52 protein-coding genes (1 of these 52 cut by a window edge) are annotated in these 55,731 nt (G+C 70.5%); 22 read left to right on the top strand and 30 right to left on the bottom strand.

The window, feature by feature from the left end; genetic code table 11:
* Positions 1-307: 307 nt before the first annotated feature.
* Entirely contained in the window at positions 308-1,183 is an 876-nt protein-coding gene (locus ASF49_RS05360; protein ID WP_056469200.1) for an outer membrane protein, read from the top strand.
* Between the two features lie 115 nt (positions 1,184-1,298).
* Here ASF49_RS05360 and ASF49_RS05355 read toward each other — a convergent pair whose 3' ends face one another.
* The 9 genes from ASF49_RS05355 to ASF49_RS05315 form a co-directional block, all read right to left on the bottom strand.
* The gene (locus tag ASF49_RS05355) at positions 1,299-2,072 is read right to left on the bottom strand and encodes a DUF1223 domain-containing protein (RefSeq protein WP_056468935.1); all 774 of its coding nucleotides are present in this window, start codon (positions 2,070-2,072) and stop codon (positions 1,299-1,301) included.
* 4 nt (positions 2,073-2,076) lie between these two features.
* Positions 2,077-3,105 carry a lipid A biosynthesis lauroyl acyltransferase gene (locus ASF49_RS05350; RefSeq protein WP_056468932.1) on the bottom strand — a complete coding sequence of 343 codons (1,029 nt, stop codon included), beginning with the start codon at positions 3,103-3,105 and terminating at the stop codon, positions 2,077-2,079.
* Positions 3,106-3,197: 92 nt separating this feature from the next.
* The gene (locus tag ASF49_RS05345) at positions 3,198-4,220 is read right to left on the bottom strand and encodes a zinc-binding dehydrogenase (protein WP_056468929.1); all 1,023 of its coding nucleotides are present in this window, start codon (positions 4,218-4,220) and stop codon (positions 3,198-3,200) included.
* Positions 4,221-4,329: 109 nt separating this feature from the next.
* A complete protein-coding gene (locus tag ASF49_RS05340; protein ID WP_056468927.1) occupies positions 4,330-4,608 on the bottom strand; it encodes an SH3 domain-containing protein in 279 nt (92 codons plus the stop codon).
* A gap of 58 nt (positions 4,609-4,666) precedes the next feature.
* The gene (locus ASF49_RS05335; protein WP_056468925.1) at positions 4,667-5,446 is read right to left on the bottom strand and encodes an SDR family NAD(P)-dependent oxidoreductase; all 780 of its coding nucleotides are present in this window, start codon (positions 5,444-5,446) and stop codon (positions 4,667-4,669) included.
* The gene (locus ASF49_RS05330; RefSeq protein WP_056468924.1) at positions 5,443-6,756 is read right to left on the bottom strand and encodes a beta-ketoacyl-ACP synthase; all 1,314 of its coding nucleotides are present in this window, start codon (positions 6,754-6,756) and stop codon (positions 5,443-5,445) included. The genes ASF49_RS05335 and ASF49_RS05330 overlap by 4 nt, the downstream gene beginning before the upstream one ends.
* Before the next feature lie 64 nt (positions 6,757-6,820).
* The gene (locus tag ASF49_RS05325; RefSeq protein ID WP_056468921.1) at positions 6,821-7,960 is read right to left on the bottom strand and encodes a beta-ketoacyl-ACP synthase; all 1,140 of its coding nucleotides are present in this window, start codon (positions 7,958-7,960) and stop codon (positions 6,821-6,823) included.
* Between the two features lie 57 nt (positions 7,961-8,017).
* Positions 8,018-8,488 carry a 3-hydroxyacyl-ACP dehydratase FabZ family protein gene (locus ASF49_RS05320; RefSeq protein WP_056468919.1) on the bottom strand — a complete coding sequence of 157 codons (471 nt, stop codon included), beginning with the start codon at positions 8,486-8,488 and terminating at the stop codon, positions 8,018-8,020.
* 76 nt (positions 8,489-8,564) lie between these two features.
* Positions 8,565-8,867 (bottom strand): acyl carrier protein, encoded by a 303-nt coding sequence (locus ASF49_RS05315; RefSeq protein ID WP_056468914.1) that lies wholly within the window; start codon positions 8,865-8,867, stop codon positions 8,565-8,567.
* Between the two features lie 297 nt (positions 8,868-9,164).
* On the opposite strand from ASF49_RS05315, the gene ASF49_RS05310 reads away from it, so the two are divergent.
* The gene (locus tag ASF49_RS05310; protein WP_082510906.1) at positions 9,165-10,328 is read left to right on the top strand and encodes an AI-2E family transporter; all 1,164 of its coding nucleotides are present in this window, start codon (positions 9,165-9,167) and stop codon (positions 10,326-10,328) included.
* 23 nt (positions 10,329-10,351) lie between these two features.
* Here ASF49_RS05310 and ASF49_RS05305 read toward each other — a convergent pair whose 3' ends face one another.
* Positions 10,352-10,729 carry a hypothetical protein gene (locus ASF49_RS05305; protein ID WP_056468911.1) on the bottom strand — a complete coding sequence of 126 codons (378 nt, stop codon included), beginning with the start codon at positions 10,727-10,729 and terminating at the stop codon, positions 10,352-10,354.
* Positions 10,730-10,863: 134 nt separating this feature from the next.
* Complete coding sequence (gene ndk, locus ASF49_RS05300; RefSeq protein WP_056468908.1) at positions 10,864-11,286, bottom strand: nucleoside-diphosphate kinase; 423 nt, start codon at positions 11,284-11,286, stop codon at positions 10,864-10,866.
* Between the two features lie 287 nt (positions 11,287-11,573).
* Here ndk and ASF49_RS05295 point away from each other — a divergent pair, with 287 nt between their 5' ends.
* Entirely contained in the window at positions 11,574-12,116 is a 543-nt protein-coding gene (locus tag ASF49_RS05295; RefSeq protein WP_056468905.1) for a DUF2147 domain-containing protein, read from the top strand.
* Positions 12,117-12,158: 42 nt separating this feature from the next.
* Here the strand turns inward: ASF49_RS05295 and ASF49_RS05290 are convergent, their stop codons facing one another.
* A complete protein-coding gene (locus ASF49_RS05290; RefSeq protein WP_056468901.1) occupies positions 12,159-12,794 on the bottom strand; it encodes a glutathione binding-like protein in 636 nt (211 codons plus the stop codon).
* A 276-nt stretch (positions 12,795-13,070) separates the two neighbouring features.
* Between ASF49_RS05290 and ASF49_RS05285 the strand changes: the two genes are divergently transcribed.
* The 5 genes from ASF49_RS05285 to ASF49_RS05265 all read left to right on the top strand — a co-directional run bounded on the left by ASF49_RS05285 (position 13,071) and on the right by ASF49_RS05265 (position 17,062).
* Positions 13,071-13,292 carry a hypothetical protein gene (locus tag ASF49_RS05285; protein ID WP_431739885.1) on the top strand — a complete coding sequence of 74 codons (222 nt, stop codon included), beginning with the start codon at positions 13,071-13,073 and terminating at the stop codon, positions 13,290-13,292.
* 122 nt (positions 13,293-13,414) lie between these two features.
* On the top strand, positions 13,415-13,831 hold the full coding sequence (locus tag ASF49_RS05280; protein ID WP_056468895.1) for a DUF4345 domain-containing protein: 417 nt from the start codon (positions 13,415-13,417) through the stop codon (positions 13,829-13,831).
* Positions 13,828-15,843, top strand: coding sequence for an FUSC family protein (locus ASF49_RS05275; protein ID WP_056468892.1), 2,016 nt, complete (start codon positions 13,828-13,830; stop codon positions 15,841-15,843). The genes ASF49_RS05280 and ASF49_RS05275 overlap by 4 nt, the downstream gene beginning before the upstream one ends.
* Positions 15,843-16,037: a DUF1656 domain-containing protein gene (locus tag ASF49_RS05270; RefSeq protein ID WP_056468889.1), complete on the top strand. Its 195-nt coding sequence runs from the start codon at positions 15,843-15,845 to the stop codon at positions 16,035-16,037. The genes ASF49_RS05275 and ASF49_RS05270 overlap by 1 nt, the downstream gene beginning before the upstream one ends.
* A gap of 2 nt (positions 16,038-16,039) precedes the next feature.
* Positions 16,040-17,062 carry an efflux RND transporter periplasmic adaptor subunit gene (locus ASF49_RS05265; protein ID WP_056468887.1) on the top strand — a complete coding sequence of 341 codons (1,023 nt, stop codon included), beginning with the start codon at positions 16,040-16,042 and terminating at the stop codon, positions 17,060-17,062.
* Positions 17,063-17,728: 666 nt separating this feature from the next.
* Here the strand turns inward: ASF49_RS05265 and gatB are convergent.
* From gatB to ASF49_RS05240, 5 genes are all read right to left on the bottom strand, one after another.
* Positions 17,729-19,201, bottom strand: a complete 1,473-nt coding sequence (gene gatB, locus ASF49_RS05260) for an Asp-tRNA(Asn)/Glu-tRNA(Gln) amidotransferase subunit GatB (protein WP_056468883.1) — start codon at positions 19,199-19,201, stop codon at positions 17,729-17,731.
* 68 nt (positions 19,202-19,269) lie between these two features.
* Positions 19,270-19,569 (bottom strand): hypothetical protein, encoded by a 300-nt coding sequence (locus tag ASF49_RS05255; RefSeq protein ID WP_056468880.1) that lies wholly within the window; start codon positions 19,567-19,569, stop codon positions 19,270-19,272.
* A gap of 10 nt (positions 19,570-19,579) precedes the next feature.
* Positions 19,580-21,061, bottom strand: coding sequence for an Asp-tRNA(Asn)/Glu-tRNA(Gln) amidotransferase subunit GatA (gene gatA / locus ASF49_RS05250; protein WP_056468875.1), 1,482 nt, complete (start codon positions 21,059-21,061; stop codon positions 19,580-19,582).
* A gap of 118 nt (positions 21,062-21,179) precedes the next feature.
* Positions 21,180-21,467 (bottom strand): Asp-tRNA(Asn)/Glu-tRNA(Gln) amidotransferase subunit GatC, encoded by a 288-nt coding sequence (gene gatC / locus ASF49_RS05245; RefSeq protein ID WP_056468872.1) that lies wholly within the window; start codon positions 21,465-21,467, stop codon positions 21,180-21,182.
* Positions 21,468-21,613: 146 nt separating this feature from the next.
* The gene (locus tag ASF49_RS05240) at positions 21,614-21,793 is read right to left on the bottom strand and encodes a hypothetical protein (RefSeq protein ID WP_056468869.1); all 180 of its coding nucleotides are present in this window, start codon (positions 21,791-21,793) and stop codon (positions 21,614-21,616) included.
* Between the two features lie 113 nt (positions 21,794-21,906).
* Between ASF49_RS05240 and ASF49_RS05235 the strand changes: the two genes are divergently transcribed.
* Together ASF49_RS05235 and ruvX are read left to right on the top strand one after the other, a co-directional pair.
* Entirely contained in the window at positions 21,907-22,452 is a 546-nt protein-coding gene (locus ASF49_RS05235) for an SMI1/KNR4 family protein (RefSeq protein ID WP_056468867.1), read from the top strand.
* Between the two features lie 89 nt (positions 22,453-22,541).
* The gene (gene ruvX, locus ASF49_RS05230; RefSeq protein ID WP_056468864.1) at positions 22,542-23,036 is read left to right on the top strand and encodes a Holliday junction resolvase RuvX; all 495 of its coding nucleotides are present in this window, start codon (positions 22,542-22,544) and stop codon (positions 23,034-23,036) included.
* Between the two features lie 6 nt (positions 23,037-23,042).
* Here the strand turns inward: ruvX and dprA are convergent, their stop codons facing one another.
* From dprA to acnA, 4 genes are all read right to left on the bottom strand, one after another.
* On the bottom strand, positions 23,043-24,218 hold the full coding sequence (gene dprA / locus ASF49_RS05225; RefSeq protein ID WP_056468862.1) for a DNA-processing protein DprA: 1,176 nt from the start codon (positions 24,216-24,218) through the stop codon (positions 23,043-23,045).
* Between the two features lie 32 nt (positions 24,219-24,250).
* The gene (plsY, locus tag ASF49_RS05220) at positions 24,251-24,859 is read right to left on the bottom strand and encodes a glycerol-3-phosphate 1-O-acyltransferase PlsY (RefSeq protein ID WP_056468860.1); all 609 of its coding nucleotides are present in this window, start codon (positions 24,857-24,859) and stop codon (positions 24,251-24,253) included.
* Positions 24,856-26,163, bottom strand: a complete 1,308-nt coding sequence (locus tag ASF49_RS05215) for a dihydroorotase (RefSeq protein WP_056468858.1) — start codon at positions 26,161-26,163, stop codon at positions 24,856-24,858. Before ASF49_RS05215 ends, plsY begins: the two co-directional genes overlap by 4 nt.
* 160 nt (positions 26,164-26,323) lie before the next feature.
* Positions 26,324-29,023, bottom strand: coding sequence for an aconitate hydratase AcnA (acnA, locus tag ASF49_RS05210; protein WP_056469194.1), 2,700 nt, complete (start codon positions 29,021-29,023; stop codon positions 26,324-26,326).
* A 311-nt stretch (positions 29,024-29,334) separates the two neighbouring features.
* Here acnA and ccmA point away from each other — a divergent pair, with 311 nt between their 5' ends.
* Positions 29,335-29,985, top strand: a complete 651-nt coding sequence (gene ccmA / locus ASF49_RS05205) for a heme ABC exporter ATP-binding protein CcmA (RefSeq protein WP_056468855.1) — start codon at positions 29,335-29,337, stop codon at positions 29,983-29,985.
* Positions 29,985-30,650, top strand: coding sequence for a heme exporter protein CcmB (gene ccmB / locus ASF49_RS05200; RefSeq protein WP_200930014.1), 666 nt, complete (start codon positions 29,985-29,987; stop codon positions 30,648-30,650). The genes ccmA and ccmB overlap by 1 nt, the downstream gene beginning before the upstream one ends.
* A 4-nt stretch (positions 30,651-30,654) precedes the next feature.
* Here ccmB and opgC read toward each other — a convergent pair whose 3' ends face one another.
* The 4 genes from opgC to ASF49_RS05180 all read right to left on the bottom strand — a co-directional run bounded on the left by opgC (position 30,655) and on the right by ASF49_RS05180 (position 35,536).
* Positions 30,655-31,872, bottom strand: a complete 1,218-nt coding sequence (gene opgC / locus ASF49_RS05195; protein WP_082510886.1) for an OpgC domain-containing protein — start codon at positions 31,870-31,872, stop codon at positions 30,655-30,657.
* Between the two features lie 124 nt (positions 31,873-31,996).
* Positions 31,997-33,184 carry an SMP-30/gluconolactonase/LRE family protein gene (locus ASF49_RS05190; RefSeq protein WP_056468852.1) on the bottom strand — a complete coding sequence of 396 codons (1,188 nt, stop codon included), beginning with the start codon at positions 33,182-33,184 and terminating at the stop codon, positions 31,997-31,999.
* Between the two features lie 38 nt (positions 33,185-33,222).
* Complete coding sequence (locus tag ASF49_RS05185; RefSeq protein ID WP_156652867.1) at positions 33,223-34,206, bottom strand: SMP-30/gluconolactonase/LRE family protein; 984 nt, start codon at positions 34,204-34,206, stop codon at positions 33,223-33,225.
* A gap of 64 nt (positions 34,207-34,270) precedes the next feature.
* Positions 34,271-35,536, bottom strand: a complete 1,266-nt coding sequence (locus tag ASF49_RS05180; protein ID WP_082510904.1) for an L-dopachrome tautomerase-related protein — start codon at positions 35,534-35,536, stop codon at positions 34,271-34,273.
* Between the two features lie 375 nt (positions 35,537-35,911).
* Between ASF49_RS05180 and ASF49_RS05175 the strand changes: the two genes are divergently transcribed.
* Complete coding sequence (locus ASF49_RS05175) at positions 35,912-37,387, top strand: methyl-accepting chemotaxis protein (protein ID WP_056468847.1); 1,476 nt, start codon at positions 35,912-35,914, stop codon at positions 37,385-37,387.
* Between the two features lie 27 nt (positions 37,388-37,414).
* Here the strand turns inward: ASF49_RS05175 and ASF49_RS05170 are convergent, their stop codons facing one another.
* The 3 genes from ASF49_RS05170 to ASF49_RS05160 all read right to left on the bottom strand — a co-directional run bounded on the left by ASF49_RS05170 (position 37,415) and on the right by ASF49_RS05160 (position 42,058).
* Positions 37,415-37,585, bottom strand: coding sequence for a hypothetical protein (locus tag ASF49_RS05170; protein ID WP_156652865.1), 171 nt, complete (start codon positions 37,583-37,585; stop codon positions 37,415-37,417).
* Between the two features lie 194 nt (positions 37,586-37,779).
* Positions 37,780-38,688, bottom strand: coding sequence for a response regulator transcription factor (locus tag ASF49_RS05165; protein ID WP_056468840.1), 909 nt, complete (start codon positions 38,686-38,688; stop codon positions 37,780-37,782).
* Positions 38,681-42,058, bottom strand: coding sequence for a hybrid sensor histidine kinase/response regulator (locus ASF49_RS05160; protein WP_056468837.1), 3,378 nt, complete (start codon positions 42,056-42,058; stop codon positions 38,681-38,683). The genes ASF49_RS05165 and ASF49_RS05160 overlap by 8 nt, the downstream gene beginning before the upstream one ends.
* Positions 42,059-42,399: 341 nt before the next feature.
* On the opposite strand from ASF49_RS05160, the gene urtA reads away from it, so the two are divergent.
* The 9 genes from urtA to ASF49_RS05115 all read left to right on the top strand — a co-directional run bounded on the left by urtA (position 42,400) and on the right by ASF49_RS05115 (position 53,565).
* Entirely contained in the window at positions 42,400-43,659 is a 1,260-nt protein-coding gene (gene urtA, locus ASF49_RS05155; protein ID WP_056468834.1) for an urea ABC transporter substrate-binding protein, read from the top strand.
* A gap of 207 nt (positions 43,660-43,866) precedes the next feature.
* On the top strand, positions 43,867-44,793 hold the full coding sequence (urtB, locus tag ASF49_RS05150) for an urea ABC transporter permease subunit UrtB (RefSeq protein ID WP_056468831.1): 927 nt from the start codon (positions 43,867-43,869) through the stop codon (positions 44,791-44,793).
* A gap of 59 nt (positions 44,794-44,852) precedes the next feature.
* On the top strand, positions 44,853-45,965 hold the full coding sequence (gene urtC, locus ASF49_RS05145) for an urea ABC transporter permease subunit UrtC (protein WP_243214478.1): 1,113 nt from the start codon (positions 44,853-44,855) through the stop codon (positions 45,963-45,965).
* 8 nt (positions 45,966-45,973) lie between these two features.
* Positions 45,974-46,759 (top strand): urea ABC transporter ATP-binding protein UrtD, encoded by a 786-nt coding sequence (gene urtD / locus ASF49_RS05140; RefSeq protein ID WP_056468825.1) that lies wholly within the window; start codon positions 45,974-45,976, stop codon positions 46,757-46,759.
* Between the two features lie 14 nt (positions 46,760-46,773).
* The gene (urtE, locus tag ASF49_RS05135) at positions 46,774-47,535 is read left to right on the top strand and encodes an urea ABC transporter ATP-binding subunit UrtE (RefSeq protein WP_056468822.1); all 762 of its coding nucleotides are present in this window, start codon (positions 46,774-46,776) and stop codon (positions 47,533-47,535) included.
* Positions 47,536-47,762: 227 nt separating this feature from the next.
* Complete coding sequence (gene fmdA, locus ASF49_RS05130; RefSeq protein ID WP_056221485.1) at positions 47,763-48,992, top strand: formamidase; 1,230 nt, start codon at positions 47,763-47,765, stop codon at positions 48,990-48,992.
* A 2-nt stretch (positions 48,993-48,994) separates the two neighbouring features.
* Entirely contained in the window at positions 48,995-49,309 is a 315-nt protein-coding gene (locus ASF49_RS05125) for an FmdB family zinc ribbon protein (protein WP_056468819.1), read from the top strand.
* Positions 49,310-49,373: 64 nt separating this feature from the next.
* Positions 49,374-50,426, top strand: coding sequence for an aliphatic amidase (locus ASF49_RS05120; protein WP_056468816.1), 1,053 nt, complete (start codon positions 49,374-49,376; stop codon positions 50,424-50,426).
* A 202-nt stretch (positions 50,427-50,628) separates the two neighbouring features.
* Positions 50,629-53,565 (top strand): PAS domain-containing hybrid sensor histidine kinase/response regulator, encoded by a 2,937-nt coding sequence (locus ASF49_RS05115; protein WP_082510884.1) that lies wholly within the window; start codon positions 50,629-50,631, stop codon positions 53,563-53,565.
* Positions 53,566-53,680: 115 nt separating this feature from the next.
* On the opposite strand, the gene ASF49_RS05110 is transcribed toward ASF49_RS05115, so the two are convergent.
* A complete protein-coding gene (locus tag ASF49_RS05110) occupies positions 53,681-55,357 on the bottom strand; it encodes a methyl-accepting chemotaxis protein (RefSeq protein ID WP_056468814.1) in 1,677 nt (558 codons plus the stop codon).
* Positions 55,358-55,694: 337 nt separating this feature from the next.
* Positions 55,695-55,731, bottom strand: partial view of a DeoR/GlpR family DNA-binding transcription regulator gene (locus ASF49_RS05105; RefSeq protein WP_056468811.1) — the final stretch only. Its footprint extends 716 nt past the window's final position; the window shows 37 of its 753 coding nt (coding positions 717-753); its start codon lies off the right edge, out of view; it ends in the stop codon at positions 55,695-55,697.

Here is a 55,731-nt window from a genome sequence, read left to right as displayed (position 1 = left end):
ATCTTAGTTGTCGGATTGACGTGGGCAAATTTCCCACGCATAGTCGGGCCGTGGTCGCACCGGCCACGGACTTGCAGCCGCCCCGACGGGCCGATGCTCCGAACCCGCTTCCGAGTCCCGCATTCTGGGGACCGTTCGATCACCGCGCTCCGCGTTTGCCGGCGCACGCACGCGGCGATCGAATCGGCCTATCCCGATGCCGTCCGGTCGCCTGCATGTGCCGTCCGGGACGGACGACCTGCGTCGGCCGGCGGATCGGACCCATCGTCCGGGCTCGCGATCTCCCGTGGGAGACAACGAGGATCTCATGACCAAGACCCTACTTCTGGCCGGCCCGATGGCCGCGCTGCTCGCCGGATCGGCTTCCGCCGCCGACCTTCCGCGCCGCGTGGCGCCGCCCGTCTTCACGGCGGTCCCGGTCTTCACCTGGACCGGTTTCTACGCGGGTCTGAACGCCGGCTACGGCTTCGATGCCAATAGCAGCAGCGGCGCCACCGTCATCGGCACCACGGCCGCTTCCGGCATCATCGCCAACGGCGCCGCGCCGGGCCTCGTCGCCTTCAGCAACCGCAACGCCAACGACGGCTTCACCGGCGGTGGCCAGATCGGCTACAACTATCAATTCACCCCGGGATCCGGCTTCGTCGTCGGCGTCGAGGCGGATGCGCAGTATCTCGGCTTCGGCACCAATCGGAACACGGCGTCCTTCGTCGGCACGCCCAATGCCGACCTCACCTTCGTCAACCCGAACGGCCTGTCGAACCTCGATTACTTCGGCACCGTGCGCGGCCGCCTCGGCTACGCCTTCGATCGCACCCTGGTCTACGGCACCGGCGGCTTCGCCTATGGCGGCGGGGGCGGCTCCAGCTTCGGCCTACCCAACAGCACCAGCGACACGTTCCGCACCGGCTGGGCCGCCGGCGGCGGCATCGAGTACGCCCTGCCCACGGACTCGTTCCTGAACTTCTTCAAGTCCTCCGCGGTGACCGTGAAGGTCGAGGGACTCTATGTCAGCCTCGACCGCAACAGCACCAACGGCGTGTTCGCCTACTCGAACTCCACCGGAGCCCAGTACAGCGTCTCCGGCACGGGTTATGCAGCCGCGACGGGGTACACCAGCCGGCGCTCCGACGACTTCGCCGTTGTCCGCGCCGGACTCAACTACAAGTTCGGCACGTACTGATCCGTCGGCCGAACCCGCCTTTGGCCTGAGCATCCCCAGCCCGATCAGACTGGCCGCTCAGTCAAACGGAGCCCCGGGAGCGATCCCGGGGCTCTGCGGCACCGGACGGAGAGCCTCAGAAGCCCGGCCCCTTCGCGGCGCCGAGGATGCGGGTGGGGCGTCCCTCGCTGCCGCCCTGCAGGACGACCACGTAGGAATCGGCGTCGGCGACCTGGGCCGCGTGCCGCGGCACCTCGAAATGGGATGCATGTCCCGTCCAAGGACCGATCCGGTGCATCCCCCGCACGACGTTGATGTAATCGAAGACCTGGCCCTTGTTCTCGCCACCGCCGATGGCGATCCGGCGGCGGCGCATCACCGGCAGCAGCCAGAGCTCGGCCTTGGCGTCCGCCACGGAGCTCGCGGCGACGTCGATGCAGATCCGGTCGCCCTCCTCCCAGCTCCGGACCGGGACCTGGACCGGGCTGCCCGCCCGGGCGCGACGCAGGGCCCGCTCCAGGGAGTTGCGGTCCGAGCGGATCATCGAGGGCTCGCCGTTGACGATGGCCTGCGGCGTGAAGACCTGCCGCTCGCCGCGCAGGGACGCGTAAGCCCGCTGCCGCGCCGTGAAGGCGGGCTGGGCGTAGACATCTTTCCAGCCGAGATAGTCCCAGTAGGTGATCGGGAACGTCAGGGCGATGATCCCGGGCTCGCGGGCGAACTCGGCGAGTACCCGCGATGCCGGCTGACAGGAGGCGCAGCCCTGGCTGGTGTAGAGCTCGATCACCACCGGGGTACGCTCACCGGCCCGGACCCGGGTCGCACCCGCCGCCAGGACGCCGCCCGCGAGGAGCAGGGCAAGGCACAGGCCGGCGGTCCGGCGCGGGAGGGGCGTGGCGACGCGGCTCATGGGTTCAGGATACCGCCGCCCGGCCATTCCCGGCCATCACGGTCGCTCGATTCTCGCCCGACCCTGCCGCGTCCGGCCCCGGCGTCTCTGTCGGTTTCGGCTTCGGCAGCATCGCGGGACGCCAGCGCCGGTGCATCCAGAGCCATTGTCCGGGATTCTCGCGGATCCATCCCTCGATCACCCGCGTCATCGCCTGCATCGCGCCCTGGACGTCGATGGCGCCGGAGGCATCGCGCGGCAGGTCGAGCGGTGGGGTCAGTTCGAGGTGAAAGCCCGATCCGTCGCGCCGGACCACCCGCGCGCCGTGGACGGGGCATTCGTAGTGGCGCGCGAGCTTGCCGAGCAGCGGGTTGACCAGGACGGGCTTGCCGAAGAACTCCACCACGACGCCGCGGGTGAAGTGCTGGTCGATGAGCTGGCCGAGATGGCCGCCGCGCTCGACCACGCCCTGCATGGCGAAGACCGCGCCCTGCCCCGCCGCCGCTAGGCCGCCCATGGTCTGGCGCCGGACCTCCTGCACCAGGCGGGCGGAGGCCGCATCGTTGGGGGGACGGAAGATCGCGGTGGCGTCGAGACCGAAGCGGGCCGCGCAGATCGCCGGCAATTCCCAGTTCGCCAGGTGGGCCGAGAAGATCAGGCCGGGCTTGCCGTCATCGCGCAGGTCGGCAAAGTGGCTCTCGCCCGCGACCGTGATGCGCCGGCTGGCCGTGAGGTCGGCCGGGTCGATGTCGATCAGGGTATGGAGATGGGCGTATTCCGCGCCGGTACGTCCGAGATTGTCCCAAGCCTCTAGGGCAAGGGCGCGGATCGCGGCCTCGTCGCGCTCCGGAAAGGCGGCGCGCAGATTCGCCATCGCGGTGCGGTGGGCGGGCAGGAACGGGCCGATCGTCCGGACGATCCGGCCGCCGAGCCGGCTCGCGCGCTCGGTCCCGAGGCTTCGCGCCAGCCAGAACAGGCCGCGGATCAGGGGAATCATCGCGAGCCCGGCGAGGCGTGGCAGGTTGCGCTTCAGGACGAGGGCGAGGCGAAGCAAAACGAATCCCGTGACGCGGGACGTTCCGGCGACGACCCTGGTTCCTGGCATAATTCATTTTTACGCGGGTGGGCACCCGTGTGCGCTGCAACTCAGAGCGTCACGAGGATCTTGCCGAACACCTTCCGCGATTCCAGCCGCTCGAGCCCCTGCGCGAAATCGGCGAGCGGCAGGACCGTGTCGATCACCGGCGTGATGCCCTGGGCCATCTTGCCCATCGCGTCGCGGATGTTGGCCATCGAGCAGCCGAACGAGCCGGTGATGCGGTACTGCTGCTGGAACAGCTGCATCAGGTTCATGGTGGTCGAGACGCCCGAGGTGGAGCCGCAGGTGACGAGGCGCCCGCCGCGCTTCAGGCAGAGGAGCGAGCCGTTCCAGGTGTCGGGTCCGACATGCTCGAACACCACGTCGACGCCCTTGCGCTTCGTCAGCCGCCGGACCTCGCCCTCGAAGCGCTCCTCGCGGTAGTTGATGACGTGGTCGGCGCCGAGCGCCTTGGCTTTCTCGCCCTTGGCGTCGTCGCCCACCGTGGTGAACACGGTGCAGCCGATGGCCTTGGCCATCTTGATCGCGGCGGTGCCGATGCCGGAGCCGCCGGCATGGACGAGGATGCTCTCGCCCGGCTCCAGGCGGGCATTGTCGAACAGCATGTGCTGCACGGTGCCGAAGGCCACCGGGGCGCAGGCCGCATCGGTGAAGCTGACGCCGTCCGGCATCTTGATGACGAGGCGCGCCGGCATGGTCACCCGCTCGCGGGCGAAGCCGTCGATGTGGAAGCCCATCACCCCGGAGACGTCCTCGCAGAGGTTGTCGCGGCCCTCCCGGCAGGCCTTGCACCGGCCGCAGGTCTGGGCGCCGTACATCGCCACCCGGTCGCCCTCGGCCAAACCTTCGACTCCCTCGCCGACGCAGACGATCTCGCCCGAGGCCTCGGCCCCGACCGCGAGCGGCAGCTTGCGCTTGGCGAAGGCCATGCCGCGGAAGCCCCACACGTCGATGAAATTGAGGCCGACCGCGCGCACGCGGATCTGGACCTCGCCGGGGCCGGGTGCGTCGGGTTCCGCGACGTCCTCGAGGCGCAGGTCGCGGTCACCGTGGAGCTGGAGGGATTGCATGGGGCTCGCTTCTGTTCGCGGGGCGCCGCGGATGCCCCCGCGAGGGCCGGGCGTTCATGCGCCTCTCGCTAGCCTTCGCGGGACGAGGCATCAACCCGTGGGGGCGGCGTCACTCCGGCGACAGGTAACGCCGTCGGGCCCAGCCGAGGATGGGGCCGGCCTTGACCCGGCACCAGGTCAGCCCGCTCGGGGTCTCGGCGGTGCAGCCGAAGCCGCGCAGGCGGGCGCCCACCGGGGCCTGCCCGAGGGCGGGCGCGGCGGCGTCGGGCGTCTCGCGGATGCTCAGGGTCTCGCCCCGCGGAAGGCCGTCGACGCGGAACGTCTCGGCCGCAGCGGTCGGGCCGGCGGCGAGGATCACGAGGGCCAGCGCGGCGGAGACCGGGAGCATGGGGCGCGGGGACATCGAGCGCGGGGACGTCAAGCGCAGGGACATGGCAGGCTCGCCCTCAGGAGCGGTGGACGCCCATCATCGCGGTGAGGCCGCCGTCGACGGGCAAAACCGCGCCGGTGATGTAGGCTGCGCCCTCGCCCATCAGGAAGGCCGCGAGGGCGGCGACGTCCTCCGGCCTGGCGAAGCGGCCGGCGGGGATCTGGCGCTCCATGGTGGTGCGGTAGGCGGCGTAGGGAGCCATCATCTCGGTGTCGATGAAGCCCGGCGCGATCACGTTGACGGTGACGCCGCGCTTGGCCGACTCGACCGCGAGGGTGCGGCAATAGGCGATCAGGGCGCCCTTGGTGGCGGCGTAGGCCGCATTGCCGGGATTGGCCTGGAGGGCGGCCACCGATCCGATGGCGACGATGCGCCCCGAGCGCGCCCGGATCATGCCGCGGACCAGGGACTTCGCTAGGCGAGTGAGCGACCAGAAGTTCACCTGCATGGCCGCCTCGGCCCGGTCCTGGTCCAGCATCGCCGCCAGGGCGTCGTAGGACTGGCCGGCATTGTGGACGAAGCCATGGAAGCCGTCGCCGGCCTCGAACTCCTCGCAGAACGCCTCGACGGCGGCGCGATCGGAGAGATCGAGGGCCTGGGCCGTGATCGCGCGGTCGGGATGCGCGGCCGACAGCTCCGCGACCAGCCGCTCTGCCGCCTCGGCGGAGGAGCGGTAGGTGAAGGCCACGTCGTGGCCGGCGGCGGCGAGCGTCCGCACGATCGCCGCGCCGAGGCCGGAGGTGCCGCCGGTGACGAGGACGCGGCGGTTGGGCTCCGCGTTGCTGTCCGTCGTCATGCCGGCTCGTCCGCCAGAACGAGGCAGGTGTTCTGGCCGCCGAAGCCGAACGAGTTCGACAGCACCCGCCGCACCGGCACGTCGCGGGCCTGCGCCACGATGTCGAGGGGGATGGCGGGATCGGGCACCGCGTAGTTGATGGTCGGCGGGATACGGCCATGCGCGATGGTGAGGAGCGAGATCACCGCCTCGACCGCACCGGCGGCCGTCAGCGTGTGCCCGATCATCGACTTGTTGGACGAGACCGGCAGGGCGCGGATGCGGTCGCCGAACACGGCGGCGCAGCTCATCGCCTCCATCTTGTCGTTCTCCGGGGTCGAGGTGCCATGGGCGTTCACGGTGTCGATGGCATCGGGAGCGGTGTCGGCGTCCTCCAGGGCGGCGCGGATGGCCGCGATGCCGGGAGCGCCGTCGGGGCTCGACCGGGTGCGGTGGAAGCCGTCGCCCTTCTCGCCGCACCCGAGCACGTAGCCGAGGATCTTCGCGCCGCGGGCGCGCGCCGCCGCGGCGTCCTCGAGCACGAGAGCGCCCGCGCCCTCGCCCATGACGAAGCCGTCGCGGTTCTTCGAGAAGGGCTTCGAGGCGGCCTCCGGCGGGTCGTTCTGCGTGGAGAGGGCCGAGAGCAGCGAGAAACGGATCAGGGATTCCGGATTCACCGAGCCGTCGGTGCCGATGCAGAGGGCGGCGGTGACCTCGCCGCGCCGGATGGCCTCGACACCGAGCTGGATCGCGGTGGCGCCGGACGAGCAGGCGGTGGAGAGCGAGATCGGCGAGCCCTTGGTGCCGAAGCGGTCGGCGATGTGATCGGCCACCGTCCCGAAGATGAACAGGTCGTGCCAGGAGTCGAAGCGCCGGCTCGCGGCGGCGCGCTGCAGGTCGGTGTAGGTGATCGGACCGTTCTGGCCGGAGGCCTCGGCCAGGGCCTGGCGCTGCGGCCACTCGATCTCCACCGGGGGCACGGCGATGAACAGGGCGCCGGGAAAGTCGCCGGGGCGGCCGATGCCCGATTGCGCGATCGCCTCGTCGGCGGCGGCCTCGGCGAAGCGCTGCGACAGGGCCGGCGCCACGAGCGGGTCGGTGTCGAGGAAATCGACGGTGCCGGCGATGCGGGTGCGCAGGCCCTCCGTGGGGAAGCGCCGGATGGCGTGAATGCCGGACCGGCCCGCCGTCAGCGCAGTCCAGTTGTCGGCCTGTCCCTGCCCCAGCGAAGTGACGATGCCGAGGCCGGTGACCGCCACCAGCGGCCGGCCCTTCGCGTCCCGGACGTTGTCGTCCCGGACCTTGGCGTCACGGAGAGGTTCGTTCGTCATCGCGCCGTCTTACACTCTTTTCGCCTGCTTTTCGCCGCGGCCGGAGCCCGGGGATCGTCCCGAATCAGGCCGCCGTCACCCGAATCACGCCCTCGCCCCTGCGGTGGCCCACCACCGTCACCGCCACCTCGCGCAGGCCCCGCTCGGCGACGAGCGCCGCCGCCAGGGCTGCGCCGAAGGGCGCCACCGTCTCGAGGGAGTGGCCCGTGAGATCGCCCAGGGCGGTCACGGCCACGCCCGGCGCGAGGCGCGCCAGGGCGGCGCCTTCCTCGGCCGTGATCGGGGCGACGCCGGTGGCCCCGGCGAGAACCACTTCCGGAGCCTCGACGCCCGTCGCCGCCCAGAGGGCGGCGAGGCTGGCTTCGGTGCTGCCCGGTGCGCGCGTCGTGCGGTCGCTGCCCACCGGTCCGAGACGTGCGAGGGGCCGCGCCCCGCGTGCGGCGGCGTGCTCGGCGGCTTCCAGCACCAGGAAGGCGGCAGCGCTGCCGAGGATGAAGCCGGCCTCGTCCTCCGGGATGCGGTCGAAGACCGGCCGGAAGTCGCGGGCGCGCAGGTAGCCGCCCATCTCGTGAATCACCATGACGTCCGGGCGCTCGGCGCTGTAGGAGCCGCCCACCAACATGCAGTCCACTTGGCCTGAGGCGATCCGCGCCTGGCCGATACGCAGGGCGTCGGTGCCGGCGGCCTCCTCGCCCATGAAGGTGCGCGAGGCGCCGGTGACCCCGTGGACGATCCCGATATTGCCGGCGAGCAGATTCGAGAGCTGGGCCAGGAAGAGGGTCGGGCGCAGGTCGTTCTGCAAGTGCTCGTTGAGGTAGGCGCCCGGATCGGCGGCCTCGCGCAGGCCCGTGAGGATGGCGCCGTCCACCGCCGTGTCGCGCTCGCCGCCGCCGGCCGAGACCACGAGGTGCATGCGGCCCTTGAGGTCGGCATCGCCCTTCACCCCGGCGGACTCGAGGGCGAGGCCGGCGGTGTAGACGCCGAGGCGTTGCCAGGGCTCCATCTGACGCTGGTCGGATTTCTTCGGGATCTGTCCGTCGAAGGCGAGCGGCGCGACCGGATGCACCGTGTAGGGCGCGAAGGTCTCCGTGTCGGTGCGCGCCGGCGTGCCCGCCTCGAAGGCTGCGAGATGGGCCGCGATGCCCTCGCCCGCGCAGGAGACCAGGCCGATGCCGGTGACGACGACGTCGCGCGAAATGCTCATCTCACCCCGTCGCTCATCTCAGGACGCTCACGTCGGCACGGTCGCGGGCCGGCCCGGTCATGCGGGCTCGCCCGCGAGATCGAACAGCCCGATCTTGCGCGCCCGCTCGCGCATGGGCGCGTCGAGGCCGGCCGGGAACGGCATGGTGCGGAAGCGCAGTTCGGCATTGGCGAGCGGCTTGCCGTCGTGGCGGATCGCCGCCTTGGTCACCGCGTAGCCCGAGCCGTCATGTTCGAGGCTCGCCTCGATCTGCAACTCGGCCCCCGGGCCGACGAACGAGCGGAATCGCGCCTTGTCGACGCCCATCAGGAACGGCATCTGCCGAAACCCCAGATGGGCGAGCACGAGGTAGCCCGAGGCCTGCGCCATGGTCTCGGTGAGCAGCACGCCCGGCACCAGCGGGTGATCGGGGAAGTGCCCCTCGAAGACCGGGCTCTCCATCGGCACGCGGGCCAGGGCCTCGATCCGGCTGGCCTCCCGGTCGAACCGGGTCACGGCGTCGATCATCTCGAAATATTCGAGGCGCATGGCGTCCTAAGGTCCCGTGCGGGCGGGTGTTTCGAAGGGGCCGCGCCGGTGCCGAGGGGGCCCGGGCGGATCGGGCTCAGGCCTTGGCGGCCTTCTCGGCCACCAGGGCGTCGATGCGGGCGCAGAGGTTCTTCAGGACGAAGTACTCCTCGGCCGGCACCTTGCCCTCGTTGACCTCCTGGGTCCAACGCTCGAGGGGGAGCTTGATGCCGAAGGCCTTGTCCACCGCGAAGGCGATGTCGAGGAAGGCGAGCGAATCGATCCCGAGATCGTCGATGGCGTGGCTCTCGGGCGTGATCGTCTCGCGCGGGATGTCGGCGGTGTCGGCGATGATGTCCGCGACGCGGTCGAAGGTTGCGGTGTGGGTCTGGTCGGACATGCGTTCTCGCCGTGTGACTGGGTATCCCACCGGATTCGGCCCGTGCCGATCGGGGGCCGGAGCGATCCGGCGCATGGTGCCCGGTGCCCCCGGTCGCGCAGCATGCCCCGTGGGCCGGCGCTGCCGCCGCCCTGGACAGTGAAGGCGGTCCCTTACACGAGGGGTGTAGGAGGGGCAACCTTGGCCATCACGGCGTCGCGATCGGGCCGGCGCCTCCATTCCGATCCCGCGACGATGGACTAGATGCACGGGCAGGACGTGCCGCCGCGGGCGGTCCCCAAGAGGTCGAGCGAGACGATGGCACATCTTCCCTCCGGGACGCCGGCCGGAGCGCCGCCCGCGGGCGGCCCCGACCCGCGCCTGGCCCCCGACCATCCGACGCGTGCGGGCGCGCACCCGCTGCCGGGTCCGGCGCAGAGCCTGGCCCGGCTCGCCCTGGTCGTCGCTCTCGCGGGGCTCGGGATCTGGGTGCTGCACCACTTCATCCCGGCCCTGGTCTGGGCGGTGATCCTGGCGATCGCCCTCGGGCCGCTCTACGCCCGCGCCGAGCGGCGCTGGCCGCCGGGCCGGCACAACATCCTGCTGCCCCTCCTGTTCACCGCGGCGGTGGCCCTGGTCTTCCTGATCCCCCTCGTGGTGCTGGGGGTGCAGGCGGCGCGGGAGGCCCACGACGTGGTCGCCTGGGCGCGCTCCTTCGAGAAGTCCGGCATCCCGGTGCCGGACTTCCTCGGCCATCTCCCCTTCGGAGCGGCGCAGGCCCAGGCCTGGTGGGCGGAGAACCTGAGCCACCCCGCCGCCGGCTCGGAGCTCCTGCACCGCTTCGACAATTCCTCGGTGATCGGGGTGACCCGCAGCCTCGGCGCGCAGATCGTCCGGCGCGTCGTGCTGTTCGGCTTCACCCTGGTGGCGCTGTTCTTCCTGTTCCGGGACGGCCGCGCGGTGGCCGCGCAGGTCCTCACCGCCAGCGCGAGGCTGTTCGGCCCGCGGGGCGAGCGGGTGGCGCGGCAGATGGTGGCCTCGGTCCACGGCACCGTGGACGGGCTCGTCCTGGTCGGCCTCGGCGAGGGCGTGCTCCTGGGAATCGTCTACTACTTCGCCGGCGTGCCGCACCCGGTGCTGCTCGGTGCGCTGACCGCGGTGGCGGCCATGATCCCGTTCGGGGCGCCGCTGGTCTTCGGCATCGCGGCCGCGATCCTGCTCGCCAACGGCGCGGTGGTGCCGGCGGTGGTCGTGGTGGTGGCGGGCTTCGTCGTCACCTTCGTGGCGGACCACTTCGTGCGTCCGGCGCTGATCGGCGGCACGACCCGCCTGCCCTTCCTCTGGGTGCTGCTCGGCATCCTGGGCGGCGTCGAGACCTTCGGCCTCCTCGGCCTGTTCCTCGGCCCGGCGGTGATGGCCGCCCTGATCCTGCTCTGGCGGGACTTCACGCAGACCGAGCCCGCCGAGGCACCCCGGGCCTGAGGCCCGGGGTCGGCGGCCGCGCCTTACGCCGGGCGCGGCAGCTTGCAGCTGTCGAGGGCGTTCAGGGCCTTGGCGCGGGCGGAATCGTTGAAGTAGCCGGTGCTGCGGTAGGCATCGAGCTCGCCCTTGTCGAGGCTCGCGAGCGTCTGGTTCGCGTAGCAGCCGCAGGCGCGCGCGAGGGAGACCTCGGAGACGTTCTGCAGGCGGGCCTGGGTGACGGTGCAGGCGTGGCGCACGCGGCCCGTGAGGTTGCCGGTGGAGGCCGTCTTCAGCGCCGGATCGGGCGTGTAGCCTTCGAGCGATGCGGTCGGCCCGGACTTGTTGGCGTTGCAGGCGGCGACGAGCGAGAGCAGGCCGGCGGCGAGCAGGAGCCGGCCGGTGCGCGGGGCGATGGAGCGCATGGAATGATGGGTCCGTGAAAGCGATTCGGGAACGAACCGGTTTCACGTCCGTGCCTCCGCCGCGCAAGGGCGCCGGAGCCACACTGGAACGGCAAACGCCGAAGCCTCCGGGAGGCTCCGGCGCACCGAAGGATTCAGCCGACGATGTCGGAGTCCTGGAAGAACTGGGCGATCTCGGCCTTGGCGTTCTCGAGGCTGTCGGAGCCGTGCACGGTGTTCTCGCCGACCGACTCGGAGAAGGTCTTGCGGATGGTGCCCTCGTCGGCGTTGGCCGGGTTGGTGGCGCCCATCACTTCGCGGTACTTGGCGACGGCGTTCTCGCCCTCGAGCACCTGCACGACGACCGGCCCGGAGGTCATGAATTCCACGAGCTCGCCGAAGAACGGGCGCTCCTTGTGGATCTCGTAGAACTTCTCGGCCTGGGCACGGCTCATCTGGATGCGGCGCTGGCCGACGATGCGCAGGCCCGCCTTCTCGATCACGGCATTGACCGCTCCGGTCAGGTTCCGCTTCGTCGCGTCGGGCTTGAGGATGGAGAAGGTGCGCTCGGTGGCCATGGTCCGTCCGGTTGTGATCGCTCAGCCGAAAATGGCTTCGGCGCCGGGCTTATAGCGGGCGGGCTCCCGGCCCTCAACCCGAGGCGGATTCGTGGGGGATAACGGAGCCCACGGCGCCGGTTTTCCCGCCGCCATGGCTTTGGCGCAACAGCGCCGGAAAAACGCCCGAATGCGGACGCCTCCTGTGGCCAGACAATCACGGCCCTCTCCGAGGGGGCAACTTCGATCCCTGCCGACCCTCTGGCCGCCGGCGTCTAGCCGCAGCCACGCCACATGGAGACCAGGACATGCGCGTCGCCTTCACCGCCGCCCTCATCCTCGCCGGCCTCGCCCCCGCCTCCGCCGCGCCGGCCCAGGACCCGTCGGGCACCTGGCTCACCGGGGACGGCCGCGCCAAGGTCCGCATCGACCGCTGCGGACCGGGCGCCGCCAACATCTGCGGCAAGGTGGTCTGGGCCAAGACCGCGACCAACGAAGACGGCACCCCGCGCACGGACATCAAGAATCCCGATCCGAAGAAGCGCGGCCGTCCGGTGATCGGCCTGACGCTCCTCGACAACCTGAAGCCCGAGGAGGCCAAGTTCTCCGGCGAGATCTACAACGCCGACGAGGGCAAGATGTACCAGGTCAGCCTGGAGCGGGAGAGCACCTCGGAGCTGTCGGTCTCCGGCTGCCTGCTCAAGGTCCTCTGTGGCTCGCAGACCTGGACCCGGGTGCCGGACGTGAACCAGCAGGCCTCCGCGGCCACGCCCGAGACGGCCCCGGCGCCCCGGCCCGCGCCGAAGGCCGCCAAGGCCGCGCCCGCGAAGGCCGCCGCCCCGGCCGAGTGACGACGCCTCCGGCGACCGCGCCCCAGGCCGGGGCGCTCCGGGTCAGACCGCCGCGAAGCCCCGCTGCACGGCCGGCCGCGCCATGACGCGGTCGAGCCAGGCCCGCACGTGGGGCACGCTCGCGAGCTCGATGCTCTGCTTCTCGTGGTACTTCGCCCAGGGCAGGATCGCGATGTCGGCGATGGAGAATTCGCCCGCCACGTAGTCCCGGTCGGCGAGACGCTTGTCGAGGACGCCGTAGAGGCGCTGGGCCTCCGCCGTGAAGCGGTCGATGGCGTAGGGGATCTTCTCCTGCGCGTAGATGCGGAAGTGGTGAACCTGGCCGAGCATCGGCCCGAAGCCGCCGATTTGCCAGAACAGCCACTCGTCCACGGCCACCCGGGCGCGCTCGTCGGCGGGATAGAGGCAGCCGGTCTTGCGCCCGAGATACTGCAGGATCGCGCCGGATTCGAACACCGTGATCGGCTCGCCGCCCGGGCCGTCCGGATCGACGATGGCGGGAATCTTGTTGTTGGGCGAGATCTTCAGGAAGTCCGGAGCCATCTGGTCGCCGCGGCCGATATTCACCGGCACCACCCGGTAGGGCAGCCCGCACTCCTCCAGCATGATCGGGATCTTCCAGCCGTTCGGCGTGCTCCAGGTGTGCACGTCGATGGGTTTTCCCGGCGCGTGTGCCATGCGGTTTTTTCCGACCCAGTTCAGGCTCGCTCGATGCCCCGAAACAATCCGGGATGCGAGCGGAAGGTTGCAGACTCCGTGCCGGCGGCACGAACGGTGGATCGTGCCGATGCCCGTGCAGATGGCGCTTGCCCCCGCTCGGGGTTGTGGCTGTGATGCGGCCGGCCCGCCAGATGGCGGCGCCCAAACGTCCCGGGGGTCGTCATGCTGTCGTTCCGTTCGCGTCGCACCAGTGCTTTGTTCGCGGGCTTGCTGCTCCTGGCAAGTCCCCTCGTTGTGACAAGTCCCCTCGTCTCCGGCGGTGCGCTGGCGCAAGCGGTGGCGGCGCCCAAGCCCGCCAAGGAGCTCAGCGTCGGCCAGAGCGCGGCCCGCGAACGCCAGAAGAAGTGCGGCGCCGAGTGGCGCGCCCTCTCGGTCGCCGACAAGGCCGCGCAGGGGCCGAAATGGCCCCAGTATTACAGCAAGTGCGTGAAGCGCCTGAAGCAGGTGAAAGCCTGAACCGCCCTCGCCGCCCGGCCTTCGTCCCGGGCGGTTCAGGGTCATTCGCGGACCGCCGAGGAACGTAAGCCTGACCGTCCCGGTTTCCGATCCTGGCAGGGTGACTCCGGACGGGCGCGACGATGCGGGAACGGCAGGCGCTACAGCGCGCGGTGGCGGTGATGGCCCTGGTCCCGGTGGCGTCCGGCCTCTATGGCGTGCTGTTCGGCCTCAACGGGATCGGTCGCGGCGGATTCGTCGACGTCTCGGCCGACAGTCACTTCCGCTACCTGTCCGGCCTGCACATGGGCATCGGCATCCTGTTCTGGACGTGCGTGCCGGGCATCGAGGCCAAGACCACCCTGTTCCGCTTCCTCACCCTGGTGGTGGCGCTCGGCGGCCTCGCTCGATTGCTCGGTTGGGCGCTCACCGGCCTGCCCTCCTTCCTGATGATGGCGGCGCTGGCGGTCGAACTCCTCGTCACCCCGCTGCTCTGCCTGTGGCAGGCCCGGATCGCGGCGCGCCCGCCTGAAGCGTTGCCGCGCGGGATCGCCGGGTGAGCACCCTCGCCGATAGACGCCCCAGCCTGCCGGACCGGGTGCTCGCCGCCCTCGAGCGCGTGGTCCCCAAGCCCGGCGCCTGGGCCTTCGCCGTGCGGATCTGGCTCGCGATGATCCTCGCGCTCTACGCGGCCTTCTGGCTGCAGCTGTCGAGTGCCTCCTCGGCGGCCGTCTGCGTGGCGATCCTGGCCCAGCCCAAGCGCGGGCAGGCCCTGTCGAAGGCCCTCTACCGCTTCCTCGGCACCCTCGTGGGTGCGGCCGTCGCCATCGTCCTGATGGCGCTGTTCGCGCAGGATCGGGTGGTGCTCCTCGTGGCCTTCGCGACCTGGCTCGGCCTGTGCGTCTTCACCGCCCACTTCCTGCAGGACACTCGGGCCTACGGGGCCATGCTGTCCGGCTACACCGTGGCGATCATCGCCATCGCCCACATCGACACGCCGCAGAGCACCTTCGACGCGGCCGTCGACCGGGTCGCGGCGATCACCCTCGGCATCGTGGCGATCACCTTCATCAACGATGCCCTCGGTTCGCCGAGCATCTGGCGAACCGTCCGCGACACCCTCGGCGACGCCATCGCCGAGACCCGGACCTTCGCCCGCGAGACCCTGACCCGGGGCGATCCCGGCTCCGAGCGCACCGCTGCGCTGATCCGCAGGATCGCCGCCCTGCGGGGCGACGCCGGCGCCATCGCGGGCGAGCTCGACGACGGACCGGACCGGGCCGCAGGTGCCCGCAGCGCCATCGCGGCGCTCTACGTGATGGCGGCCGCCGCCCGCCACCTGCGGGCGGCCGTCGCCCGGCTGTCCGCCCCGACGGCCGCCGTTGCGGAGGCGCGCGCCCTCTGCCTCGCCCTGACCGAGCCGGAGGCCGATCCGGCCGCGGCCGTGGCGCGGCTGTCGGACCTGGTCGAGGACGCCGTGCGCGCGAATGACCAGCCCCTCGACGCGATCCTGGCCCTGCAGCGCGCCCTCGACTTCGCCCGCGCGGCCCATTTCGCCGCCGACGGTCACCGCGTCCTCGCCCACGGCGGGCGTCCCCTGCGCGACGTGCCGCTCCCGACCCATCGCGACGTGCCCGAGGCCCTGCGCGGCGCGATGCGGGTGGTGATCGCCTTCGGCCTTACCGCTCTCCTTCTCGTGGCCGCCGGCTGGCCCGCCACCTCCTTCGCCCTGGTCCAGGTGGCGGCGACCTGCTCGCTCTCCTCCACCACGCCCGATCCGCGCGTCTTCGCCAAGGGCGTGCTCATCGGGATGCCGCTCGCCGCCCTCTGCGCCGGGATCGTGCTGTTCGGGGCACTCGCGGGCGTGCAGGGCTTTCCCCTGCTGGCCATCGCCATGGCGCCGGTGGTGTTCGCCGCCTGCTTCCTCAGCCTCAACCCGCCGACCTTCGGGATCGGCTTCATCCTGCTGGTGTTCTTCCCCGTGCTGCTCTCGCCCGCCAACCCCCAGAGCTACGACCCGCAGGGGTTCCTCACCAACGCGTTCCTGGTGGTCTTCGCGGCGCTGATCCTGTTCTTCACCGTCCGGGTCATCCTGCCGGTCTCGAACTGCCGGCATCGGGCCTTCGCCCTCGACTCGGCCCGGCGCGCCCTGGTGGAGGCCCTGGCCGGCCGGGGCGGCGACGCCACGACCCGGACCAGCCTCAACAGCGACCGCCTTCTGCAATTCGCCCGCTGGAGTTCGGGCAGCGCCGCCGTGCGCCGGGCGAGCCTCGACCGCGCCTTCGATCTCGCCCGGATGGAATCGGCGGCCGCTCGCGCCCATGCGCAGTTGCGCGGCCTCGCCCGAGACGATGCCCTCGCGGCGGTGGCGGGCCAGGCCCGCGCCGCCCTCGCGAGCGTCGATGCCGGCCGGATCCGGGAGGCGGCCGCAGCCCTCCTCGCCACGGGTGCACCGGCAGCTCCGGCTACCCGCCTGCATCTCGCCCGGGCGGTGAGCGACCTCACCACGGCCGCCCACGTCGCCGAGGGCCAGGGGCGTTTCCTGCGCCGCCTCGGCATCCGGGCCTCCTGATGCGCAGCGACCTCGATCTCGGCGGCGTGCTGCTCTCGCCCTTCGTGGCCTACGCCGCCGGGGCGCTGGCGATCCTGGTCGTCCTGCGCCTACTCTTCGCGCGCCTGCGCATCGCCCGCTACGTCGCCAACCCGCCCCTGGCGGAAGCCGGCCTCTACGTCTGCATCCTTGCCCTCCTGATCGTGTTCCTGTGACGATGGCTCAAGACCCGCCCGCCGAGACCGCCGCCGCAGAATCGAAGGCCCGGCCATCCGCCTCGGGGCCGGACACGAGCTCTCCCGCTCCCGGGCGCGGCCGCCGGGTGCTGCGCCTGCTGGTCACCGCGCTCATCTTGGTCAGCGCCTTCGTCGCGGCGGCCCTGGTCTGGCAGTTCTACGTCACCGCCCCCTGGACCCGCGACGGGCGGGTACGCGTGCAGGTCGCCAGCGTGGCGCCCCAGGTCTCGGGCCAGATCACGGAGCTGCGCGTCGCCGACAACCAGACCGTGAAGAAGGGCGACATCCTCTACGTCATCGACCCCTTCGACTTCGAGGTCTCGGTGACCTCGGCCCAGGCCGAACTCGACAACCGCGAGGCCGACCTCCAGGTCAAGCAGACCCAGGCCGCCCGGCGCGAGGCGCTGACCACCCTCTCGACCTCCGTCGAGGAGAAGCAGCAATATGCCGGCACCGCCAAGATCGCCGAGGCGGCGGTGGCCTCGGCCAAGGCGCAGCTCTCGCAGGCCAAGGTCAACCTTCAACGCACCCAGGTGCGATCGCCGGTGAACGGCCGGGTGACGAACCTCCTCCTGCGCCCGGGCGACTACGCCACCACCGGGACGGTCAACATCGCCGTCATCGACACCGATTCGTTCTGGATCGACGGCTATTTCGAGGAGACCAAGATGGCCCATATCCACGTGGGCGACCCGGTCTCGGCCGAACTCCTCGGCTACGACCCCCTGATCCGCGGCAGGGTGGAGAGCATCACCCTGGGCATCAGCACCGCCAACGCCGCCGCGAGCACGCAGGGGCTGCCCAATGTCGATCCGGTCTACACCTGGGTCCGCCTCGCCCAGCGCGTGCCGGTGCGCATCCGGATCGAGCGGGTGCCCGAGGGCGTGACCCTGGTCGCCGGCATGACCGCCACCGTCTCGGTCGGCGAGCCCGGCGCCCACCGCCAGGACTGGCTCGCCCGCCTGCGCAGCCGCTTCGCCGGGGCGGCCGCTCCCACCCCGTAGGCTGTGGTGCCGGGCCGTCCGGTTGCAGGGACGGCCAAGGGGCTGTGCCACAACACGTTTTCAAGGCCGCGGCGATGGGAATGAATACAGTCGCGAAAACGCGCAAATAGGCTCTTGACGCATCGTCGATCTGGTCGCACCTTGTTGTGGTGCTTCGACGGCAAAGCACAGCTCAAGCAACGAGGAGGCCCTGATCGGTAAACGATCATGACCGACGAGAAGCAGGAGATGCGGGAATGACTCCACCCCAGCAGGCGGCTGCGGCGATCATCCAGGGCTGATTCGACCTGGACGTTGAGCAGCGCACGACGCGAATTACGGGACGGAAGCGGTCTCCGGGGCGCAGAAGCGGCCAACACGGCACGACTTCAGACATGCACCAGGCCCCACCTCGGCCGCTTCCGCCGCCGATGTTATCAGGCCGGCGGGCGCGCCTTGCGCCGGACGACCACCCACTTTTCTATTGAGGTTTCGCCGCTGCGTTTCCACGCGAGCGGCTCGACCCATGCGTGAAGGCCCGGGAACGGAGCGCGGCTTCACGCTGAGGTCGTCCGCCCGCGAGGGGGGCAACCGCGCCCAGTGGGCGATGCGTGCGTCGCCCGGTCGGACGGACCGTTCGCCACTCGGTCTCGACCGCCTCCGAGATGTCGGATGCGGGCCGGATCCCTACTCGATCCCGAGCTTCGCCTTCAGCAGGGCGTTCACCGCCGCCGGGTTGGCCTTGCCGCCGGTGGCCTTCATGGTCTGGCCGACGAACCAGCCGAGCAGGGTCGGCTTTTCCTTGGCCTGCTGAACCTTCTCGGGGTTCTTTGCGATGATCTCGTCCACGGCGGCCTCAATGGCCCCGGTGTCGGTCACCTGCTTCATGCCACGCGATTCCACGATCTGGCGCGGGTCGCCGCCCTCGGACCAGACGATCTCGAACAGGTCCTTGGCGATCTTGCCCGAGATCACGCCCTCGCCGATGAGGTCGACGATGGCGCCGAGCTGGTCGGCGGACACCGGGGTCGCCTCGATGCCCCTGCCCTCCTTGTTGAGGCGCCCGAACAGCTCGTTGATGACCCAGTTCGCCGCGGCCTTGCCGTCGCGGCCCTTGGCGACCGCCTCGAAGTAATCGGCCGAGGCGCGCTCGGCGATGAGAACGCCGGCATCGTAGGCGCTGAGCCCGTAGGACTCGATGAAGCGCGCCTTCTTGGCGTCGGGCAGCTCGGGCAGTCCGGCGGCGAGCGCGTCCACGTAGGCCTGGTCGAATTCCAGCGGCAGCAGGTCCGGATCGGGGAAGTAGCGGTAGTCGTGCGCTTCTTCCTTGGAACGCATGGAGCGGGTCTCGCCCTTGCCCGGGTCGAACAGGCGGGTCTCCTGGCTGATCGTGCCGCCATCCTCGATGATCGCGATCTGGCGCCGGGCCTCGGTCTCGATGGCCTGGCCGATGAAGCGGATCGAGTTGACGTTCTTGATCTCGCAGCGGGTTCCGAGCGGGTCACCGGGTTTGCGGACCGAGACGTTCACGTCGGCGCGCAGCGAGCCCTTCTCCATGTCGCCGTCGCAGGTGCCGAGGTAGCGCAGGATGGTGCGCAGCTTGGTCACGTAGGCGCGCGCCTCCTCCGACGAGCGGAGGTCCGGCCGCGAGACGATCTCCATCAGGGCGACGCCGGAACGGTTGAGGTCGACGAAGCTCTGGGTCGGGTTCTGGTCGTGCAGGGACTTGCCGGCATCCTGCTCCAGATGCAGGCGCTCGATGCCGACGGTGATCGACTCGCCGTCGGGCAGATCGACCAGCACCTCGCCCTCGCCGACGATCGGATCCTTGAACTGGCTGATCTGGTAGCCCTGCGGCAGGTCCGGATAGAAGTAGTTCTTCCGGTCGAACACCGAGCGGTGGTTGATCTGCGCCTTCAGCCCGAGGCCGGTGCGCACGGCCTGGGCCACGCATTCCTCGTTGATGACCGGCAGCATGCCGGGCATCGCCGCGTCCACCAGGGAGACGTGGTCGTTCGGCTCGCCGCCGAATTCCGTGGAGGCGCCGGAGAACAGTTTGGAGCGGCTCGTGACCTGGGCGTGGATCTCCATGCCGATCACGACCTCCCAGTCGTGCAGGCCGCCCTTGATGAGCTTCTTGGGGTTCACGGCAGCGGTCATGATGGCCCGAGTTCAGCGTTGCGGGGCGCGGATGCGCGCCGGAAAGGTGGAAGCGCCGGTCGGCGCGGTCAAGCGCGCAGGCGATAGAGCTGGTGGGCCAGGAAGCCCAGGGTGCCCCAGAGGAAGCCCGCGATCCAGCGCACGGGGAAGAAGGTCGGCCCGTCGTGGCTCACCGGCGCCGGCCAGGGAATGCCGATCGCGGTCACGGCCCAGGACACTAAGACCGAGACCGCGAAGGCCATCAGCGAGACGAGGATGACCTTCACGAACTGGTCCGACTTCCAGCCCATCACCAGGGCGATGGCGATCAGCACCGGATCGAAGGCGGCCCAGATCCAGACGTCGAAGGGATAGACCGGGACCGTCATCGGGTGCGCCTCATGCCCACCACGCGGCGGGCAGTTTCGTGCGTCCGGCGGCGTCCTCGATCACCTGGGCGGCGGCGAACAGCGTCTCCTCGTCGAAGGGGCGGCCGATGAGCTGGAGACCCAGCGGCAGGCCCTGCGCGTCGAGGCCGGCGGGCACCGAGATGCCGGGCAGGCCCGCCATGTTCACCGTGATGGTGAACACGTCCTGCAGGTACATCTCGACCGGGTCGCCCGAGCCCTTCTCGCCGATGCCGAAGGCGGCCGACGGGGTCGCGGGGGTCAGGATCGCGTCGATGCCGGAGGCGTAGGCCTGCTCGAAGTCGCGCTTGATCAGGGTGCGGATGCGCTGGGCGCGCACGTAATAGGCGTCGTAGTAGCCGGCCGAGAGCACGTAGGTGCCGATCATGATGCGGCGCTTCACCTCGCGGCCGAAGCCGGCGGCGCGGGTGTTCTCGTAGAGCCCGGCGATGTCCTTGCCCGGCACGCGCAGGCCGTAGCGCACGCCGTCGTAGCGGGCGAGGTTCGAGGAGGCCTCCGCCGGGGCGACGATGTAGTAGGCCGGCAGGGCATATTGCGTGTGCGGCAGCGAGATCTCCCGCAACGTGGCGCCGGCGTCCCGGAGCATGGCCGCGCCCCGGTCCCAGAGCGCCTGGATCTCGGCCGACATGCCCTCGACCCGGTACTCCTTCGGGATGCCGATGGTCAGTCCCTTCACGCCGCGGGCGATGGCGGCCTCGAAGTCCGGCACCGGCAGGTCGGCGCAGGTGGTGTCGCGCGCATCCTGGCCGGCCATCGAACCGAGCAGGATCGCGCAGTCGCGCACCGTGCGGGCGATCGGACCGGCCTGGTCCAGGGAGGAGGCGTAGGCCACCGTGCCCCAGCGCGAGCAGCGGCCGTAGGTCGGCTTGATGCCGACGGTGCCGGTGAAGGCGGCGGGCTGGCGGATCGAGCCGCCGGTATCGGTCGCGGTGGCGCCGAGGCAGAGACGGGCGGCCACCGCCGCTGCCGATCCGCCCGACGAGCCGCCCGGCACCAGCTTGGCGTCCGATCCGGCACGGCGCCAGGGCGAGACCACGTCGCCGTAGGCGGAGGTCTCGTTGGACGAGCCCATGGCGAACTCGTCGAGGTTCAGCTTGCCGAGCATCACCGCGCCGTCGCGCCAGAGATTGGCGGTCACGGCCGATTCGTAGGCCGGAGTGAAGCCCTCGAGGATCTTCGAGCCGGCCGTGGTCGCCACGCCCTCGGTGCAGAACAGGTCCTTGATCCCGAGGGGGATGCCCTCCAGCGGACGGGCCTGGCCCGCGGCGATCCGCGCATCGGCCGCCTCCGCCATGGCGATGGCCCGGTCGGGCGTCTCGACGAGATAGGCGTTCAGCGCCCGCGCCTTCTCCATGGCGTCGAGATGCGCGCGGGTCAGGTCGGTGGCGGAGAAGTCCTTGGCCTTCAGCCCGTCGCGGGCCTCCGCCAGGGTGAGTTCGTTCAGAGAGGTCATGGGCGGCAGAGTCCTGGGCGCTCGTCCTGGTGGGTCCCGGGGAGCCGCCGTCGCCGTTCGGGCGCCGGGCGGACCGTCCCTCGGGGCGGCCGGGTTTCGGGGTCGGCGGCGCGTGCGCCTACTCGACGACCTTCGGCACGAGGAAGTAATGGTCCTCGGTCTCGGGGGCGTTGGCCACGATGGCGTCGGCCTTGGCCCCGTCGGTGACCACGTCCTCGCGCTTCTTCATCGCCATCGGGGTGACCGAGGTCATCGGCTCGACCCCCATCACGTCCACCGCGCCGAGTTGCTCGACGAAGGCCAGGATCGCATTGAGCTCGCCCTGCAGGGGAGCGACCTCGTCCTCGCTCACCGCGATGCGCGCCAGGTGCGCGATGCGCCTCACCGTCGTTGCGTCGACCGACATGCTGTCTTCAGATCCTCAGGCTCCCACCGCGGCCCGGCGGGGTTCCGCGGGCGATGGGGCGTCGGGCCGGGCTATAGCACCCGCCTTCGCGCGCTCGCAACGCCGGGCCTCTTCGCGGGCCGCCGCGGCGCGCGGATGCCGGGGCGTCAGGCGATCGCGTGATGGGGCAGGATCGGCGACTCGATGAGGATGCCGGCCCTGGACGCGACGAAGTCCGCCTGCCGGAACCCCACGAGCAGGATCTCGCAGGCCAGCGCCAGCATCAGCTTGTGCCGCAGGGGCATCCGGCGTCGCGCGGGGTTCGGCTGGGCGATCGGGTGGGGCATGCGTTCGGGATCCGGCGTCTTAACGATCGATTAACGATGCCCTGGCCGATCCGGTCCCGGCAAGGCTATGACAACGTTTCTTTAAGGTTAACGGCCAGCCGGAGGTGGATTTCATGTGGGAGACGGTGTTCTCGCCCTGCGCGCCGGGTCCGGTGGCGACCGAAGCGGCCCTCGACCGGGCCGAGGCCGAGCTCGGCTACGGCCTGCCGGAGAGCTACCGCACCTTCTGCCGGACCCTCGGGGCAGGGCTCGCGAACGGCTACTTCCGCGTCGCGGTCCCGAGCGAGGCCCCGGAGACCGACCTCGTCGCCCATTCCGAGCTGATCGCCCACAGCATCGCCGCCGTCCTCGGCGACCGGCCGGAGCATCGCTTCGAGGTCGAGGGCGACGATCCCGGCGTGGTCGAGCGGGCAGGCTTCTTCGGGCGCTCCGAGGCCGGCGAGTTCCTGTTCTGGGACGTGGTGCCGGGGCGCGACGAGTACGAGATCTGGGTCCTGGGCGCCGACCTCGAATCCGTGCGCTTCGGCGGGGCCGACCTCGTCGACCTGATGCGGCGGAGCCAGGGACCGGCGGTGCGCGGCATCCTCGGCATGGGCGCCGAGCCCCTCCCCACGAGTTTCGTCGGCGACGGCACCGAAGGCTCGGCCGGCCTGCACTGACCCGGAGGTCCTGCGCCGACCTGGCGGCATGGCTTGCCGGTCGGGGCCGGATCGCGCAGGAGAGGCGCCATCACGGGAGAGCGACGGACATGGACGAGGCCGAGATGCGGGCCTTCGCGGAGGAGTCGCAGGGCGGACCCCGCCTGATCGGGATCGACCTTGGCACCAAGACGATCGGGCTCGCCCTGTCGGATGTCGGGCGCCAGATCGCCTCGCCCCTGGAAACGATCCGGCGGGTGAAGTTCACCCCCGACGTCGCGCGCCTGCGGACCTTGTGCGAGATGCACGCCGTCGGCGGCCTCGTCATCGGCCTGCCCCTCAACATGGATGGCAGCGAGGGCCCGCGGGTGCAGTCGACCCGGTCCTTCGTGCGCAACATGAAGCCGCTGCTGCCCCTGCCCGTCCTCTACTGCGACGAGCGCCTCTCCACCGCCGCCGTCACCCGCGCGCTGATCGCGGCGGATGCCTCGCGGGCCAAGCGCGGCGAGGTCGTCGACATGCTGGCCGCCGCCTACATCCTGCAGGGGTGCCTCGACCAGATGCGCCGGGCGCTGGGCGACGGGGAACCCGACGACGACGCGTGAGGGTCTTCAGCCCACCAGCGACACCGCGCCGCTGCCGTGGCGCTCGATGCGTCCGTCGAGCTCCAGCTCCAGAAGGATGGTCTGGACGACGCGGACGCCGAGGCCGGCGGTCCGCGCCAGCTCGTCGGTCCCGATCGGGGTCGGGCTGAGATAGGCGATCAGGCGGGCGCGGTCGTCGGCAGGTCCGGGCGCGGCGAAATCCTCGGCCGGCATCGGCAGCACGATGCCGTCGACGTCGAGCTCGTCCCAGAAGATCGGGGCGTCGGCGAGGTCCGGCCGGTCGACGGCCAGGGCCTCGGCGCTGTGCGGATCAGCGCCGCGCGTCAGCAAGGGGGCGATGGCATCCGTGACGTGGCTGGTGTCGGAGACCAGCGTCGCCCCCTGGCGGATGAGGTCGTTGGTCCCTTCCGCCCGTGGATCGAGGGGCGAGCCCGGCACGGCGAAGACCTCGCGGCCCTGCTCCAGGGCGAAGCGGGCGGTGATCAGCGAGCCCGAGCGGCGGGCTGCCTCCACCACGACGGTGCCGTAGGCGAGGCCCGAGATGATGCGGTTGCGCCGGGGAAAATCGCGCCCGCGCGGCTCCCACCCCATCGGCATCTCGGCCAGGACCGCCCCGCCCGCTTCCAAAATCGCCTCGACCAGGGCGGCGTGGTTGGCTGGGTAGATCCGGTCCTGTCCCCCCGCCAACACCGCCACCGTGCCGGGCACCAGGGCGGCCCGGTGGGCGCGGGCATCGATGCCGCGGGCCAGCCCCGAGACCACGACGAGGCCGGCCTCGCCGAGGCCGCGGGCGAGGCGCTCGGTAAAGGCGAGGCCGGCGGCGGAGGCGTTGCGCGAGCCGACGATGGCGATGGCGGGGCGATTCAGGATCGCGGCCTCGCCGCGGAGCGCGATCAGCGGCGGCGCCGAATCGGCGGCCTGCAGCAGCTTCGGATAGTCCGCCTCCCCGAGCGCCACGAGACGCGCGCCGAGGCGACCGGCTGCGGCGATCTCGCCTTCGGCCTCGGCCCGGCTCGGCGGGGTGATGCGCCGACCGCTGCGACCGGTGAGGCCCGGCAGGGCCTCGAGGGCCGGGCCGGCGCCGCCGAAGCGGTTGATCAGGGTCCGGAAGCTGCGCGGGCCGATGCCCTCGCTGCGGATCAGGCGGAGCCAGTCGAGACGCTGGGCATCGGTGAGTTGCATCGCCCTCCCCTTCCGGAGCGGGCGCCCAGGCCTCAGCCCTTCTGCCCGATGCGCCCCTCGGTCCCGTCGATCAGCCGGCGGATGTTGGGCGCGTGCTTCCACCATAGCAGGGCGGCGAGCAGGAGAAACAGAAATGCAACCGGTGGCTGTCCGAGCGCCCACAGGACGAGCGGCGTCAGGGCCGATGCCGCCAGCGCCGCGAGGGAGGAGTATTTCAGCGTGAAGGCGAGGCCGAGCCAGATGGCGGCGAAGGCCAGCAGGCCGAGCGGGCTCAGCGCCAGGAGGACGCCGAGGAAGGTCGCCACGCCCTTCCCCCCCTTGAAGCCGAGCCAGACCGGGAACAGGTGTCCGAGGAAGGCGCCGAAGCCGGCGACGAGGGCCGGCTCCAGCCCGAAGCGTCCGGCGAGGAGCACCGCGAGCGTGCCCTTCAGGGCGTCGCCCAGCAGGGTGGCGGCCGCGAGGCCCTTGCGCCCGGTGCGCAGCACGTTGGTGGCGCCGATGTTGCCCGATCCGATCGCCCGCACGTCGCCGAGCCCGGCATAGCGGGTCAGGATCAACCCGAACGGGATCGAGCCGAGGAGGTAGCCCCCCGCCAGCGCCGCCAGCAGGAGGGGCCAGGGCAATGCGTCGAGAGCGGTCACGCGGCGGCCTCGGTCTCGGTGGGAGCGCGGAAGACGAGGCGGCCCGCCACCATGGTCAGGACGGCGGCCCCCTGCAGGCGTGCCTCGTCGAAGGGCGAGTTCTTCGAGCGCGACTTCAGCGCGCGCTTGTCGAGGACATAGGGCAGGTCGGGGTCGATCAGCACGAGGTCGGCGGGGGCGCCGGTCGCGAGGCGACCGGCCGCGCGCCCGAGGAGGGCCGCCGGGCTCGTGGTCAGGGCCGCCAGCAGGCGCGGCAGGGCGACGTCGCCGGTATGGACCAGCCGGAGCGCCGCGCCGAGCAGCGTCTCGATTCCGAGGGCCCCGTCGGCGGCCTCGGCGAAGGGCAGGCGCTTGGTCTCGACGTCCTGCGGGTTGTGGTCGGAGACAACGACGTCGATCACGCCTTCGTTGAGGCCCGCCACCAGGGCGAGCCGGTCGGTCTCGTGCCGGAGCGGCGGCGAGAGCCGGCAGAAGGTGCGGTAATGGCCGATGTCGCCCTCGTTGAGGACGAGGTTGTTCACCGAGGCGCCGCAGGTGACGGGCAGCCCGTCCGCCTTGGCCCGGCGCACGATCTCGACCGAATCGGCGCAGGAGATCATCGCGGCGTGGTAGCGGGCGCCGGTGAGGCGCACGAGGCGGATGTCGCGCTCCAGCATCACGGTCTCGGCCTCGCGCGGGATGCCGAGGAGGCCGAGGCGGGAGGCCATCTCGCCCTCGTTCATCACGCCGTCGCCGACGAGGTCCGGCTCCTCCACGTGCTGCATCAGCAGGGCGCCGAAGTCGCGGGCATAGGTCAAGGCGCGGCGCATCACCTGGGCGTTGCGCACCGCCTTGAGGCCGTCGGTGAAGGCCACGGCGCCGGCCTCCTGCAGCAGGCCGAACTCGGTCATCTCCTGGCCGGCGAGGCCCTTGGTGATCGCGGCGGCCGGCAGGACGTGGACGCTGGCGGTGTCGCGGGCGCGGCGCAGCACGAAATCGACGATGGCCGGCCCGTCGATGACCGGGTTGGTGTCGGGCATGCAGACGAGCGTGGTGACGCCGCCGGCCGCCGCCGCCGCGCTGGCGCTGGCCAGGGTCTCGCGATGCTCGGCGCCGGGCTCGCCCACGAAGGCGCGCAGGTCGATCAGGCCGGGACTGAGGACATGGCCGCCGCAATTGATCGTCTCGGCCTCGTCCGGCACGCCCGCCAGCGGCCCCCAGCCGACATCGTGGATCAGGCCGTCGCGCACGAGGACGTGGCCGGGCGCCTGCCGATCCGTGGCCGGGTCGCACAGGGTGGCGTTGGTCAGGAGGATGGGGCGCATCGTCATGCGTCGCGGTTTCGACCGGGCGCGCCGTGGCGTCAAGCGGAAGGCCGTCGGTCTGCGCTTCCTCGGGTGACGCCGTCGCCTTGGCGACGCGCGTAAGAACGAAAAAAGGCCCCGCCCTTTCGGGCGAGGCCTCGTCATCGGGACGCCTCAGGTCTTACGCCGCCAGCGAGCGCAGGACGTAGGGCAGGATGCCGCCGTTGCGGAAGTATTCGAGCTCATCGAGGGTATCGATGCGGCAGGTCAGCGGGACCTCCCGCTTGGTGCCGTCGGCGGAGGTGATCTCGGCGATCATGGTCTGGCGCGGCTTCAGGTCGCCGGACAGGCCCCGGATCGAGACCGTCTCGTCGCCCTTCAGGCCCAGCGAGGCCCATGACGTGTCGCCCTGGAAGACCAGGGGCACGATGCCCATGCCGACGAGGTTCGAGCGGTGGATGCGCTCGAAGCTCTCGGCCACCACGGCGCGGATGCCCAGCAGCTTGGTGCCCTTGGCCGCCCAGTCGCGCGACGAGCCGGTGCCGTATTCCTTGCCGGCGAAGACGACGAGCGGCGTCCCTTCGGCCTGATACTTCTGCGCGGCGTCGTAGATGAACATCCGCTCGCCCGAGGGCTGGAACAGGGTCCAGCCGCCCTCGACCACGTTGCCGGATTCGTCGCGGACCATCTGGTTCTTGATGCGGATGTTGGCGAAGGTGCCGCGCATCATGACTTCGTGGTTGCCGCGGCGCGTGCCGTACTGGTTGAAGTCCTGCACCCGGACCTGATGCTCCTGTAGGTAGGCGCCCGCCGGGGAGTTCGCCCGGATGTTGCCGGCCGGCGAGATGTGGTCGGTGGTGATCGAGTCGAGGAACAGGCCGAGGATGCGGGCCTCGACCACGTCCTCCACCGGCGCCGGGGTCTTCTGCATGCCGACGAAGTAGGGCGGGTTCTGCACGTAGGTGGACGTCGAATCCCACTGGAAGGTCTCGGCCTCGGTGACCTCGACGGCCTTCCAGTAGTCGTCGCCGCCGAACACGTCGGCGTAGCGGGACTTGAACAGGGTCGAGGTGATGTTGGCCTCGATGAACTCCTGAACCTCGGCGCTCGAGGGCCAGATGTCCTTCAGGTAGACGGGCTGGCCGTCCGATCCGGTCCCCAGCGGCTCGGTGGTGATGTCGATCTGCATCGAGCCGGCGAGCGCGTAGGCGACGACGAGCGGCGGCGAGGCGAGGTAGTTCGCCCGCACGTCGGGGTTCACGCGGCCCTCGAAGTTGCGGTTGCCCGAGAGCACCGCGGCGGCCACGACGTCGTTGTCGTTGATCGCCTTCGAGATCGGGGCCGGCAGCGGCCCGCTGTTGCCGATGCAGGTGGTGCAGCCGAAGCCGACGAGGTTGAAGCCCAGGGCGTCGAGGGGCTTCTGCAGGCCGGCGCTCTCCAGGTACTCGGCCACCACCTGGGAGCCGGGCGCCAGCGAGGTCTTCACCCAGGGCTTCGAGCGCAGGCCCTTGGCGACCGCGTTGCGGGCCAGGAGGCCGGCGCCGATCATCACGCTCGGATTCGAGGTGTTGGTGCAGCTCGTGATGGCGGCGATCACCACGTCGCCGTGGCCGATGTCGAAGTTGGCGCCCTCCACCGGATAGCGCTTGGCGATGTCGGCGGCCTTCTTGAACTCGGTCTCCATCGAGGCGGCGAAGCCGGGCTTGGCGCCGTCGAGGAGCACCCGGTCCTGCGGACGCTTGGGGCCGGCGAGCGACGGGCGCACGTCGCCCATGTCGAGCTCCAGCGTGTCGGTGAAGACGGGGTCCGGCGTGGCCGCATCGCGCCACATGCCCTGCGCCTTGGCGTAGGCCTCGACGAGGGCGATCCGGTCGTCGGCGCGGCCGGTGACCTTGAGGAAGTCGATGGTCTTCTGGTCGATGGGGAAGAAGCCGCAGGTGGCGCCGTATTCCGGGGCCATGTTGGAGATCGTGGCGCGGTCGGCCACCGCCATGTCGTCGAGCCCGGGGCCGTAGAACTCCACGAACTTGCCGACCACGCCCTTCTTGCGCAGCATCTGGGTGACGGTGAGCACGAGGTCGGTGGCCGTGGTGCCCTCGGGCAGCTTACCCGAGAGCTTGAAGCCGACGACCTCGGGGATGAGCATCGAGAGCGGCTGGCCGAGCATCGCGGCCTCGGCCTCGATGCCGCCGACGCCCCAGCCGAGCACGGCCAGGCCGTTGACCATGGTGGTGTGCGAATCGGTGCCGACGAGGCTGTCCGGATAGGCCAGCTCTGCGCCGTCTTCCGTCTTGGTCCAGACGGTCTGCGACAGGTATTCCAGGTTCACCTGGTGGCAGATGCCGGTGCCGGGCGGCACGACGGAAAAGTTGTCGAAGGCCGACTGGCCCCATTTGAGGAAGGTGTAGCGCTCGCCGTTGCGCGAGTATTCCAGCGCGACGTTGTCGGCCAGCGCCTTCGGGGTGCCGAACTCGTCGACGATGACCGAATGGTCGATCACGAGGTCGACCGGCACCAGCGGGTTGATCTTCTGCGGGTCGCCGCCCAGCGCCACCATCGCGTCGCGCATCGCGGCGAGGTCGACGACGGCCGGCACGCCGGTGAAGTCCTGCATCAGCACGCGGGAGGGGCGGAAGGCGATCTCGGTCTCGGTCTTGCCCTTGTTGCCGAGCCAGGCGACGGTGGCCGAGATGTCGTCCTTCTTGACCGAACGGTCGTCCTCGAAGCGCAGCAGGTTCTCGAGCAGCACCTTCATCGAGAAGGGCAGCGCGGTGGCGTCGGCGAGGCCCGCCTTCTCGGCATGGGGAATCGAGTAGAAGGTGTAGGACTTGTCTCCGACGGTGAGGGTCTGGCGAGACTGGAAGCTGTCGAGCGATGCCACGGCGTTGTAATTCCTCGCGAGCGGTTGGTCGAACACGCGCAGGCATAACCTGCGCCACGAAAACACGTGTTCGGCTGGGAGCGCTGTGAAGCGCGCGCCGCCCCGGGGGTGCCCGGATGAGGATGATGCGCGAAGGGCGATTTGGACGCCCTGAAACTCGCGCGGCGCAGCCTGCGCGCGTTATAGAACACTTCGAAACTGGCCGCTACCGGGGGCCTGACAGCGCGTGGGATCTGTTCGGTCGGCGCATGCACGTGGACGCTGCGCGGGGATCGGGATATGCGGACCTTCCGCTTCCAGCAGGACCCCCCGTGCGGCTGACCGCCCAAGACCTCGCCGTTCGCCGCTCCGGCCGCCGCATCTTCTCGGGCCTGTCCTTCGCCCTCGGGCCGGGGGAGGCGCTGACGATCACCGGGCGGAACGGGGCCGGCAAGTCGACGCTGCTCGCGGTGCTGGCCGGCCGGCTCAAGCCCGAGGCCGGGACGGTCACGGTGGCGCAAGTCGGCGAGGCGACCCTGTCCGAGTGCCTGCACGTGGTCGGCCACCGCGACGGGCTGAAGAGCCCGCTGACGGCCGAGGAGAACCTCGCCTTCGCCCGCGACCTCCTCGGCGCGCCGACCGCGAGCCCACGCGCGGCCCTGGAGGAACTCGGCCTCGGCCACGCCCTGCGGCTTCCCGTGGCCTACCTCTCCGCCGGCCAGCGGCGGCGGGTCGCGCTGGCCCGCCTCCTCGTCTGCCGACGCCCGCTCTGGCTCCTCGACGAGCCGACGGCGGCCCTCGACGCCGCCTCGCAGGACGTTCTGGCCGGGATGATGGCGCGGCATCGCGCGGCGGGCGGCCTCGTCATCGCGGCGACGCACCAGGCCCTCGGCCTCGCCGATGCGCAGGACCTGCGGATCGCGGCGCCGGCCGCGCCTGCCGCGGCCCGGTCGATGGCGGCCGCCGACGAGGTGTGGTGGTGATGCGCGCCCTGAGGGCCCTCGTCGCCCGCGACCTCGCGCTGGCCGCCCGCGTCGGCGGCTCGGGCGCGCTCTCCCTCGTGTTCTTCCTGATGATCGTGGCGCTGGTGCCGTTCGCCCTCGGACCCGACCTCAACCTGCTCTCGCGGATCGGGCCGGCGATCCTCTGGCTCGCCGCCGTGCTCTCGACCCTGATCGGTCTCGACCGCTTGTTCCAGGCCGACGAGGAGGACGGCTCCCTGGACCTGATGACCGGCTCGCCGGCCCCCCTGGAGGGCGTCGTGCTCGCCAAGGTGCTGGCCCACTGGCTCACCACCGGCCTGCCGCTGGCGCTGGCCTCGCCCCTGTTCGGCCTCCTCGTCGCCCTCGACGGCCGGGCGATGGCGGCGACCGCCCTCACCCTGCTGGTGGGCACGCCGGCCCTGACCTTCGTGGGCGCGGTGGGCGCGGCACTGACCGCCTCGATCCGTCGGGGCGGCCTCATCCTGGCGGTCGTGGTGCTGCCGCTGATGATCCCGACGCTGATCTTCGGGGTCTCGGCGAGTGAATCGGCCCTCGGCGGCACCGTCCCGTTCACCACGCCGCTGGCGATCCTGGGCGCCCTCAGCCTGATCGCGGGCGTGATCGGCACGCTCGCCGCCGCCGCCGCCCTGCGCTGGTCGGAATAGGGCGTCAGGCGATCGCCGTGTTCCCCCGCAGGCCCGGACCTCGGAGATCCGGTGCCGGGGCCTGGATGGCCGCCGGGAAGGCTTGACCGTCCGGCGACGCGGGGCGCGATGGCACCGCCCGGCCCGGGCGCCGGCCGATGCGCAGGGCGAGGCCGACGAACAGCGCGATCATGCCGGCCTCCAGGAGCAGCAGGGGAAGCCATGCATCGCTGAGGGGAATGGCGGCGAGATCGAGCGCCTCGCTGGCGATCACGGCCCCGATCGCGCCGGCGGTGAAGACCGGAAGGGAACGACGGCCGAGACGGGTCAGGAGGTGGTCGCGTGGCATCTGGTGCAGCAGGCGGATCAGCGGAGCCCGCGGCAGGGCCATCACCACGTAGGCCAGGGCGAGAACGTGCAGGACGCGCAGGGGCGACTGGTAGGTCTTGCTCGCGCCGAACCAGAAGGTGTCGTTGCGCGTCGCGGCCCAGTCCGCCGCGGGCGGCCAGAGGCGGACCAGGACGACGGCCAGGACGAGGTAGCTGGCGAGATAGGCCAGCGCGAGACCGGTCAACCACCGGCTGCGCGGCAGGGCGACGTCGCCGACCATGCCCTGGCCGATCGCGATCCCGAGGGAGAACACGAGAATCCAGGGCAGGACCGTCAGGGCGAAGGGTATGCCCGTGAGGCTGTTGTTCACCACCAGATCGAAGTGACCGGCCGCGAGCCAGACGAGCAGCGCCGGCGGCAGGGGCGCCCAGAACCGCCATCCGGCGAGGCGCAGGAGGAGGGGCGCGACCAGCATCAGGGCGACGTAGAGGCGCAGCACGCCGGAGTAGCCCACCGTCTGGCGCAGGCTCACGGCGTGGCTGAACACGCTCGGAAAGCCATGGTCCCGCAGCAGGCCGGTTTCCTCCGCATGCACGCCCGCGACGCCGCGCAGGGCGAGGATGGCCGCCAGGATACCGAGCGTCGACAGGATGATGACGAGGTCGAAGGCGTAGATCCGGATGGCCCGCCGCCAGAGATGGGCGACGATCTCCGGGACCCGGCGCCGCGACGCCCGACCCCCCGCGAGAGCGACGGAGATTCCGCTGAGCAGGACGAAGATGTCGGCGCTGTCGGAGAATCCGAGTCGGGACGGCGAGACAGCCGCGATGGCGCCGTCCTGGATGTGGTTCACGAAGATGTTGATCAGGCAGAGGCCGCGGATGGCGTCGATCGTCGTCCTTCGCTGCGGCATGCCTCGCCCCGATGCGGCCCACACGCGGCAATCATAAGGACCGAGCCTTAAGGTTGCATTGCAACCTCCGGGCGTGATCCCGGGATACGGTTCGACCGTGCCCCGGGCCGAGGACGCGCGCGCCTCACGCCGGATCGGCGTCGATCCGCATCCGCAGGATGGCGTAGGGCGGCGTCTGCAGGTCCTCGCCGCCGTTGTATTCCGGGCGGCGGTTCACCTGGGCGGACGAGACGTGCAGCCAGCGGTCCGGGGTGATCCAGAACGTGTCGGCCCAGATCAGGCGGGGGTCGGAGGCGATGATCGCCACGGTGCCGTCGGGGTCGCGCCGGCCGATGGCGTTGAACTCCTGCATGGCGAGGTAGACCCGGTCCTTCGAATCGGTGGTGAGGCCACCGGTCATGCCCTTCTCGCCCAGGTCCGTGACACCGGCCGCCACCGCCGCGTCGCTGGCCTCGGGATCGAGGAGCGCCGCGGTCTCCACCGCGTAGAGGCGGCGACCGATCAGGGGCGCGTAGTACAGGCGCTGGCCGTCGGGGCTCAGCGCGATCCCGTTGGCGCCCCCCTGGACCGGGCGCGGCGGCCCCTCCCCCTTCCGCTGCATCACCGGGCGGTCCTCGACGATCTTGAGGAGGCCTTTCTGCGACTGGGTGCTGGCATGGCCGGCGAGGCGCCGCACCACCCGGCCGGTTGTGAGGTCGACGGCCAGGATGGCGCCCTCCCCGTCCTGGCCCTGATCGGTGATGTAGGCGCGGGCGTACCCGTCGCGGATGTCCACCCGCAGGTCGTTGAGCGACGAGGTCGGTGTGATGCCGGCCTCCAGCGGCACCACGCGCCGGATGCGGTCGTCGGCGAGATGGATCTGCACCAGCTTAGGCCCGCCCTTCACCGGCGGGCCGGAGCCGTCCGGCAGCCCGGCATCGAGGCACCACAGGGTATCGTCGCGGTCGAAGACGCCGTTGGGCACGTGGAACAGGTGCGCCTGCGGCTGTTCGGGATCGGGCTGGTTCGTCGCCGAGTCGGGATAGGGTCGGACCTCGCCGTCCGCCAGCACCTCGCCCAGGGTGTAGGGCACCTTGGCATTGAAGCGCGGCATCATCACGAAGCGCCGGCCGCTGGCCGAGATGGCGAGGCCGGTGGGGGTCGAGGGCGCGTTCGCCGTGAAGGCGAGTTCGAGCCCGCCCGCCGCCCGGCTTGTGGCGACCTCCGGCGGCGACGCGGCCACGGCCTCCCCCGGGAGAGAGAGGGCGGCCGCGCCGGTAAGGCCGGCACCGGCGAGGCCGGCAGCGAGGAGGTCACGGCGAGCGAGCGTCATGGCGAGATCCGGTCGAGCGGGACATGGGGCGTGGCGGGTCAGCCTCGGGCGGAGCCGCGCACCTTGAGGTCGATGGCGAGGACATTCGCGCCCGCGCCGATGAAGAGGCGCCGTCCGTCCGGGCCTCCGAAGGCGACGTTGGCGGCATCGGTCGCGGTGGCGATGCGGCCGAGGGGCGTGCCGTCGGGCGCGTAGATCCGTACGCCGTCGAAGCAGGCCGCGTAGACCCGGCCCTCGGCATCCACCGCGAGGCCGTCCGGCACGCCGGCTTCCACGGTGACGAAGGGTTTCGGCGCGCCGAGCCTGCGGCCATCCACCACCGGGACGGCCAGGATGGTGCGGGCGCCCTCCGGGTTCTTCAGGGCCGCGCTGGTGTCGCTGACGTAGAGGCGGGCGCCGTCCGGGCTGAAGGCGATGCCGTTGGGCTGGCCGACGGCGTCGGTCATGGCCTCGACCCGGCCCGAGGGATCGATGCGGTAGACCCGCCGGGCGGCCTGCGCCGGCGTCGCCATCAGGCCTTCGTCCGGCATGGTGATGCCGAAGACGGGGTCGGTGAACCAGATCGCGCCGTCCGGCGCCAGGGCGGCGTCGTTGGGGGAATTCAGCGGCCGGCCCGCGAAGGCGTCGGCCAGCACCGTGAGGCGGCCATCCGGCTCGCGCCGCACCACGCGCCGCCCGCGATGCTCGCAGGTGACGAGGCGGCCCTCGGCGTCGAGGGTGTTGCCGTTGGCGTTGTTCGAGGGATCGCGGAACACGCGTACGCCGCCGTCGTCGGCGATCCGGATCATCCGGTTGGCCCGGACGTCGCTGACGATCAGCCCCCCGAGGCCGGGCGCGTAGCACAGGCCCTCGCACCAGCGCCCGCCGGCGTAGAGCGTGCGCAGCGGAGCACCGGGATCGAGCACGTCGCGCAGCCGCGGATCGTCGACCCGGACGATCGGGAACGCTTCGGCCGGCCATCCCCGCAGGGCGAGGATTGCGCCCGCGCCGGCGAGCCATGCGCGTCGTCGTATCGTCGGCATCGATCCTCGATCGGCGTCAGGCGTGGACGGGTGCGCCACCCCGGTCGGGGTGGCGCAAAGCGGTTCAGCGGGCGGCGGGGGTCGGCGCGGTCGAGCCCGTGGCGTCCGTCGCACCCGGCTTGAAGCTCCACAGCTCCGTCGGTAGGGCCGCGGGTGCGCCGGGCTTGTAGAAGGCCGAATCCTGGATGTGCGAGGTCGTGAAGTAGAGCGTCCCGTCAGGACCCTCGGCGAAGGTGTCGGGCCAGCGCAGGCGCTTGTCCTGCACCACGGTGCTCAGCGCATTTCCCTTGGCCGAGAGGTCGCGGACCTTGATCGAATCGTCCTGCGGCGAGGTCACGTACATCCGGCCGTCCTTGCGGGAGATGATCAGGCCGTCGGCCGGCCCATTCTCGCCCACGGTGTCGATGCGGCCCGCCACGCTCTTGTCGGCGAGCGCCGTCGGCATCAGCGCGGTGGTGATGCTCCCCGCGAGCGTCTCGGTGGGCAGGCTGTAGAGCGTCTTGCCCTTGATCGCCTGCCAGTACAGCGTCTTGCCGTCCGGGGAGAGGGCGATGCCGTCGGCGGCGAACTCGACGCCGCGGCCGTCGGGCCTGCGCAGGGGCTTGCCGTCATACGTCACGGTGACGCTCTTGTCCGGTTGCGTGGACGGATCGCCGTCGAGCACCCGGTGGGCGCGGCCGCCGTCGAGGTCGACCACCACCAGGGCGCCCTTGGCACCGGAATCGGTGAGGTAGGCGGTCTTGCCGTCGGGGGAGAAGCGCACGTCGTTGAGGTACGAGCCCTGCGGCGCCACGCTCTCGTCGAAGGCGATGGTGCGCGCGGGCTGGTTGGTCTTCAGGTCGATCTCGATGAGCTTGGGACCGCCTGGCACCAGGGCTCCCATGGCGGGGGCGGCGGGATCGAGCACCCAGAGGTTGCCGTTCGGGCCGGCCACGACGCTCTGCACGCAGACCCAGTGGTCCTTGGCCGCGACCTCGTCCTTGCGGGCGTTGCGCCAGGCGTTCCAGGCCGCATCCGGGAACGGCACCAGCTTGCCGTCCTTCAGTTCGGCCACCGAGACCTCGGTGTCCTCGGTCCAGCGCGGAAAGTTGACGAAGATGCGCCCGTCCCGGGAGACGGTGACGCCGGTGACCTGATGGTCGAAGCTCGCCACCTTGGTGAGGGGCGCGGCCGGCGCGCCGGGGGCGTCCTGCGCCAGAACGCGTCCGGGCACGAGGACGGTGCCCAGCAGGGCGGCCGCGAGGGTCAGCGCCCGCTGCCCGGGGCGTGGCCCGATGCGCGGGCGTATCGGATTCGGGATCGTCGGTTGATCGGACAGGCGTCGCGTCATCGGCACATTCGGCATCGGAACCCTCGGTCTCGCAACGATCGGAGCGCCGCGCGGCGCGAGCGATCATCGAGGGCCTAACGCACGAGGCACCGGCCAAGGTTCATGGGCCGCGCGATGCGTGAACGGAGCTCGAAATCCAGCCGCGTCGGCTGCGGGTCTCCCACGCGGCCCTCGAGCCGGGGCCAATATCACTGACAACTCGCTCACGATCTTGTGACAATATGGACCCATCGGTGAGACGGACCGCATCTGTTTCGACGCAGTCGCCGGATCGATAATGCCGTTAATCCGGAGTTGATGATTTATATTTATTCCATCGAATAGCGAATCCGGCCCGCATGAGTCAGGGATCTGCCGCTGGGTAAAGGTAGGAGAATGGCGATGTTAGGGTTTGGCGTTCGCGCAACACTGGATGCCCTCGACCGATCACAGGGTCGGATCGAGTTCGGCATGGACGGAACGGTCCAGGATGCGAACCAAATCTTCCTCGATCTTGTCGGCTACACCCTCGAAGAGGTCCGGGGCCGGCCTCACAGCCAGTTCGTTCCGCCCGTGGAGCGTGAGTCGCCCGCCTACCGGCAGTTCTGGGACGGCCTGCGCCGCGGCGAGTTCCAGGCGCGAGACTTCCTCCGTGTCACCAAGGATGGGCGCCGGATCTGGATCCAGGCGAGCTACAACCCGATCTTCGACCGGCGCGGAAAGCCGATCAAGGTGGTCAAGTTCGCCACCGACATCACGGCCCAGACCGAGCGCAATGCGGCCTATGCGGGGCAGATCGCGGCGATCAACCGCTCGCAGGCGGTGATCCACTTCACGCCGGACGGCATCGTCACCGACGCCAACCCGAACTTCCTCGACACCCTCGGCTACCGCCTCGACGAGATCCAGGGACGCCACCACAGCCAGTTCGTGGCGCCGGAGGACCGGAATACGCCGGCCTACGCGGCGTTCTGGACGGCGCTGGCGGGTGGCGCCTACCAGGCCGGCGAGTTCCGTCGCATGGCGAAGGGCGGCCGCGAGGTGTGGATCTACGGCGCCTACAATCCGGTGCTGGGGGCCGACGGGCGGGTGCTCGCCGTGGTGAAGTTCGCCAGCGACGTCACGGCCCAGGTGGCCGACCGCCTCCGGCGGCGCCAGGGCCAGCAGGCGATCGACCAGGATCTCGGCCTGATCACGGGTTCCATCTCCGACGTCAGCCATCAGGCCACGCTCACGGCGGAGGCGGCGGCCCAGACCTCCGGCAACGTCCAGGCGGTGGCGGCCGGCGCCGAGGAGTTCTCGGCGTCGATCGAAGAGCTCAGTCGCCACGCCGTCGAGGCGAAGACCGCCTCCGACGAGGCGGTGGTCCGGGCCGAGGAGGCCTCCGGCATCGTCGCGGGCCTGACCTCCGCGGCCGACAAGATCGGCGAGGTGATCTCGGTCATCCGCTCGATCGCCGACCAGACCAACCTGCTGGCGTTGAACGCCACCATCGAGGCGGCGCGGGCCGGCGAGGCCGGGCGCGGCTTCGCCGTCGTCGCCGCGGAGGTGAAGGCCCTGGCCAACCAGTCCTCCCGAGCCACCGAGGAGATCGGGACGCAGATCGCGGCGGTGCAGAATTCCACCAATCAGGCGGTGAGCGCGATCGAAGCCATCGCGCGGACGATCGGCCATCTCAGCGAGATCTCGCTCAGCGTCTCGTCGGCGGTGACCGAGCAGGCCGCGGTGACCCGCGACATGTCCGTCAACATGCAGACCGCGGCGCGGAGCGTCGAGGTCGTGCGCCGGAACATGGACGGGATCGCCGCGGCCGCGATCGACGTCGATGCCTCGGTGCGCAAGGTCGGCGCTGCGGCCCGCGCCCTCGCCTGACCATCGGTGCCCGCGTGAAGCGCCCCTTCAATCCGGCCGGTGCGCGGCCCCGGGCTGTATCACCGAGGGTTCGGAGGCCGAGCCCCGAACCCGGCCGCGCAGGGCCGGCGACGTCCCGGCCCGTCCGGCTTCGCGCCGGTCGAAGCCGGGCACGACGCGCTCGGTGAGATCCACGCAGCGGCCGACCAACCACGTCATCCAGTTCATCGCGAAGCTCCCAACCGTGACCTGTCGGGATAGATCGGGTGCCGCATCCCCAAAGCGAGGGAGCGGGCGGGATTTTTCCGCGCCCGCCTCCGGGTCGGTGCGGGGGCCGCGCCCGGTCGAGAGGGTGTCTCACGCCGAACCTTGATCCGATGGCGGGCGGATCGATGCTTGGCCCGGGCGCCGCCTCAATCGATGTCCTGCAGGTGGCGTGCGGCGATGACGGACGCGGCGGTGCGGTTCTCGACGCCGAGTTTCTCGTAGATGCCCTCCAGGTGCTTCGTCACCGTGCGGGGGCTCAGCCCCAGGATCTCGCCGATGTCGCGGCTCGACTTGCCGCGCGAGAGCCAGAGCAGCACCTCCGCCTCGCGGCCGGTGACGCGCAGGCGCTGGCGCAGGCGCTCCAGCCCCGCCTCCGTGCCGTCCCGCGACAGGCGCAGCAGGATCTCGTCGCCGGTGCCGCCGATGAAGCTCAGGGCATAGGCCGTGCCGGCGCGGTCGGCGAGCGTCAGGGTCGGCGCACCGGTGCCGGTCAGGCAGGTCCGCAGCCAGGCGGCGCCCTGCGGCGGCAGGGTCAACGGGGCGCCGGGCTCGGTGAAACCGCCGAGCAGGCGGGCGGCCTGGGGCGTGCCCCACAGGACGGCGCCGTGGCGGTCCACCGCGAACAGGGTACGGCCGGTGGTGTCGAGGGCGGCCCGGGCGCTCTGGGCCGCACGGGCGCCCGCGAGGTGGACCCGGATGCGGGCCAGGATCTCGTCCGGCGCGATCGGCTTCGTGACGTAGTCGACGCCTCCCGCCTCCAGGCCCTTCACGATGTGCTCGGTCTCCGACAGCCCGGTCATGAAGATGACGGGGACATGGGCGAGGTGGCCCTTGGCCTTCAGGCGGCGGCAGGTCTCGAAACCGTCCATGCCCGGCATCATCGCGTCGAGCAGGATCACGTCCGGGGTGATCTCGTCGACCAGGGCCAGGGCGAGGTCGCCGGCCACCGCCACCAGGACGGTGGCGCCCGAGCGCTCGATCGCCTCGGTGAGGAAACTCAGGGTCTCGGGGGAATCGTCGACCACGAGCACGGTGTCGCGCTGCGCCTCAGCCATTGGCGGCCGGCTCCAGCAATTCCTCGATCACCGCCCGGGCGCGGCGCAGGTCGAAGGCCGCGGTGAGGTCCCGCATCTGGGCGATGAAGGCCGTCGGCGCCGCGGGGCCGTCCGCCATCTCGGCGAGCTTCGCCTCGATCCCACGGACGTGGCCGATGCGCACGAGGCGCAGGAGGTCGGCGAGGTGCTCTGGGCGCGGGTCCGGCGAATCGAGTGCGGGCGAGCCGGATCCGGAGGTCGGCGGCGCCGGGGCCTCCGCCGTCCAGTCGAGCCCGAGGAGGCCGGTGACGCATTCGAGGAAGTCGCGCAGGTCGAAGGGCTTGGCGATGATCGCGTCGTGGGGGGCGTCGCTGCCGCGCGACGGGCTGATCTCGTGCACGTTGGCCGACATCATGGCGATGCGGGCGGTGTGGCCGGCCTCCCGCAGGGCCTTCGCCAGCACCCAGCCGCTCATGCCCGGCATGGCGATGTCGAGGAGGAACAGGTCCGGCGGGCGCGTCGCGGCCAGCGCCAGGCAGGCCGGGCCGTCGCCGGCCTCCAGCACCACGAGGCCGAGGGGCTCGAGGATGTCGCGCATCAGGCCGCGATGGGCGGCATCGTCGTCGGCGACCAGGATGGTGCGCCGCGCGCCCGTATAGCTCCGGGCCGGGGCGCTGGCCTGCGCCAGCACGGGCTTCGGGCGCGCGACCGAGGCGAGCATCAGGCGGACGCGGAAGCGCGTGCCGCGCCCGACCTCGCTCTCCACCGTGATCTCGCCGCCCATCACCTGGGCCAGCAGGTGCGCGATGGTGAGGCCGAGGCCGGTGCCGGGGGTCGACCGGGCCGCGGCGAGCGAGCCGCGCTCGAACGGCTCGAAGATGCGCTCCAGATCGTCCGGGCGGATGCCGAGGCCGGTGTCGCTGATCGTGAACACCGCGATCTGGCTGCGATAGGTCAGGTCCAGGGTCACCGTCCCACTGGGCGTGAACTTGATCGCGTTCGAGAGGAGGTTGAGCAGGATCTGGCGCAGGCGCTTCTCGTCGGTGGCGACCACCGCCGGCAGGGTCTCGGGCCGGGTGAAGCGGAACGCCAGGGCGGCGCCCTGCGCCTGGAGGCGGATCATGTCGACGATCTGGTCTAGGAAGTCGGCGAGCCGGACCTCGTTGCGGTGGATCTGGAGGCGCCCGGCCTCCATCCGGGAGATGTCGAGGAGGCCGTCGATCAGGCCGGAGAGGTGCTGGGCCGAGCGCCGGATCACCCGGATTCCGTTCTGGCGCGGGGCCGGGATGGAGGGATCGCCCTCCAGCAGTTGCGCGTAGCCGAGCACCGCGTTCAGCGGGGTGCGCAATTCATGGCTGATGCCGACCACGTATCGGCTCTTGGCGAGGTTGGCGGCCTCCGCGATCTCCTTGGCCTGCTGCAGCTTGGCGTCCGTGACCTTATGAGCCTCGATCTCGGCCTGGTAGAGGCCGGTCTGCCGGGCGGTCTCCTCCAGGGCGACCCGGCGGCTCTCCTGGGCCAGCACGAACAGCCAGGCGACGATGCCCAGGATGACGATGAGGATCAGGAACACGCTGGTCAGCGCCGCGCCCAGCACCTCACGGTGCTCGGGATGCTCGGCGCTCGCCCCCGCGTGCACGATGCCGAGGATCAGCCCGATCGCCGCCACCAGGGTGAGCATGAGGGCGAGGTAGCGGCCCAGCGGCGCGCCGATCCAGGCGGCGGTGCGGGCCGGGGCGACGCGCGCGAGCAGGTCCTGCGCCTGGGCCTCCAGGCGCCCGTGCGGCTTGCAGAGATCGCCGCAGCGGGCGTCCAGAGAACAGCAGAGCGAGCAGATCGGCCCGGCATAGGCGGGGCACTGGGCCATGTCCTCCGGCTCGAACGGGTGCTCGCAGACCCGGCAGGTGATCTCGCTCGCCCCCTGCCAGTCCGTCCGCGGGGTGCGGGCGAGGTAGTAGCGCCCGCCCGTGGCCAGGGCGATGGCGGGGGCGCCGAGACAGGCCACCGCCAGCGCCAGCATCGGCGCGAAGGGCACGGCGAGCCCGCCGAGCCAGCCCGCATGCGCCGCGAACCCGGTCAGGATCGCCAGCGCCATGGCGCCGGTGCCGACGGGGTTGATCGCGTAGAGGTGGGCGCGCTTGAACTCGATGCCGGGCGGCGACAGGCCGAAGGGTTTGTTGATGGCCAGATCCGCCGCCAGCGCCCCGACCCAGGCCGAGACCACCACGGCGTAGAGCGACAGGGTGCTGACGATGGTCTTGTCGATGCCGAGCTCCATCAGCAGGAGCGCGATGGCGACGTTGAAGACGAGCCAGACCACGCGACCCGGATGGCTGTGGGTCAGGCGCGAGAAGAAGTTCGACCAGGCGATGGAGCCCGCATAGGCGTTGGTGACGTTGATCTTGAGCTGCGAGACCACGACGAACACCGTCATCAGGGCGACGGCGCCGAACCCCGAGGGCATCACGTAGCCGAAGGCGACGGCGTACATCCGCGTCGGCTCCCCGGCATGCTCGGCGGGCACGCCGTGCGCGAGGGCGAGCACGGCCAGGAACGAGCCGAGCAGGATCTTGAGCATCCCGGGCAGGATCCAGCCGCCGCCGGCGCCCAGCACCGCCGCCCACCAGCGCCCGGCACGGCCGGGCTCGCGCACGGGCACGAAGCGCAGGAAGTCGACCTGCTCGCCGACCTGGGCCAGCAGCGCCAGGAGGATGCCGGAGGCGAGGCCGAAGCGGGGCCAGTCGAACCCGCCGATGCCGTCCGCCCCCGGATGCCCGAGCCAGGCCGAGACCGGCGCGTCCCCGGCCCAGGCGATGCAGGCCAGGGGTAGCAGGTTGAGGACGATCCAGACCGGCTGCGTCCAGAGCTGGAAGCGGCTGATCATCGCGATGCCGTAGATCACCAGCGGGATCACCGCGAGCGCGCTGACGAGGTAGCCGAGGCTCGGCGGCAGCCCGAAGCAGAGCTCGAGGGCCAGCGCCATGATCGCCGCCTCGATGGCGAGGAACAGGAAGGTGAAGCTCGCGTAGATCAGCGAGGTCACCGTCGAGCCGATATAGCCGAAGCCGGCCCCCCGGGTGAGGAGGTCGATGTCGACGCCGTAGCGGGCGGCGTAGAGGCTGATCGGCGTCGCGGTGGCGAAGATGATCGCGCTCACCACGAGGAGGGCCGCCAGGGTGTTGGTGAAGCCGACGGTGAGCACCAGGGTGCCGCCGATCGCCTCGAGCGCCAGGAACGAGAGCGAGCCCAGGGCGGTCTGGGCGACCCGGAAGCCCGACCAGCGCCGCGCCTTCTTGGCGGTGAAGCGGAGCGCATAGTCTTCCAGCGTCTCGTCGGCCACGAGGCGGTTGTAGTCGCGCCGGATCGGCAGGATACGCTGGTGTTCGGTCATCGTGTGGCGCGGACGGTATCATGCGGCGCGGGGTCTGGCGCGGCATCCCGGCGCGTCCAGGACCGCGGCGCTCCGTCGTCCCCAGCTTAGCAAGGACCGTGCCCCGTCGATCGCGGTGCCGTGGCGAAGCGCGCCGCGGCCCGGCGGGCGGCGCGGCGATCGGGCCCGGAGCGTTCGGGCCCGGGACTCGCGGGCAGTTCGCCAGCATGGGCCAGTGCGCCGGGCACCGACATACGCAAAACAGCGTATAGGCCGCACGGCACGACGCGGCCTAGCCTTTGCGTCATCGATCCACGGCCATCCGACCGGCCGTGCGACGAGGATCAGGGGTTTTGGGCACGATGGCAGAGGACAAGGGCAACGGCCTGCAATCGGCGCTGCGGCGCAGGCTTCTCATGGGTCTGGCCGGCGCTCCGGCGATCGCCTTGATGCCGCGCATGAGCTTCGCGGCGGCACCGCCGACCTCGGCGGTGAACACCACCGGCCTCGCGGTGACCGACACCGAGGTCACGGTGGGGATCCTGCATTCGGCCACCGGCACGATGGCGATCTCCGAGACCGGTTCGATCCAGGCCGAGAAGCTCGCGATCTCGCAGATCAACGAGATGGGCGGCGTGCTCGGCCGCAAGATCAAGGTCATCCAGGAGGACGGCGCCTCCGACTGGCCGACCTTCGCCGAGAAGGCCAAGAAGCTTCTCGTCAACGACCATTGCGCGGCCGTGATGGGCTGCTGGACCTCCGCCTCGCGCAAGGCCGCGCTGCCGGTGTTCGAGCAGTACAACGGCCTCCTGTACTACCCGACCTTCTACGAGGGCCTGGAGCAGTCCAAGAACGTCTTCTACACCGGCCAGGAGGCCACGCAGCAGATCCTCGAATCGCTGAACTGGGTCACGAAGGAGAAAAAGGCCAAGACGTTCTTCTTCATCGGCTCGGACTACATCTGGCCGCGGACCTCGAACAAGATCGCCCGCAAGCACATCGAGAACGTGCTCAAGACCAAGGTCGTCGGAGAGGAATATTTCCCGCTCGGCCACACGCAGTTCAACTCGGTGATCAACAAGCTCAAGCTCACCAAGCCCGACGTGATCTTCACCGACGTCGTCGGCGGCTCGAACGTGGCGTTCTACAAGCAGCTCAAGGCAGCCGGCATCGACCTCTCGAAGCAGACCCTGCTGACGATCTCGGTCACCGAGGACGAGGTCGACGGCATCGGCGGCGACAACATCGCCGGCGCCTATTCCTGCATGAAGTACTTCCAGTCCCTGAAGAACCCGAACAACGAGAAGTTCGTCGCCGCCTTCCACAAAATGTGGGGCGAGAAGACCGTCATCGGCGACGTGACCCAGGCCGCCTATCTCGGCCCCTTCCTGTGGAAGATGGCCTGCGAGAAGGCCGGCTCCTTCGACGTCGACAAGGTGGTCGCCGCCTCGCCGGGCATCGAGTTCAAGGAAGCCCCGGAAGGCTACGTCAAGATCCACCCGAACCATCACCTCTGGTCGAAGACCCGCGTCGCCAAGGCGCTGCCGACCGGCCAGTTCGAGGTGGTCTACGAGAGCCCCGACCTGATCGAGCCGAACCCCTTCCCCAAGGGCTACCAGTAGGCTCGCGCGACGACCATCGCGACGCGCCCTCCTCCCCCTTGCGGGGAGGAGTTGGAGGTGGGGGCGGCGGCGCCAGCCTCCGAAGCGGGAGGGTCGCCCAGCCACCCCCACCCCTGGCCCCTCCCCGCAAGGGGGAGGGGAAAGTCTGCGGCCGGGATCGGCCCGATGCTTGCACGACCCGCGCGGCATCCTTCGGAGAACGAACCCATGTTCGGTGATTATTCGCTCGGGGATCTCAGCTCGATCTTCGTGATGCAGGGCTTCGCCGGGCTGATCCTGTTCTCGGTCTACGTCCTGATGGCCCTCGGGCTGGCGATCATCTTCGGCCAGATGGGGGTGATCAACATGGCCCACGGGGAGTTCATGATCCTCGGCGCCTACATGACCTATCTCTGCTCGGGCTTCTTCCAGACCCACCTGCCCGCCCTGTTCCCGGCCTACTTCTTCGTGGCGATGGCGCTGGCCTTCCTGGCCTCGGGCGCCCTGGGCATGCTGGTGGAATGGGCGCTGATCCGCCACCTCTACAAGCGCCCGCTCGACACGCTGCTGGCCACCTGGGGCCTCTCGCTGATCCTGCAGCAGGCCTACCGCTCGATCTTCGGCGCCCGCGAGGTCGGCGTGGAGCTGCCGTCCTGGCTGATCGGCTCCGTGCAGGTCACCGACACCATCGAGATCCCGATCAACGGCATGTTCGTCATGGCCGTCACCACCCTGATCACCCTCGGCGTCGCGATCCTGATGTACCGCTCGCGCTTCGGCGCCCAGGTCCGCGCCGTGGTGCAGAACCGCCCGATGGCCGGCGCCGTCGGCATCGACACCGAGAAGGTCGACCGCCTCACCTTCGGCCTCGGCTGCGGCATCGCGGGCATCGCGGGTTCGGCCTTCACCATGGTGGGCTCCACGGGGCCGACTTCGGGGCAGCTCTACATCGTCGACACCTTCCTGATCGTGGTCTTCGGCGGCGCCGCCTCGCTGCTCGGCACCATCGCCTCGGCCTTCTCGATCTCGCAGACGCAGTCGACCCTCGAATTCTTCCTCTCGGGCTCCACCGCGAAGGTGATCACGCTGCTGGCGGTGGTCGGCATCCTGATGCTGCGGCCCCAGGGCCTCTTCACCCTCAAGGTCCGGCGCTGAGGAGCCTGAACATGACCCGCTCCCAAACCTCCACGCCCGTCGTCAACGACAACCCGTTCATGAAGCCCATGGAATGGGTGAGCCTCGCGCTCCTCGTCGCGATGATCTTCGTCGTGCTGCCGCTGCTGCTCGACGCCTTCCGCCTCAACCTCGTCGGCAAGTACCTGACCTACTCCTTCGTGGCGCTGGGCCTCGTCATCTGCTGGGGCTTCGGCGGCATCCTGTCCCTCGGCCAGGGCGTGTTCTTCGGCCTCGGCGGCTACCTGATGGCCATGTACCTGAAGCTCGAGGCCTCCAGCGTCGAGAACACCAAGATCCAGTCGACGCCGGGCATCCCGGACTTCATGGACTGGAACCAGATCACCGCCCTGCCCTGGTTCTGGAAGCCGTTCCAGAGCCTGCCCTTCACCCTCCTGGCGGTCATCGTGGTGCCGGCCTTCTTCGCCTTCGTCATCGGCACGGCGATGTTCCGCCGCCGCGTCGGCGGCACCTACTTCGCCATCATCACCCAGGCCATCGCCGCCATCCTGACGATCCTGATCGTCGGCCAGCAGGGCTATACCGGCGGCATCAACGGCATCACCGACCTGCGCACCCTGCACGGCTGGGACATCCGCACCGACAGCGCCCACAGCATCCTCTACTTCGTCAATGCGGGCCTGCTCGTCGCCTGCATCCTGTTCGCGCAGGCCGTGAAGAAGTCGAAGCTCGGGCGCATCCTCGTGGCCATGCGCGACAAGGAGGACCGGGTCCGGTTCTCCGGCTACCAGGTGGCGAGCTTCAAGACCTTCGCGTTCTGCCTTGCGGCCGTGTTCGCCGCCATCGGGGGCGCGATGTTCACCCTCCAAGTCGGGTTCATGTCGCCCTCCTTCGTGGGCATCGTGCCCTCGATCGAGATGGTCATCTACGCCGCCGTCGGCGGGCGCCTGTCCCTGTTCGGCGCCGTCTGGGGCACCCTCCTGGTCAATTGGGCCAAGACCAGCTTCTCGGAGAGCTTCCCCGAGCTCTGGCTGTTCGGCCTCGGCGCCCTGTTCATCGCCGTGGTGCTGGCCTTCCCGAACGGTCTCGCGGGCATCTACCGCACCTACGTGGAGCCCCGCCTGACCCGGCGCGTGAAGGCCCTGGAGCCCGCCCCCGCCGTCGCCCTGCCCCACGGCACCCCGGCCGAGTAGGATCCCCGATGAACGCCGCTCTCCTGCCCTCGCACATCATCGGCGCCGATCCGGCCGAGAAGAACTTCCTCCTGGCGGTGGAATCCCTCACCGTCTCCTTCGACGGCTTCAAGGCGGTCAACGACGTCTCGTTCTACGTCGACCCCAACGAGATCCGGGTGATCATCGGCCCCAACGGCGCCGGCAAGACCACGGTGCTCGATCTCATCTGCGGGCGCACCAAGGCCAGCGCCGGCTCGATCAAGTACAAGGGCCAGGAGCTGACCAAGCTCTCCGAGAGCGCCATCGTCCAGGCCGGCGTCGGCCGCAAGTTCCAGACCCCGTCGATCTACGACGACCTGACGGTGTTCGAGAACCTGGAGATCTCCTTCCCGCGCGGCCGCTCGGTCTTCGGGGCGCTCACCTTCAAGCGGGACGCCGAGGTCCGCGACCGCATCGAGGAGGTCGCCAGCATGATCTTCCTCAAGGACCAGCTCCTGGAGCGAGCCGAGTTCCTCAGCCACGGCCAGAAGCAGTGGCTCGAGATCGGCATGCTGCTGATCCAGGATCCGGAGCTGCTCATGCTCGACGAGCCGGTGGCCGGCATGAGCGTCGGCGAGCGCGTCAAGACCGCCGAGCTCCTCAACCAGATCATCAAGGGCCGCTCGGTGCTGGTGATCGAGCACGACATGAAGTTCGTCGAGGACATCGCCCACCGGGTCACCGTGCTCCACCAGGGCAAGGTCCTGTCGGAGGGGTCGATGGAGCGGGTCAAGAACGACCCGAAGGTCATCGAAGTCTATCTCGGCCACTGAGAGGAAACGGCGCCATGCTGCAGACCACGCCCGCCTCGTCTCAGGCTCCCTCTCCCGCCCCCCTGATCCAGGGCGGCGTCCAGCCGATGCTGGCGATCAGCGACCTGCATGCGGCCTACGGCCAGAGCGAGGTGCTGCACGGGCTCGACATCGCGGTCGCCCCCGGCGAGATCGTCGCCGTGATGGGCCGCAACGGCATGGGCAAGACCACGCTGATGAAGACCCTGATGGGCATCGTGCCCGTCAAGTCCGGCACGATCCGGGTCGACGGCGAGGCGGTCGAGGGCCTGAAGAGCCATCAGCGCGTGGCCAAGGGTCTCGCCTACGTGCCGCAGGGCCGGATGATCTTCTCCGCCATGACCGTTCAGGAGAACATCGAGACCGGGCTGACCGTGACCGACGAGCGCCGGGTGCCGCAGGAGCTCTACACGATGTTCCCGGTCCTGCTGGAGATGAAGGGCCGGCGCGGCGGCAACCTCTCGGGTGGCCAGCAGCAGCAACTCGCCATCGCCCGGGCGCTGGCGAGCCGGCCCAAGGTCCTCCTCCTCGACGAGCCCACCGAGGGCATCCAGCCCTCGATCATCCGCGAGATGGGCCGCACCCTGAAGAAGATCCGCGACGACCGCGGCCTCTCCATCGTGGTCTCCGAGCAGGTGCTCAGCTTCGCCCTCGACGTCGCCGACCGGGTGCTGGTGATCGAGAACGGGTCGATCGTCCACGAGAGCCTGCGCGCCGACATCGACGAGGCCCAGGTCGCCCGCTTCCTCTCCGTCTGAGGCGGGGCGCTTATCCCCTCCCCCTCGCGGGGAGGGGTTGGGGGTGGGGGCGGCGCAGGAGGCAACGCACCGCTCGATCCTGCACCGCCCCCACCTCCGGCTCCTCCCCGCACGGGGGCGGAGAGCGCGTTCCTGCACGCGCGGCACTTGAGGCTTTCACGAGAGCGGCCGGACAGCGCCGGACACGCGACGCAAGCGGCTGCCCACCCACCAGAGGAGCGCGAAACATGCCCGAGACCCTGATCAAGGTCGATCTGACCCAATCGGCCTACGACAACGACATGGTGCACAATCGCTGGCACCCCGACATCCCCATGGTGGCGATGGTCAAGCCCGGCGACGACTTCATCGTCGAGACCTACGACTGGACCGGCGGCTTCATCAAGAACAACGATTCGGCCGACGACGTGCGCGACATCGACCTGTCGATCGTGCACTTCCTCTCCGGGCCGATCGGCGTCGAAGGCGCCGAGCCCGGCGACCTCCTGGTGGTCGACCTCCTCGACATCGGCGCCAAGCCCGAGAGCCAGTGGGGCTTCAACGGCTTCTTTTCCAAGAAGAACGGCGGCGGCTTCCTCGACGAGCACTTCCCCCAGGCCCAGAAGTCGATCTGGGACTTCGAGGGCATGTTCACCAAGTCGCGCCACATCCCCGGCGTGCGCTTCCCCGGCCTGATCCATCCCGGCCTGATCGGCTGCCTGCCCGATCCGAAGATGCTGGAGACCTGGAACACCCGCGAGAAGGCGCTGTTCGACACCGATCCCAACCGGGTGCCGGCACTGGCCACCCTCCCCTTCGCGCCCACAGCCCATATGGGCCGGCTCAAGGGCGAGGGCCGCGACAAGGCGGCGGCCACAGGCGCCCGCACGGTGCCGGGGCGCGAGCACGGCGGCAATTGCGACATCAAGGACCTGTCGCGCGGCTCGAAGATCTACTTCCCGGTCTACGTGCCGGGTGCGGGCCTCTCCATGGGCGACCTGCATTTCAGCCAGGGCGACGGCGAGATCACCTTCTGCGGCGCGATCGAGATGGCGGGCTGGGTCCACCTCAAGGTCAGCCTGATCAAGGACGGCATGGCCAAGTACGGGATCAAGAACCCGATCTTCAAGCCGTCGCCGATCACGCCGAAGTTCGACGACCATCTCATCTTCGAGGGCGTTTCCGTCGACGAGTACGGCAAGCAGCACTACCTCGACGTGACGGTGGCCTACCGCCAGGCCTGCCTCAACGCGATCGAGTACCTGAAGAAGTTCGGCTATTCGGGCGCCCAGGCCTACTCGATCCTCGGCACCGCGCCGGTCCAGGGTCACATCTCGGGGGTCGTCGACATCCCGAACGCCTGCGCCACCCTCTGGATCCCGACGAAGATCTTCGACTTCGACATCAATCCCGGTGCCGACGGACCGACCAAGTTCCTCGACGGCTCGATCCAGATGCCGCTGTCGCCGGACCTCTGAGCATGCCGGTCTACGATTACGCTTGCGACGCCTGCGGGCCCTTCACCGTGCTGCGCCCGATGGCGCAGTTCCGCGATCCGCACGACTGCCCCGATTGCGGGACGTCCTGCGGCCGCGCCTTCCTCACCGCGCCGAACCTCGCCTCCATGGATGCGGGCCGGCGCAAGGCGCACGCGACGAACGAGCGGAGCCAGCACGCGCCCCGCAAGTCCTCCGGGCACGGCCCCGGCTGCGGATGCTGCGGGACCAAGGCGACGTCCGGCCCCGCGGCCGCCAAGAGCTTCCCGAACGCGCGCCCCTGGATGATCAGCCACTGACAAGAAGCACCCTCTCCCGCAAACGGGAGAGGGGCGGATCCGGTAACCGGGAGAACATCACGCCATGATGCACGGAGACATCTCGTCCAGCGCCGACAGCGTCGGCGTCGCGGTGGTGAACTACAAGATGCCCCGCCTGCACACGCGGACGGAGGTTCTGGAGAACGCGAAGAAGATCGCCGACATGGTCGTGGGCATGAAGACCGGTCTGCCCGGCATGGACCTCGTCATCTTCCCCGAATACTCGACCCACGGGATCATGTACGACGCGGCCGAGATGTACGAGACCGCCACCACGATCCCGGGGCCGGAAACCGACATCTTCGCCGACGCCTGCCGGAAGGCCAAGGTCTGGGGCGTGTTCTCGCTCACCGGCGAGCGCCACGAGGAGCACCCGAACAAGGCGCCCTACAACACCCTCATCCTGATGAACGACCAGGGCGAGATCGTGCAGAAGTACCGCAAGATCATGCCCTGGACGCCGATCGAGGGCTGGTACCCCGGCGACCGGACCTACGTCTCCGACGGTCCCAAGGGCCTCAAGGTCAGCCTCATCATCTGCGACGACGGCAACTACCCGGAGATCTGGCGCGACTGCGCCATGCGGGGCGCCGAGCTCATCATCCGCTGCCAGGGCTACATGTATCCGGCCAAGGAACAGCAGATCCTGATGTCGAAGGCGATGGCGTTCGCCAACAACACCTACGTGGCGGTGGCCAACGCCGCCGGCTTCGACGGGGTCTACACCTATTTCGGCCATTCGGCGGTGATCGGCTTCGACGGCCGCACCCTGGGCGAGTGCGGCGAGGAGGAGATGGGCATCCAGTACGCCGCCCTGTCGAAATTCCTGATCCGCGATTCCCGCGCCCACGGGCAGTCGGAGAACCACCTCTTCAAGCTGCTCCACCGCGGCTATACCGGCATGATCGCCTCGAAGGAGAACCGGCACGGCCTGTCGGAATGCCCCTACGACTTCTACCGTCGCTGGATCGAGGACCCCGATGCCACCCGCGACGCCGTGCGGGCCATCACCCGCCAGAGCGTCGGCACCGAGGAATGCCCGATCGAGGGCATCCCCTTCGTCGGCAAGGGCGAGGCCCCGCCCGACCCGACGTGATCGACCGTGTGACGCGCGCGCCACGCAAGCTTCGAATCGAGGGCCGGTTCCGCCGCCGCGGGGCCGGCCGACGCCGTTCTGCGTCGCGATCCACCGTCATCCTTCGTTTGACCCGGGCGGGCGGCCCCTCTACCGCCCATGGCGAGACGGGCCGCTCCGGCCGCTGCCCCTGATCGAACCCCGGAAGGATGGACGTCGCGGCATGAGCCAGCCCGAGACCGACGCGCTCCTGCGCCGCGCCGAGGATCTGGAGCGGGAAGCCGCGCGACTGCGGGCCGAGGCGCGCCGGGCCGCCGGGTTGCCGGACGCCGCGGCGGAGGGTGAGGGGCGCGCGCCCGACCCGGTGCCGCACCGGCAGGCGATCCTCGACAGCACCACCCGCTTCGCGATCATCGGGACGGACCGCGACGGAATGGTGTCCGATTGGAACGCCGGGGCGGAGCGCATCTTCGGCTGGACCGCGGCCGACATCCGCGGCCGCAGCATCGCCCGCCTGTTCACCCCCGAGGATCGGGCGATCGACCGGCCCGGGATCGAGATGCGCCTCGCCCTGGAGCGGGGCCGGGCCGATGACGAGCGCTGGCACCTGCGCGCCGACGGCTCCCGGTTCTGGGCCTCGGGCGAGATGATGCCCCTGCGGGACAGCGTCGGCACCCATATCGGCTACGTCAAGGTCGTGAGCGACCGCACCGCGGAACACCGGGCCGGGGACGCCCTGCAGAACGCGGAGATGCGCCTGCGGCGCGCCCAGGAGGCCGGCGGCATCGGCGTGTTCTCCGTGGGCATCGACGACGGCATCCTGCATCCGACCCCGGAATTCTGCCGCCTCTACGGCCTGCCCGAGGCCGCCAGCTACCCGGCCTCGGCCTTCGAGCGCCTGGTCGTCCCGGCCGATTCGCACCTCGTCTCCACGGCCGAGAGCCGCCGGCTGGGCGAGCCGCCGCGGGACGTGGAGTACCGCATCCGCCGCCCGGACACCGGCGCGCTGCGCTGGATCGCCCGCCGGGGCGAGATCGAGCGCGACACGGCGGGGCGTCCGCTGCGGTTCTCCGGCGTCGCGCGCGACGTCACCGAGCAGCGCTCCGCCCGCGACGCCCTGGCCACCAGCGAGGCGCGCTACCGCGCCCTGTTCGAGGCCGTCGACGACGGCTTCTGCATCATCGAGTTCTTCGATGGGCCGCACGGACCCTCCAGCGACTACGTCCACGTGGAAGCCAATGCCGGCTACGAGCGCCATACCGGCATCCCCGACATCGTCGGGCGCACCCTGCGCGACCTCGCGCCGGACGAGGCCGAGGGCTGGCTCGAACTCTACGGCGGCGTCCTGCGCACGGGCACGTCGATCCGGTTCGAGCGGGCGTTCCCGCTGGCCGATCGCCACATCGAGGTCTCCGCCGCCCGGATCGAGCCGGCGAGCCGGCGCCAGGTCTCGGTGCTGTTCCGGGACATCTCGGCCCGCCGGCAGGCGGAGGACGCCCTGCGCGCCAGCGAGGCCCTGGCCCGGGAGAACATCGAGCGGGTGCAACTCGCGCTGGCGGCCGGCGCGATCATCGGCACCTGGCTCTGGGACCTGCCGACCGACCGCTTCAGCGTCGACGAGGCCTTCGCCCGCAGCTTCGGCCTCGATCCCGCCGCCGGACGCGAGGGCCTCAGCCTCGCCCAGGTCGTCGAGACGGTGCATCCGGACGACCGCGCCGGCCTCGCCGAGGCGATCGAGGCCGCGATCCGCCGGGGCGGCGCCTACGCCCACCAGTACCGGACCCGGCGTGCCGACGGGCGCTACTACTGGCTCGAGGCCAACGGGCGGGTCGACCACGGCCCCGACGGCACCCCGCTGCGCTTTCCCGGCGTGCTCATCGACGTGGAGGAGCGCCGCGCCGGCGAGGCGGAGCGCGAGCGCGTGACCGAGCAGCTGCGCAGCCTCAACGAGACGCTGGAGCAGCGCGTCGCCGAGCGCACGGCCGAGCTGATGCGGGCCGAGGAGGCCCTGCGCCAGTCCCAGAAGATGGAGGCGGTGGGCCAGCTCACCGGGGGGCTCGCCCACGACTTCAACAACATGCTGGCGGGCATCGTCGGCTCGCTGGAGCTGATGCAGACCCGGATGCTCCAGGGCCGGGTCGGCGACCTGGAGCGTTATATCGGCGCCGCCCAGGGGGCGGCGCGCCGGGCCGCGGCCCTGACGCACCGTCTCCTCGCCTTCTCCCGCCGCCAGACCCTGGCCCCGAAGCCCACCGACGTGAACCGCCTCGTCGAGGGCATGGAGGAGCTGGTGCGCCGCACGGTGGGGCCTGCGGTGTCGGTGGAGGTGGTGGGCGCGGCCGGCCTGTGGCCGACCCTCGTCGATCCGAGCCAGCTCGAGAACGCCCTGCTCAACCTCTGCATCAACGCCCGCGACGCCATGCCGGATGGCGGCCGCATCGTGGTCGAGACCGGCAATCGCTGGATCGACCCGCGCAGCGCCCGCGAGCGCGACCTGGAGCCCGGCCAGTACGTCTCCCTCTGCGTCTCGGACAATGGGACGGGCATGACGCCGGACGTCGTTGCCAAGGCCTTCGATCCGTTCTTCACCACGAAGCCGCTGGGCGAAGGCACCGGCCTCGGCTTGTCGATGATCTACGGCTTCGCCAAGCAGTCGGGCGGCCAGGTGCGGATCTACTCCGAGCCCGGCGAGGGCACGATGGTCTGCATCTACCTGCCGCGCCATCTGGGCGAGGCGGAGGGGGCGGAGGCGGTGCCGGACCTGTCGGAGGCGGCCCGGGCGAAGGTCGGCGAGACGGTGCTGGTGGTCGACGACGAGCCCACGGTGCGGATGCTCGTCACCGAGGTGCTGGAGGATCTCGGCTATGCCGCGATCGAGGCGGCCGACGGCGCCTCGGGCCTCAAGGTGCTGCAATCCGACGTGCGCATCGACCTCCTCGTCACCGATGTCGGCCTGCCCGGCGGCATGAACGGACGGCAGATGGCGGAGGCGGCGCTCGGGTCGCGACCCGGGCTGAAGGTGCTGTTCATCACCGGCTACGCCGAGAACGCCGCCCTCAACCACGGACACCTCGCCCCCGGCATGCAGGTGCTGGTCAAGCCCTTCGCCCTCGAGGCGCTGGCCACCCGCATCCGTGGCCTGATCGAGGGAACGGGCTGAACCCGGGCGCGGACCGGCGGGGACGCCGGCCTTTGGGCGGAGCGGTCCCGGAGCGCGCTGTCCCGGGCCGACCCGAAGCCCGCCGCCGCGGCATTCCCGCCGGAGCGGGCGCCGATCAGGCGGCCCGCACGGTCGAGAGGAAGCGGTCGACCTCGCCACCGAGATGCTCCGACTGGCGCGAGAGTTCGCCGGCGGCGGCGAGAACCTGGCCCGCGGCGGCTCCTGTCTCCTCGGCCGCGCTCGCCACACCGGAGATGTTGTTCGTCACCTCGTTGGTGCCGATCGAGGCCTGCGAGACGTTGCGGACGATCTCCTGCGTCGCCGCGGCCTGCTGCTCGACCGAGGCCGCGATCGCCGCCGCCACGGCGTTGATGTCGCGGATGCGTCCGGTGATCGAACCGATCGCCGTGACCGCCTGGCCGGTGGCGCCCTGGATATGGCCGATCTGCTGGGAGATCTCCTCGGTGGCCCGCGCCGTCTGGTTGGCGAGTTCCTTGACCTCCGCCGCCACCACGGCGAAGCCCCGGCCGGCCTCGCCGGCGCGGGCCGCCTCGATGGTGGCGTTGAGCGCCAGGAGGTTGGTCTGGCTGGCGATGGTCGAGATCAGGCTCACCACGTCGCCGATCCGGCTCACGGCGCCGCTGAGTTCCTGCACGAGGCCGGCCGTCGCGTCGGCCTCCGATACGGCGGACTGAGCGAGATTGGCCGAGCTCGAAACCTGGCGGCCGATCTCCTGCACCGACGAGCCGAGTTCCTCGGCGGCGGCCGCCACCGTATTGACGTTGACCGACGCCTCTTCCGCCGCGGCCGCCACCGTGGTGGATTGCGAAGCCGTCTGGGTCGCCGACGCCGTCATGGTCTGTGCCGTCGCCTGGAGTTCGGTGGCCGACGCGGAGACCATGCCGATGATCCCGCCCACGGCCTGCTCGAAATCTTCCGCCATCCGGCGCATGCCGATCTTGCGCTGCTCCTCGGCGCTCGCGCGCGCCGCGACGGTTTCCTCCTCGAGCTGGCGGGTGCGGATCAGGTTGGTCCGGAAGACTTCCACGGCGGTGGCCATCGCACCGAGCTCGTCACGCCGGCCCATGGACGGAACGGTCGTCTCCGTGTCGCCGCCCGAGATGTGCTGCATGGCCCGGGTCATGCGCTCGATCGGACGGGCGACGCCGACGAAGGAGAAGATCATCGCGCCGACGGCCGTCACAATGCCGATGGCGAGCATGACGAGCGAGATATGGGTGGCCTCCGACTGCTGCCGGCGAACGATCGCGCCGGCGGCCTGGCCCCCCGCCACGTTGATCTCCACCAAGCGGGTGGCGGCCTCGGCGACCGCCCGGTAATTGGCGTGGTTCCCCTCACGGAAGAATTCCAGCGCCTCGTCCCTGTTGCTCTCCTTCAAGGAACGAAGCTTTCCCCAGTCGGCCTTCAGGCTCGCCATCTTCGCGATCAGGTTATCGTACGCTGCCCTTTCCTCAGGACCGCTGATCAGCGGCTTGTAATCGTCGATCGCCTTGTTGCGCTCCTCGAGCAGCTCCTGCGAAAGCTTGAGATCGGCCTGCTCGACGGTGCTGTTGGGGGCGGTCAGGTAGCGCAGCTGCGAGGTTCTGACCCGGAGCACCAGTCGGTTGATCTTATGGGCCTGATCGATCGAAGGCATGCTGTTGGTGACCAGCGCTTCGGTGGTGGTCCCGATGTCCTGCAGCTTGAGGAAGGTCATCAGGCCCTGCGCGGCCGAGATCGCGACGACGAAGCTGAAGAGGCCAATGAGGACTGTCTTGATTGGGAGGTACATCGTCGAAACCCGGCGTGAGTGCGGCTCTTTCGATTTCATGGGCGGATGATATTAAATTATGATAAATCGTTCTTGGATGTATATTTCGCGATGGCGTGCTGCTGAGCCGCGGGATTAAAAGTATCGATGCCGTGCCGGAGCAGATGGCCCCGCAGGCGCGGCCGGTCGGGCCGCCGGGACGCGTGCCTTGATCTCGTGGACGTCGCGGCCGGTCTTATCCCGAGCGGGCACGAGGCTCCGATGCGCGCGCTTCGCAGGCGCAGGGGACGTCGCCGAAGCGCTGCGGGATTGAGCAGACGGATCGAGCGAGCCCGCCCTCCGGCGCGCTGCGCCGGCATCAGGGGTGGATGGTCTCGATCTCATGCCGGGCGAAG

The organism is Methylobacterium sp. Leaf104 (assembly GCF_001422885.1).
Classification (GTDB): Bacteria; Pseudomonadota; Alphaproteobacteria; order Rhizobiales; family Beijerinckiaceae; genus Methylobacterium.
Note: the sequence above shows the minus strand (reverse complement) of the source record. Positions and strands in the feature narration are given on the sequence as shown.

Bases quoted from the DNA above. Each gene is read 5' to 3' on its own strand.
- ASF49_RS05360 (WP_056469200.1), top strand. From the start codon at position 308: ATGACCAAGACCCTACTTCTGGCCGGCCCGATGGCCGCGCTGCTCGCC.
- ASF49_RS05355 (WP_056468935.1), bottom strand. From the start codon at position 2,072: ATGAGCCGCGTCGCCACGCCCCTCCCGCGCCGGACCGCCGGCCTGTGC.
- ASF49_RS05345 (WP_056468929.1), bottom strand. From the start codon at position 4,220: ATGCAATCCCTCCAGCTCCACGGTGACCGCGACCTGCGCCTCGAGGAC.
- ASF49_RS05340 (WP_056468927.1), bottom strand. From the start codon at position 4,608: ATGCTCCCGGTCTCCGCCGCGCTGGCCCTCGTGATCCTCGCCGCCGGC.
- ASF49_RS05335 (WP_056468925.1), bottom strand. From the start codon at position 5,446: ATGACGACGGACAGCAACGCGGAGCCCAACCGCCGCGTCCTCGTCACC.
- ASF49_RS05330 (WP_056468924.1), bottom strand. From the start codon at position 6,756: ATGACGAACGAACCTCTCCGTGACGCCAAGGTCCGGGACGACAACGTC.
- ASF49_RS05325 (WP_056468921.1), bottom strand. From the start codon at position 7,960: ATGAGCATTTCGCGCGACGTCGTCGTCACCGGCATCGGCCTGGTCTCC.
- ASF49_RS05320 (WP_056468919.1), bottom strand. From the start codon at position 8,488: ATGCGCCTCGAATATTTCGAGATGATCGACGCCGTGACCCGGTTCGAC.
- ASF49_RS05315 (WP_056468914.1), bottom strand. From the start codon at position 8,867: ATGTCCGACCAGACCCACACCGCAACCTTCGACCGCGTCGCGGACATC.
- ASF49_RS05310 (WP_082510906.1), top strand. From the start codon at position 9,165: ATGGCACATCTTCCCTCCGGGACGCCGGCCGGAGCGCCGCCCGCGGGC.
- ASF49_RS05305 (WP_056468911.1), bottom strand. From the start codon at position 10,729: ATGCGCTCCATCGCCCCGCGCACCGGCCGGCTCCTGCTCGCCGCCGGC.
- ndk (WP_056468908.1), bottom strand. From the start codon at position 11,286: ATGGCCACCGAGCGCACCTTCTCCATCCTCAAGCCCGACGCGACGAAG.
- ASF49_RS05295 (WP_056468905.1), top strand. From the start codon at position 11,574: ATGCGCGTCGCCTTCACCGCCGCCCTCATCCTCGCCGGCCTCGCCCCC.
- ASF49_RS05290 (WP_056468901.1), bottom strand. From the start codon at position 12,794: ATGGCACACGCGCCGGGAAAACCCATCGACGTGCACACCTGGAGCACG.
- ASF49_RS05280 (WP_056468895.1), top strand. From the start codon at position 13,415: ATGCGGGAACGGCAGGCGCTACAGCGCGCGGTGGCGGTGATGGCCCTG.
- ASF49_RS05270 (WP_056468889.1), top strand. From the start codon at position 15,843: ATGCGCAGCGACCTCGATCTCGGCGGCGTGCTGCTCTCGCCCTTCGTG.
- ASF49_RS05265 (WP_056468887.1), top strand. From the start codon at position 16,040: ATGGCTCAAGACCCGCCCGCCGAGACCGCCGCCGCAGAATCGAAGGCC.
- gatB (WP_056468883.1), bottom strand. From the start codon at position 19,201: ATGACCGCTGCCGTGAACCCCAAGAAGCTCATCAAGGGCGGCCTGCAC.
- ASF49_RS05255 (WP_056468880.1), bottom strand. From the start codon at position 19,569: ATGACGGTCCCGGTCTATCCCTTCGACGTCTGGATCTGGGCCGCCTTC.
- gatA (WP_056468875.1), bottom strand. From the start codon at position 21,061: ATGACCTCTCTGAACGAACTCACCCTGGCGGAGGCCCGCGACGGGCTG.
- gatC (WP_056468872.1), bottom strand. From the start codon at position 21,467: ATGTCGGTCGACGCAACGACGGTGAGGCGCATCGCGCACCTGGCGCGC.
- ASF49_RS05240 (WP_056468869.1), bottom strand. From the start codon at position 21,793: ATGCCCCACCCGATCGCCCAGCCGAACCCCGCGCGACGCCGGATGCCC.
- ASF49_RS05235 (WP_056468867.1), top strand. From the start codon at position 21,907: ATGTGGGAGACGGTGTTCTCGCCCTGCGCGCCGGGTCCGGTGGCGACC.
- ruvX (WP_056468864.1), top strand. From the start codon at position 22,542: ATGGACGAGGCCGAGATGCGGGCCTTCGCGGAGGAGTCGCAGGGCGGA.
- dprA (WP_056468862.1), bottom strand. From the start codon at position 24,218: ATGCAACTCACCGATGCCCAGCGTCTCGACTGGCTCCGCCTGATCCGC.
- ASF49_RS05215 (WP_056468858.1), bottom strand. From the start codon at position 26,163: ATGCGCCCCATCCTCCTGACCAACGCCACCCTGTGCGACCCGGCCACG.
- ccmB (WP_200930014.1), top strand. From the start codon at position 29,985: ATGCGCGCCCTGAGGGCCCTCGTCGCCCGCGACCTCGCGCTGGCCGCC.
- opgC (WP_082510886.1), bottom strand. From the start codon at position 31,872: ATGCCGCAGCGAAGGACGACGATCGACGCCATCCGCGGCCTCTGCCTG.
- ASF49_RS05190 (WP_056468852.1), bottom strand. From the start codon at position 33,184: ATGACGCTCGCTCGCCGTGACCTCCTCGCTGCCGGCCTCGCCGGTGCC.
- ASF49_RS05185 (WP_156652867.1), bottom strand. From the start codon at position 34,206: ATGCCGACGATACGACGACGCGCATGGCTCGCCGGCGCGGGCGCAATC.
- ASF49_RS05180 (WP_082510904.1), bottom strand. From the start codon at position 35,536: ATGACGCGACGCCTGTCCGATCAACCGACGATCCCGAATCCGATACGC.
- ASF49_RS05175 (WP_056468847.1), top strand. From the start codon at position 35,912: ATGGCGATGTTAGGGTTTGGCGTTCGCGCAACACTGGATGCCCTCGAC.
- ASF49_RS05170 (WP_156652865.1), bottom strand. From the start codon at position 37,585: ATGACGTGGTTGGTCGGCCGCTGCGTGGATCTCACCGAGCGCGTCGTG.
- ASF49_RS05165 (WP_056468840.1), bottom strand. From the start codon at position 38,688: ATGGCTGAGGCGCAGCGCGACACCGTGCTCGTGGTCGACGATTCCCCC.
- ASF49_RS05160 (WP_056468837.1), bottom strand. From the start codon at position 42,058: ATGACCGAACACCAGCGTATCCTGCCGATCCGGCGCGACTACAACCGC.
- urtA (WP_056468834.1), top strand. From the start codon at position 42,400: ATGGCAGAGGACAAGGGCAACGGCCTGCAATCGGCGCTGCGGCGCAGG.
- urtB (WP_056468831.1), top strand. From the start codon at position 43,867: ATGTTCGGTGATTATTCGCTCGGGGATCTCAGCTCGATCTTCGTGATG.
- urtC (WP_243214478.1), top strand. From the start codon at position 44,853: ATGAAGCCCATGGAATGGGTGAGCCTCGCGCTCCTCGTCGCGATGATC.
- urtD (WP_056468825.1), top strand. From the start codon at position 45,974: ATGAACGCCGCTCTCCTGCCCTCGCACATCATCGGCGCCGATCCGGCC.
- urtE (WP_056468822.1), top strand. From the start codon at position 46,774: ATGCTGCAGACCACGCCCGCCTCGTCTCAGGCTCCCTCTCCCGCCCCC.
- fmdA (WP_056221485.1), top strand. From the start codon at position 47,763: ATGCCCGAGACCCTGATCAAGGTCGATCTGACCCAATCGGCCTACGAC.
- ASF49_RS05125 (WP_056468819.1), top strand. From the start codon at position 48,995: ATGCCGGTCTACGATTACGCTTGCGACGCCTGCGGGCCCTTCACCGTG.
- ASF49_RS05120 (WP_056468816.1), top strand. From the start codon at position 49,374: ATGATGCACGGAGACATCTCGTCCAGCGCCGACAGCGTCGGCGTCGCG.
- ASF49_RS05115 (WP_082510884.1), top strand. From the start codon at position 50,629: ATGAGCCAGCCCGAGACCGACGCGCTCCTGCGCCGCGCCGAGGATCTG.
- ASF49_RS05110 (WP_056468814.1), bottom strand. From the start codon at position 55,357: ATGTACCTCCCAATCAAGACAGTCCTCATTGGCCTCTTCAGCTTCGTC.